53 protein-coding genes and 1 pseudogene are annotated in these 57,273 nt (G+C 64.1%); 30 read left to right on the top strand and 24 right to left on the bottom strand.

Features of this window, described 5'->3' with window-relative positions; genetic code table 11:
• Positions 1-1,020 (top strand): bacterio-opsin activator domain-containing protein (locus C446_RS15760; protein WP_006674130.1); only part of this gene is annotated, 1,020 nt, incomplete at its 5' end.
• A 133-nt stretch (positions 1,021-1,153) separates the two neighbouring features.
• Here C446_RS15760 and C446_RS15755 read toward each other — a convergent pair.
• On the bottom strand, positions 1,154-1,765 hold the full coding sequence (locus C446_RS15755) for an HdeD family acid-resistance protein (protein ID WP_006674129.1): 612 nt from the start codon (positions 1,763-1,765) through the stop codon (positions 1,154-1,156).
• A gap of 153 nt (positions 1,766-1,918) precedes the next feature.
• Entirely contained in the window at positions 1,919-3,694 is a 1,776-nt protein-coding gene (gene arcS / locus C446_RS15750) for an archaeosine synthase subunit alpha (protein WP_006674128.1), read from the bottom strand.
• Positions 3,695-3,879: 185 nt separating this feature from the next.
• Here arcS and C446_RS15745 point away from each other — a divergent pair, with 185 nt between their 5' ends.
• Positions 3,880-4,845 (top strand): EamA family transporter, encoded by a 966-nt coding sequence (locus C446_RS15745; RefSeq protein ID WP_083861151.1) that lies wholly within the window; start codon positions 3,880-3,882, stop codon positions 4,843-4,845.
• Between the two features lie 45 nt (positions 4,846-4,890).
• Here the strand turns inward: C446_RS15745 and C446_RS15740 are convergent, their stop codons facing one another.
• The 3 genes from C446_RS15740 to tgtA form a co-directional block, all read right to left on the bottom strand.
• A complete protein-coding gene (locus C446_RS15740; protein ID WP_083861150.1) occupies positions 4,891-5,895 on the bottom strand; it encodes a Gfo/Idh/MocA family protein in 1,005 nt (334 codons plus the stop codon).
• A gap of 150 nt (positions 5,896-6,045) precedes the next feature.
• On the bottom strand, positions 6,046-6,411 hold the full coding sequence (locus C446_RS15735) for a TRAM domain-containing protein (protein WP_006674125.1): 366 nt from the start codon (positions 6,409-6,411) through the stop codon (positions 6,046-6,048).
• 67 nt (positions 6,412-6,478) lie between these two features.
• Complete coding sequence (gene tgtA / locus C446_RS15730) at positions 6,479-7,960, bottom strand: tRNA guanosine(15) transglycosylase TgtA (protein ID WP_049920288.1); 1,482 nt, start codon at positions 7,958-7,960, stop codon at positions 6,479-6,481.
• 251 nt (positions 7,961-8,211) lie between these two features.
• Between tgtA and C446_RS19155 the strand changes: the two genes are divergently transcribed.
• Positions 8,212-9,504 (top strand): hypothetical protein, encoded by a 1,293-nt coding sequence (locus tag C446_RS19155; RefSeq protein WP_006674123.1) that lies wholly within the window; start codon positions 8,212-8,214, stop codon positions 9,502-9,504.
• A 513-nt stretch (positions 9,505-10,017) separates the two neighbouring features.
• A complete protein-coding gene (locus tag C446_RS15720) occupies positions 10,018-11,337 on the top strand; it encodes a hypothetical protein (RefSeq protein WP_006674122.1) in 1,320 nt (439 codons plus the stop codon).
• A 147-nt stretch (positions 11,338-11,484) separates the two neighbouring features.
• Here the strand turns inward: C446_RS15720 and C446_RS15715 are convergent, their stop codons facing one another.
• Entirely contained in the window at positions 11,485-12,033 is a 549-nt protein-coding gene (locus tag C446_RS15715) for an NUDIX hydrolase (RefSeq protein WP_006674121.1), read from the bottom strand.
• A 173-nt stretch (positions 12,034-12,206) separates the two neighbouring features.
• Between C446_RS15715 and C446_RS15710 the strand changes: the two genes are divergently transcribed.
• Positions 12,207-12,482: a PadR family transcriptional regulator gene (locus C446_RS15710; protein ID WP_006674120.1), complete on the top strand. Its 276-nt coding sequence runs from the start codon at positions 12,207-12,209 to the stop codon at positions 12,480-12,482.
• A gap of 302 nt (positions 12,483-12,784) precedes the next feature.
• Here C446_RS15710 and C446_RS15705 read toward each other — a convergent pair whose 3' ends face one another.
• Positions 12,785-13,033 carry a hypothetical protein gene (locus C446_RS15705; protein WP_006674119.1) on the bottom strand — a complete coding sequence of 83 codons (249 nt, stop codon included), beginning with the start codon at positions 13,031-13,033 and terminating at the stop codon, positions 12,785-12,787.
• Positions 13,034-13,178: 145 nt separating this feature from the next.
• Between C446_RS15705 and C446_RS15700 the strand changes: the two genes are divergently transcribed.
• The 5 genes from C446_RS15700 to C446_RS15680 all read left to right on the top strand — a co-directional run bounded on the left by C446_RS15700 (position 13,179) and on the right by C446_RS15680 (position 15,413).
• The gene (locus C446_RS15700; RefSeq protein ID WP_006674118.1) at positions 13,179-13,532 is read left to right on the top strand and encodes a hypothetical protein; all 354 of its coding nucleotides are present in this window, start codon (positions 13,179-13,181) and stop codon (positions 13,530-13,532) included.
• Between the two features lie 72 nt (positions 13,533-13,604).
• Positions 13,605-13,895 (top strand): ubiquitin-like small modifier protein 1, encoded by a 291-nt coding sequence (locus C446_RS15695; protein ID WP_006674117.1) that lies wholly within the window; start codon positions 13,605-13,607, stop codon positions 13,893-13,895.
• A 235-nt stretch (positions 13,896-14,130) separates the two neighbouring features.
• Positions 14,131-14,397 carry a hypothetical protein gene (locus C446_RS15690; protein WP_049920287.1) on the top strand — a complete coding sequence of 89 codons (267 nt, stop codon included), beginning with the start codon at positions 14,131-14,133 and terminating at the stop codon, positions 14,395-14,397.
• A 1-nt stretch (position 14,398) separates the two neighbouring features.
• Complete coding sequence (locus C446_RS15685; RefSeq protein WP_006674115.1) at positions 14,399-14,818, top strand: hypothetical protein; 420 nt, start codon at positions 14,399-14,401, stop codon at positions 14,816-14,818.
• A gap of 142 nt (positions 14,819-14,960) precedes the next feature.
• Complete coding sequence (locus C446_RS15680) at positions 14,961-15,413, top strand: pyridoxamine 5'-phosphate oxidase family protein (RefSeq protein ID WP_006674114.1); 453 nt, start codon at positions 14,961-14,963, stop codon at positions 15,411-15,413.
• A 198-nt stretch (positions 15,414-15,611) separates the two neighbouring features.
• Here C446_RS15680 and C446_RS15675 read toward each other — a convergent pair whose 3' ends face one another.
• Complete coding sequence (locus C446_RS15675; RefSeq protein ID WP_006674113.1) at positions 15,612-15,761, bottom strand: DUF7560 family zinc ribbon protein; 150 nt, start codon at positions 15,759-15,761, stop codon at positions 15,612-15,614.
• Positions 15,762-15,910: 149 nt separating this feature from the next.
• The gene (locus C446_RS15670) at positions 15,911-16,615 is read right to left on the bottom strand and encodes a helix-turn-helix domain-containing protein (protein WP_006674112.1); all 705 of its coding nucleotides are present in this window, start codon (positions 16,613-16,615) and stop codon (positions 15,911-15,913) included.
• 226 nt (positions 16,616-16,841) lie between these two features.
• Here C446_RS15670 and C446_RS15665 point away from each other — a divergent pair, with 226 nt between their 5' ends.
• Entirely contained in the window at positions 16,842-17,219 is a 378-nt protein-coding gene (locus C446_RS15665) for a helix-turn-helix domain-containing protein (RefSeq protein WP_006674111.1), read from the top strand.
• 285 nt (positions 17,220-17,504) lie between these two features.
• On the opposite strand, the gene C446_RS15660 is transcribed toward C446_RS15665, so the two are convergent.
• The 4 genes from C446_RS15660 to C446_RS15645 all read right to left on the bottom strand — a co-directional run bounded on the left by C446_RS15660 (position 17,505) and on the right by C446_RS15645 (position 22,580).
• Positions 17,505-18,095 (bottom strand): hypothetical protein, encoded by a 591-nt coding sequence (locus C446_RS15660; RefSeq protein WP_006674110.1) that lies wholly within the window; start codon positions 18,093-18,095, stop codon positions 17,505-17,507.
• A 144-nt stretch (positions 18,096-18,239) separates the two neighbouring features.
• Positions 18,240-20,165, bottom strand: coding sequence for an aldehyde ferredoxin oxidoreductase family protein (locus C446_RS15655; RefSeq protein WP_006674109.1), 1,926 nt, complete (start codon positions 20,163-20,165; stop codon positions 18,240-18,242).
• Between the two features lie 238 nt (positions 20,166-20,403).
• Positions 20,404-20,595, bottom strand: coding sequence for a DUF1328 domain-containing protein (locus C446_RS15650; RefSeq protein WP_006674108.1), 192 nt, complete (start codon positions 20,593-20,595; stop codon positions 20,404-20,406).
• An 83-nt stretch (positions 20,596-20,678) separates the two neighbouring features.
• Positions 20,679-22,580: a bacterio-opsin activator domain-containing protein gene (locus tag C446_RS15645; RefSeq protein ID WP_006674107.1), complete on the bottom strand. Its 1,902-nt coding sequence runs from the start codon at positions 22,578-22,580 to the stop codon at positions 20,679-20,681.
• Between the two features lie 90 nt (positions 22,581-22,670).
• Here C446_RS15645 and C446_RS15640 point away from each other — a divergent pair, with 90 nt between their 5' ends.
• From C446_RS15640 to C446_RS15605, 8 genes are all read left to right on the top strand, one after another.
• On the top strand, positions 22,671-22,862 hold the full coding sequence (locus C446_RS15640; RefSeq protein WP_006674106.1) for an HVO_0649 family zinc finger protein: 192 nt from the start codon (positions 22,671-22,673) through the stop codon (positions 22,860-22,862).
• A 157-nt stretch (positions 22,863-23,019) separates the two neighbouring features.
• Complete coding sequence (locus tag C446_RS15635; protein ID WP_006674105.1) at positions 23,020-23,331, top strand: hypothetical protein; 312 nt, start codon at positions 23,020-23,022, stop codon at positions 23,329-23,331.
• Positions 23,332-23,578: 247 nt separating this feature from the next.
• A complete protein-coding gene (locus tag C446_RS15630; RefSeq protein WP_204365919.1) occupies positions 23,579-25,393 on the top strand; it encodes an ABC transporter substrate-binding protein in 1,815 nt (604 codons plus the stop codon).
• 90 nt (positions 25,394-25,483) lie between these two features.
• The gene (locus C446_RS15625) at positions 25,484-26,455 is read left to right on the top strand and encodes an ABC transporter permease (protein ID WP_006674103.1); all 972 of its coding nucleotides are present in this window, start codon (positions 25,484-25,486) and stop codon (positions 26,453-26,455) included.
• Positions 26,455-27,627, top strand: a complete 1,173-nt coding sequence (locus C446_RS15620; RefSeq protein ID WP_006674102.1) for an ABC transporter permease — start codon at positions 26,455-26,457, stop codon at positions 27,625-27,627. Before C446_RS15625 ends, C446_RS15620 begins: the two co-directional genes overlap by 1 nt.
• On the top strand, positions 27,624-28,661 hold the full coding sequence (locus C446_RS15615; RefSeq protein ID WP_006674101.1) for an ABC transporter ATP-binding protein: 1,038 nt from the start codon (positions 27,624-27,626) through the stop codon (positions 28,659-28,661). The genes C446_RS15620 and C446_RS15615 overlap by 4 nt, the downstream gene beginning before the upstream one ends.
• Entirely contained in the window at positions 28,658-30,013 is a 1,356-nt protein-coding gene (locus tag C446_RS15610; protein WP_006674100.1) for an ABC transporter ATP-binding protein, read from the top strand. Before C446_RS15615 ends, C446_RS15610 begins: the two co-directional genes overlap by 4 nt.
• Before the next feature lie 59 nt (positions 30,014-30,072).
• Complete coding sequence (locus C446_RS15605; protein WP_006674099.1) at positions 30,073-31,170, top strand: archaeosine biosynthesis radical SAM protein RaSEA; 1,098 nt, start codon at positions 30,073-30,075, stop codon at positions 31,168-31,170.
• A 31-nt stretch (positions 31,171-31,201) separates the two neighbouring features.
• On the opposite strand, the gene C446_RS15600 is transcribed toward C446_RS15605, so the two are convergent.
• From C446_RS15600 to C446_RS15585, 4 genes are all read right to left on the bottom strand, one after another.
• The gene (locus C446_RS15600; RefSeq protein ID WP_006674098.1) at positions 31,202-35,005 is read right to left on the bottom strand and encodes a PAS domain S-box protein; all 3,804 of its coding nucleotides are present in this window, start codon (positions 35,003-35,005) and stop codon (positions 31,202-31,204) included.
• 366 nt (positions 35,006-35,371) lie between these two features.
• Entirely contained in the window at positions 35,372-36,046 is a 675-nt protein-coding gene (gene purQ / locus C446_RS15595; RefSeq protein ID WP_006674097.1) for a phosphoribosylformylglycinamidine synthase I, read from the bottom strand.
• Positions 36,047-36,105: 59 nt separating this feature from the next.
• Entirely contained in the window at positions 36,106-36,357 is a 252-nt protein-coding gene (gene purS, locus C446_RS15590) for a phosphoribosylformylglycinamidine synthase subunit PurS (protein ID WP_006674096.1), read from the bottom strand.
• Positions 36,358-36,579: 222 nt separating this feature from the next.
• Positions 36,580-37,824, bottom strand: a complete 1,245-nt coding sequence (locus tag C446_RS15585) for an FAD/NAD(P)-binding protein (RefSeq protein ID WP_006674095.1) — start codon at positions 37,822-37,824, stop codon at positions 36,580-36,582.
• A gap of 167 nt (positions 37,825-37,991) precedes the next feature.
• Between C446_RS15585 and C446_RS15580 the strand changes: the two genes are divergently transcribed.
• Positions 37,992-38,459, top strand: coding sequence for an SHOCT domain-containing protein (locus C446_RS15580; protein WP_006674094.1), 468 nt, complete (start codon positions 37,992-37,994; stop codon positions 38,457-38,459).
• Here C446_RS15580 and C446_RS15575 read toward each other — a convergent pair whose 3' ends face one another.
• Complete coding sequence (locus C446_RS15575) at positions 38,460-40,154, bottom strand: nucleoside recognition domain-containing protein (protein ID WP_006674093.1); 1,695 nt, start codon at positions 40,152-40,154, stop codon at positions 38,460-38,462. It abuts the gene before it with no gap.
• Positions 40,155-40,336: 182 nt separating this feature from the next.
• Between C446_RS15575 and C446_RS15570 the strand changes: the two genes are divergently transcribed.
• The 4 genes from C446_RS15570 (at position 40,337) to C446_RS18905 (ending at position 42,504) form a co-directional block, all read left to right on the top strand.
• The gene (locus tag C446_RS15570) at positions 40,337-41,623 is read left to right on the top strand and encodes a GTP-binding protein (RefSeq protein WP_006674092.1); all 1,287 of its coding nucleotides are present in this window, start codon (positions 40,337-40,339) and stop codon (positions 41,621-41,623) included.
• A 19-nt stretch (positions 41,624-41,642) separates the two neighbouring features.
• A complete protein-coding gene (locus C446_RS15565; protein WP_049920290.1) occupies positions 41,643-41,864 on the top strand; it encodes a DUF7511 domain-containing protein in 222 nt (73 codons plus the stop codon).
• Between the two features lie 91 nt (positions 41,865-41,955).
• Positions 41,956-42,213: a hypothetical protein gene (locus C446_RS15560; RefSeq protein ID WP_006674090.1), complete on the top strand. Its 258-nt coding sequence runs from the start codon at positions 41,956-41,958 to the stop codon at positions 42,211-42,213.
• A gap of 138 nt (positions 42,214-42,351) precedes the next feature.
• Positions 42,352-42,504, top strand: coding sequence for a C2H2-type zinc finger protein (locus C446_RS18905; protein ID WP_006674089.1), 153 nt, complete (start codon positions 42,352-42,354; stop codon positions 42,502-42,504).
• A 251-nt stretch (positions 42,505-42,755) separates the two neighbouring features.
• Here C446_RS18905 and C446_RS15555 read toward each other — a convergent pair whose 3' ends face one another.
• Positions 42,756-44,063 carry an NAD(P)/FAD-dependent oxidoreductase gene (locus C446_RS15555; RefSeq protein ID WP_049920285.1) on the bottom strand — a complete coding sequence of 436 codons (1,308 nt, stop codon included), beginning with the start codon at positions 44,061-44,063 and terminating at the stop codon, positions 42,756-42,758.
• A gap of 170 nt (positions 44,064-44,233) precedes the next feature.
• Between C446_RS15555 and C446_RS15550 the strand changes: the two genes are divergently transcribed.
• The gene (locus C446_RS15550; RefSeq protein WP_006674086.1) at positions 44,234-45,181 is read left to right on the top strand and encodes a formyltetrahydrofolate deformylase; all 948 of its coding nucleotides are present in this window, start codon (positions 44,234-44,236) and stop codon (positions 45,179-45,181) included.
• 122 nt (positions 45,182-45,303) lie between these two features.
• Positions 45,304-45,477: a DUF7556 family protein gene (locus C446_RS19420; protein WP_169331373.1), complete on the top strand. Its 174-nt coding sequence runs from the start codon at positions 45,304-45,306 to the stop codon at positions 45,475-45,477.
• Between the two features lie 195 nt (positions 45,478-45,672).
• Here the strand turns inward: C446_RS19420 and C446_RS15540 are convergent, their stop codons facing one another.
• Together C446_RS15540 and C446_RS15535 are read right to left on the bottom strand one after the other, a co-directional pair.
• Positions 45,673-46,464, bottom strand: a complete 792-nt coding sequence (locus C446_RS15540) for a lycopene cyclase domain-containing protein (RefSeq protein ID WP_006674085.1) — start codon at positions 46,462-46,464, stop codon at positions 45,673-45,675.
• 169 nt (positions 46,465-46,633) lie between these two features.
• Positions 46,634-48,670, bottom strand: a complete 2,037-nt coding sequence (locus tag C446_RS15535) for a bacterio-opsin activator domain-containing protein (protein WP_049920283.1) — start codon at positions 48,668-48,670, stop codon at positions 46,634-46,636.
• Between the two features lie 128 nt (positions 48,671-48,798).
• Between C446_RS15535 and C446_RS15530 the strand changes: the two genes are divergently transcribed.
• On the top strand, positions 48,799-49,836 hold the full coding sequence (locus C446_RS15530) for a Brp/Blh family beta-carotene 15,15'-dioxygenase (protein ID WP_006674083.1): 1,038 nt from the start codon (positions 48,799-48,801) through the stop codon (positions 49,834-49,836).
• Between the two features lie 204 nt (positions 49,837-50,040).
• Here the strand turns inward: C446_RS15530 and C446_RS19580 are convergent.
• Positions 50,041-51,501, bottom strand: a pseudogene (locus C446_RS19580) (RNA-guided endonuclease InsQ/TnpB family protein).
• 151 nt (positions 51,502-51,652) lie between these two features.
• Entirely contained in the window at positions 51,653-52,402 is a 750-nt protein-coding gene (locus C446_RS15520) for a helix-turn-helix domain-containing protein (protein WP_006674081.1), read from the bottom strand.
• A gap of 132 nt (positions 52,403-52,534) precedes the next feature.
• On the opposite strand from C446_RS15520, the gene C446_RS15515 reads away from it, so the two are divergent.
• The 3 genes from C446_RS15515 to C446_RS15505 all read left to right on the top strand — a co-directional run bounded on the left by C446_RS15515 (position 52,535) and on the right by C446_RS15505 (position 56,836).
• Entirely contained in the window at positions 52,535-54,085 is a 1,551-nt protein-coding gene (locus tag C446_RS15515; protein WP_006674080.1) for a phytoene desaturase family protein, read from the top strand.
• Between the two features lie 187 nt (positions 54,086-54,272).
• Complete coding sequence (locus C446_RS15510; RefSeq protein ID WP_006674079.1) at positions 54,273-55,121, top strand: bacteriorhodopsin; 849 nt, start codon at positions 54,273-54,275, stop codon at positions 55,119-55,121.
• Positions 55,122-55,528: 407 nt separating this feature from the next.
• Positions 55,529-56,836, top strand: coding sequence for an acetamidase/formamidase family protein (locus C446_RS15505; RefSeq protein ID WP_006674078.1), 1,308 nt, complete (start codon positions 55,529-55,531; stop codon positions 56,834-56,836).
• A gap of 138 nt (positions 56,837-56,974) precedes the next feature.
• Here C446_RS15505 and C446_RS15500 read toward each other — a convergent pair whose 3' ends face one another.
• Positions 56,975-57,196: a hypothetical protein gene (locus tag C446_RS15500; protein ID WP_006674077.1), complete on the bottom strand. Its 222-nt coding sequence runs from the start codon at positions 57,194-57,196 to the stop codon at positions 56,975-56,977.
• Positions 57,197-57,273 lie beyond the last annotated feature (77 nt).

Below are 57,273 nucleotides of genomic sequence, written 5' to 3'. Positions count from 1 at the left end.
GGAGCCGAGGACGGCTACCTCGAATCGGTCGAGATCAGTACCGACGACGACGAGGCGATCGGATACGGGCCGGTCGGACGGGCGATCCGAAGCAGCGAGGGACAGGTCGTCAACGACACCGCGTCCGATCCCTCGTTCGAACCGTGGCGCGACGCCGCACTCGAGCGTGGCTATCGCTCCGCGGCTGCGGTCCCGATCATCCACGAGGATCTCGTCTACGGTGTCCTGGTCGTCTACGCCGGGTCGGAGCGGGCGTTCACGGCTCCGGTGAAGACGATCCTCTCGCGAATTGGCGACGTCATCGCACACGCGATCACCGCCATCGAGCGCCGCGACGCGCTCGTCAGCGACGCGGTCGTCGAACTCGAGTTCCGCATCGAGGGGATGGCAGAGGAGTTGGTCGAACTCTCGGCGACCGAGTCGTGTACGATCGAGTTCGAGCAACTCGTCCACGGCGACGAGACGCTGCTTGCGTACGGGGCCGCCGAAGGCGTCTCCGAGGACCGGTTCAGGGACGCCGTCGACGAGACCGACGGTATCGAGGATGTCCGGTTTCTCTCGATTAGACGCGACGAACTCGAGTTCGAACTGCTCTCGCCGGCGGCAATCTCGCTTTTCGATACCATCGCGACCTACGGCGGCCGAATCAAGTCCGCCAGCATCGAGGGCGGGGAGTTCCGTTTTATCGTCGAACTCCCTCGTGGCAGGGACACGCGCCAGCTAATCGAACTCATCCGGGAACAGCGCCCGGACGCAACCTACCTCGCCCAGCGGACCACCGAACGGCGAGGGCCCGACGCGGCGAGTTCGACCTCGGTCCTCGAGGGTGATCTGACGGAGAAACAGCGGGCAGCCCTCGAGACTGCGTACTTCGCGGGCTACTTCGACTGGCCGCGCGAGAGTACCGGCGAGGAGATCGCCGAACGGCTCGGGATTTCGCCGGCGACGTTCAACCAGCACCTCCGGACGGCAGAACGGAAGTTTTTCGATTCGGTGCTCGGTGACCAGGGCGACGAGTAGGAGACGGGGAACGGAGGCCGATGCGGATTGCTGGCCCGTTGTACTGGTGCAACCGCCACCGGATCGCGATTACACCGGAGCTGACTAACAGTAACCCGGTGGGTGGTTCGCGGAACGCACCTATCGAGGAGTCTCAGGCCCGACGGGGCTCGGTCGCGGACGGCGTCTTCGCGGCCGCATCTCGGCCGGCGACGGCGACGGCGGCCATCGAGATGCCGGTCACGAAGAGGGCGACGCCCACGAGCGTGCCGACGGCCCAGGCCGCATCGGCCGGGAAGGCAGCCCACAGCAGGACCGCGAGGACGACCGAGAGCGCGCCGCTTGCAGCGATCGCACGGCGGCCGGGCTGGTCGGCCATCCCACTGCGGACCCCCAGCCACAGTTCGGCGACGCCATCGACCAGGAGGTACGCGATCGCGAGCACTGTCAGACTCGCCAGTCCCAACACCGGATTCGCCAGCAGGATGAGCCCGGCGACGATCGAGACGACACCCAGCGTGGCCTGCCAGAGCTGACCACGCCAGCCGCGTGCGGTGACCGCGTGTGCGCCGTGGACGATACCGCCCGCGACGAGGACGGCACCGAGCAGAAGCGTTACCGAGACCCCGGTGACGAACGGCGCGGCAATCGCGAGGAGGCCGAGCAGGCCGACGACGCCGCCGGCGATCGCGAGGGTCCGCCAGCCACGCTCGAGGGAGTAGTTGGTCGGGTCGGCAGTCGACGTCGATGTGAGTATTGGTGACATCAAACATAATACGCCGGACGAGCGCATAAAGGATGTTGCGCGTTCGACGGTCTGTCGCGTCGTCGGACCGGTCCGAAAACGGGACGAATATGGTGTCGACGGGACCTCCCGTCTCCGTGCAATTGACGGTTACGTCGGCACTGACGACCGCAGTTACGTTTCTTCGACGTGGCGGACCTCGCAGGCGACGCCGCGGGTGCTCTCGGCCATCTCGCGACCGAACATCTCGGCGCGGCCGACGGCGAAGGCGTTGGGTCCTTCGATGACGACTTCGTCACCGACTCGGATGTTCTCGTCGGCGTCGACGACGCCCGGCGCGAGGACGCTGCCGTGGGGGACGAAGCCGTCGATCTCGACTCGCTTGACCGGGACGTCGCTGTCGACCCAGCGTCGAGCTCCCTCGAGGGTAAAGGAGAGCGTGCCATACTGTGGGACCATCGTCGCCAGTTGGGTGTCGTCGCGGTCGCGAACCTGGATTTTGGGGTAGCGACTGGTCGTCTGAACGTCCTCGAAGAGCTCGTCGCCGGCTCCGTCGCCGAGCAAGTAGTCCGCGATAGCACGGACGGTGTTGTGCTCGCGTTCTCGCTTGGAGTACTTCAACTCGCCCGACAGCGCCTCGCCGAGGTTCGAGAGCGCCTCGTCGTCGGTCGGGTGTCCGCCCTCGGGAACCGTGTAGGTGATATCGAGCTTTTCGTCGCCGTCCCACGACGCTTCGACCCGTTCGACGATGTCGCGGTACCCCTCGTCGGGGACGTGTGCGACGATGTAGGGGTACGTGTCGGCGTTGCGCTCGAGATAGCGGTGCAGGACTTCGCTGACGAACTCCGTCTCGTCCTCTGACCAGCGGCCGGTGACGACGGTGTCGTAGTGTTGGGCCGGATACGTGGTCTCGAGTTCCTGGGGGACGACGCCGATCGGACTCGTCATCGACACGAGATGGGCGCGCCACTGGATGACATCGTGGAACTGGCGGTGACTCTGGGACTCGCTGTAGGGTTTCGCCGCCGAGCAGGGAACGAGCACCAGCGGGTTCGCAAACCGGTTGCGATACCGCGTCGTCACGCGGTCCGCGTAGCGCTGGATCTCGACGCGGCGCATGGTGTCCTCGGTCGCGGCAGTGATCTGGGCGTCCCGGAGGATCGGCGTCCGTTCCTCGAGGTAGCCCCACTGGCCGTCGAGTTCCCGCATCGCCGCGGTGAGCCACTGATCGTGGCGGGCCTGGCCCTCGATGTAGTCCCGCAGGCGACCCTCACGAATCCGTCGGCGGACGATACCGAGTTCCGACTCGAGAGCGTAGCGGTTGTGCTCGGCACAGTCCTCGCGGGTGAACTCCTCGCGGGGCTGCTGGCAAGCGGGACAGGAACAGGGCAGTTCTGCTAGGTCTTCGAGGAAGTAGGCCTCGTCCGTCGTCAGGTACCTGCCCTCCGTGCCTTTCACGACGGCGGCAGTGGCGTCGAAAAGGTCGACGCCGGCGTAGGCGAGCAGGGCGACGTTTCGCGGCGTCGCGACGCCCGAGAACAGCAAGGCGGTGTCCGCGGGGATCGACTCGCGGACGGTCACGACGGCCTCGACCAGCGCCGCGCCGTGGCCCGTGATCGACTGGACATCCGAGACGGCGTAGGCGTCCGTCCCCTGCGTCTCGACGTGATCGCTCGAGACGACGGCGACGCTCGGATAGTCGACGTCCGGATAGTCGACCGCGAACGACTCCTGGACCTCGTCGGCGGTGCCGCCGGGAAACGCTCGATGCGGAAGAACGGTGAGTTTCGACTCGTCACCCTCGGGGAGTTCGCGGTCGCTCGACCAGAGCGAGCCCGCGTCCTCGAGGAGATCGTCGACGAGCCCGGGGGTCGTCCGGGAGTCGGCGAGTCGCAACTCGCCGACGCGGGCGGCCCCGTCGCGCTCGTGTACTTCGAAGTAGTCGGTCATACCCGATATGGGTGGTGGGGAGCGAAAGAGGCTGTCGGTCGGGCGTCGCCGGTTCCGGTGTGGTTATCGTCTGCGGGTCGAAACCGGACCACATGGCTGTTCCCGGTCTTCCCGGCTTTCCCGGGGCGCTCTCGTCGCTCCCGTCGCTCCCGTCGTCGGTTCCCCTCGCGTCGTCCGTCGGGTCCATGCATACAGGACTCGGCCTCGAACTCGGAGCTATACTCGGACTCGAGGTCGGGAGCGGACTCTCCGAGCCGGCACTGGGGATACTCCTCGCGACGATCGCTGCCGTCGGCTTCGCCGGCCAGTTTCTCTTCGTCCGGCTGGGCACCGAGGACGGCGACGTGATCGACGCGGTACTCGTCGTCTTGCTGGTGAACGTCGGGCTACTCGTACCGCCGCTGCTGGCGGCGTACTCGCCGCCGTACGTCGACCTGTTCACGCCCGTCTCGTTCGTCTCCTTCGCCGCGGCTGGCGTGGCCGGGATGTTCGTCGCCCGGCTGGCGATGTTCCGCAGCATCGAGGCCATCGGCGCGAACCTGACCTCGCCGATCGTCGCCTCGAACGTGCTCTTCGCAACGGTGTTTGCCGTCGTCCTCCTCGAGGAGCGGCTGACGGTCATCCACGCCGCCGGGATCGTCCTGATCGTCGCGGGGCTGGCCGTCGCCTCCTGGGACACCGCCGAATCGACCGGAGCCGACCGGTCGATCCGGGACCTCGGGACGACCCTCGCCTTACCGCTGGTAGCCGCCGCCGCGATCGGCATCGAACCGATCTTCATCTCGATCGGGCTGGCCGACGGCACCGCGGTCCTCCCCGGTATCGTCGTCATGGCCGGCACCGCGACCGTCGGCTTCGTCGGCTATCTCGGCGTCTCGGAGTCGGTCCGGCGAGTTCGAGGCTCCGGCCCGGAGTTGAAGTGGTATCTCAGCGCCGGCGTCGCAACCACCGTCGGCTTCCTCTCGTACTTCGCGGCCCTCGAGGTCGCGCCGGTAGTGGTCGTAATGCCGTTCCTGCAGTTGACGCCGCTACTGGTCGTCGTCCTCTCGATCGCACTGCTGCCGAGCCACCTCGAGCGGGTGAGCTGGCGCGTCGTCGCTGCGGCGATCCTCGTGGTGATCGGGGCGACGTTCGTCTCTATTTCGGGGTGAGAACGGAGTGCCTGGAGCGACACGCCCAGTGAGTCGACGATCCCGTTACGGGACACCGCTTGCCGCTACTCCGCGGAGGTCGTCGATAACCGCCTGCACGTGCGCTGCTGCTTCGAACGAGACGAGGTCGCCGTCGCCGCCCTCGAGGTCGGTCACGAACTCCTCGATCAGAGCGAGGGTCGTTTCGCCCGGGTCCTCCGTGATCACGGTCCGGTCCGATTCGCCCGCGACGTCGTCGGCGACGAGGCGTCGCCACTCCCGCAGCGACAGCGACCCGTCCGTCCCCTCGACGGTGATACTGTTCTCTTCGCTGCCGGCACAGTCACACAGGAGGTCGACCGTCCCGTGGACGGGCTCCTCGAGGTCGACGGCACCGCTGACGCCGACATCGGGTCCGCCGGCCCGGAACGTCCCGACGACGGACTCCTCGTACCGGTCAGGGGCCGTGTACCGAACGTCTGCAGTGACATCGTCGACGGAGCCGAACAGTTCCCTGATCCCGAACACGAAGTGGCTACCGACTTCACGAAGCGGGCCACCCTGCTCGCGGCCGGCGAGCCAGTCGACGTCCTGCCACTCGCGGGGCCACCGCGGGAACCGAAACCGGAGGGAGACGCGTTTCGGTGTCCCAACCTCGCCGGCCGCGATCCGATCGCGCATCTCGACGAACCCCGGCGTATACCGGAACGGGAAGTTGATAGCGGTCGTCCGGTCGCTCTCGCGAGCGAGGGCAGCCAGTTCGCGACCGACCGTCGCGTTCTCCGCGATCGGCTTCTCGCAGATGACGTGCTTTCCGGCCTCGAGCGCGGCTCGGACGACCCCGGCGTGGTGTTTCGGCGGGACGCCGACGTAGACGACATCGAGCGCGTCGACGTCGACGAGCGTCTCGACCTCAGTGAACGACTCGGCGTCGTACGTGTCCGCCATCGACCTGGCCCGCTCCGGAACCCGATCACAGACCGCCCGGATCGCTGTATGCTCGTGTTCGCCGAACGCCTCCGCGAGACGCGACCCGATGACGCCACAGCCGACGATTCCGACCTGGTACATGACTGCGAGGAGGGACGCTCGTCCAAAGAAGGTGTGCATCCCGAGTCGCGGTCGAACTCCGCCGTCCGCCGAGGGACGGGGGAAGAGGGGGGAAGAGGGGGGGAAGAGAACGGGAAACGGAGAACGGGAAACGGAGAACGAAGAACAGGACTACCCCCGCCCGCGATACCGTGCCGTCGCCGACGTATGCCCGCGGTTGAACGAGAGAATTTCGACCTCGATCACGTCGCCGACCTCGAGGCCACGGGGGAGGTCCTCGACGAAGACGACGAATCCTTCGACCTTCGTGACTGCCTGCAGTTCGCCGGTGTGGTGTTCGGTGAACTCCTCGACGGCGACCCGTTCGACGTCGCCGAGATCGACCGGCGGCTCGCGCTTCTGGGCCTCACGGTGGCGCTCGTAAGACTCGCGGCGGTCCGACGAGCCAAACAGCCAGCCACGGACACGGCCGACGATCCACGCGCCGAAAAGCACCATCACGAACACACCGAGCACGAGCGACGCTGCGCCGAGCATATCCCGATTCGGGGCGTTCGGTCCTTTGCTGTTGTGGTTCGGCGGGCTTCCCGAGCGTAGGGAGCGGTCAGTCGCCGTCGCCCATCAGGTCCACCACCTCGACGCGCTCGGGAACCGCCTCGAGCACGCCGTCGGGCCAGCCCCAGTGGCCGAGCGTCACCTCGGTCTCGGGGTTGGCCTCGACGAGGCGAACGACGCCTTCCACAGCGGCCTCGAGCGCCGCACGGTCGGTCCGTTCGGGTAGCTCGGCGGTGAACGGGTAGCTCTTCGAGAGCGCTCGCGGGAACGGGCCGAACGGGGGTTCGACGCGCCACGATTCGTCGTACTCGTCGCCGCGGGCCGGCTCGCCTTCCGTGAGAAACAGCGAGTCGGGCGTCTCGAGGCGTGTCACGCGCTCGTGGTGGCGGCGAACTTCGGGTCGACGCGCGCTCTCGTGGGACGTATAGAAGAACGATCCCTTCGAGACGGGATCGGACTGCTCGAGTTGCGCGGCGTGATCGAGCAGTGCCCGGTACCCGTCGAGCATCGCCGGGTGGGCCCGAGCGCGCTGTTCGACCAACTCGAGGAGGTTGCCGGCACGGATCGCCTGCTTGATCCGGCGAATCTCCTCGAACGTGACGTGGAGGTTGTGGGCGGCCAGTTCCTCCTCGCGATCCCGGTCGGGCAACGCGCGGAGGTCGTCGGGCGAGTGCTCGGTACAGACGGGACAGGAACAGGGGAGGTAGTCCAGCTCCGCGAGCTGGCGCGTTCCGCGGACGGTGAGATAGCGATCGTCACGGGCGTACAGGGCGTACGCAGCGGAGTCGAACAGATCACAGCCCATCGCGACCCCGAGCGCGAACATCATGGGGTGGCCCGCGCCGAAGAGATGCACCGGCGCGTCCGCACCCAGCCCGCGTTTCGCGGCGGCGACAGCGTCGACCATGTCGTCGTATCGGTAGTCGTTCATCAGCGGCACGACCGCGCCGACGGGAAACACGTCCAGATCGGTCGCATCGGCGTGGCTGCCTGCCTCCTCGCGCAGGTCGGGGTACGTCGAGCCCTGGACCGGTGCGGAGACGAGCATGTCGCCGGTGTCGACGTCTTCGGCGACCTCGAGCCGTTCCTGGGTGGTCGCGAGTTCGTCTTCCGCGCGCTCGCGGGAGACATCCGGCGGGGTGGGGATGTCGACCGGTGTGCCGATGTCGGACCCGATCTCGTGCTGGAACTCGAGGATCTCCTCGGTCGTGACGTCGATGTCGCCGTACTCCGAGAGCTGGAACGATCCGGAGTCGGTCATGATCGCGCCCGGGAAATCGAGCAACTCGTGGAGCCCCTCCTCGAGTGCCTGCTCGCGGACGTCCTCGGTCCCGTGGATGATATAGGAGTTGGTGATGAGGATCTCTGCGCCGAACTCCTCGGCGAGTCGACGTGGACTGATCGTATCTAGATTGGGATTGATGACTGGAAGGAGCGCTGGCGTCTCGACCGTCGTTTCCGCTCGTGGGACGGTGAGCTCGCCGATCCGTCCCCCGGCGTCGGCGTCCCTGAGTTCGAAGCACTCGCGCATCGACCGAGTATTACCGACCACGGCGGTAAGGGTTCCGTTCTCCGTAAGGTACATCAGCAGCGGCGACCGCAAGCGAAAGCGAAATTCCGCTTGAGCGACTCGGACATCTCGAGACCGATGACCGTAATCGTCGCCGACAGGATGAAAGCGGGATTACCGAGCGGGGGCGATTTTCTACCTGCTATTGTTTCGGACACAATCCTGTAACAGTCGCTTCGTTTTACTCCGATACTGGCGGTAGATCGGCGTGCATGGTTTCACGACCGCAAACGCTCGGAGTCGTTCTGGTAGCACTGCTGGTTGCACTGTCGGGACCTGCCCTGGCAGGCGCAACGGCCGCGACGGACGACCCCGAGGGAGACATGGGCGCGACACTCGAAGATACAGAGGTAGAGACGCTCGAACTAGATGACGTCACCGTCGAGGACGCGACGATCGAGGAGCTGAACGTCGAGGACCTCGACGTCGACGAAGACGAACTTCAGGAACTCGTCGACGAGGAGGATGACGACCTCGCCGACGATGACGATGAGATGGCTGACGACGAAGACGACGAGATGAACGATAACGGCGTCGACGACGAGAACGACGCCCTCGACGATGATGACGCCGACGAGAACGGCGTCGACGACGAAGACGTCACCCTCTCCGATGTCGAAATCGAGCACCTCGAACTCGAGGACGTGACGATCGAGGACCTCGAACTCCACGAGGACGACGAGATGGAAGACGATGAGGCAGACGAGGAGGATGACGATCTCGCTGACGATGACGACGAGATGGCCGATGAAGATGACGAAGACGACGCCCTTGCTGACGACAACGGCGTCGACGAAAACGACGAGCACGACCTGATCGACGAAGACGCTGACGAGGTCACGGTCGAAGAGCTCACCATCGAGACGATGGATGTCGATCAGCTCACGATCGACGAGCTGACTATCGAGGACGACGAGGTCGATGAAGAAGACGATGAGATGGTCGATGACGAAGACGACGACCTCGCCGACGATGACGACGAGATGGCTGACGACGAAGACGACGACCTCGCTGACGATGACGACGAGATGGCTGACGACGAAGACGACGACCTCGCTGACGATGACGACGAGATGGCTGACGACGAAGACAACGATGTCGAAGAGCACCACATCGAGGACCTCACCATCGAGCAGTTCGATGTCGACGAGATAACCGTCGACTCGATGACCGTCGAATCCGTCGACGAGGAGGACGACGAACTCGATGACGACGACGAGATGGACGACAACGACCTCGCCGACGATGACGACGAGATGGACGATGACGGCGTGATGGATGACGACGAGATGAACGACGAGAACGACCACGATGACGAGAACGACGTCGAAGAAGAGACCGTCTCGGAGGCCTCCGCCACGTCCATCGACGTGAGCGACGCGACCGCCGAGTCGTTCACTATCGGTGAAGCCGACGGTCTGGACGACCTCGAGGACGATGACGACGACCTTGAGGATGACGACGACGAGGACGACGACACGCTGTCGATCGCCGTCCTGAGCTAATCGAGCCGTTCGTCGTCCGCGTCCGGTCGAGCCGGGTTCGGAGCCGGGGGCGGACGTATCCGCTTTCCACGGCGTGCCGACGCCGACGGACCGACCGGCTCCGCCGACTCACGAACTGTGACGTACCGAGCGATTCGCTTCTACTTCTTTTGTCCGACCGGACCGCCGCGGAACGTGGTCAATCGAACGTCGTAATACCGAAACTGAGGTCCGAGTCGCTCCCCAAGCAGCCGTCGGTGGGGACACCGGAGCAACCGAGAATAAAGTAAAGGCTCGTTCCGTGACCCGTGCGATAAGACGACAGCGACCGCAAGCAAAACGACGGTCTGGAGTGGTCTTCGGGTATTTCCCGGACTCGCGAACTGCCCGCGAGACCGAACGAATGAACGAATGATTAGGACCCGCCCCGAGGTTTGCAACTCGCCGTTTCTCGGAGGGGACGACGGACAGCACCGAGATAATCCTGTAACAGTCGGCTCGTTTTAGCCGGAATACGGCTGTAGGTCGGAGCGCATGGTTTCACGACCACAGACGCTCGGTGTCGTTTTGGTCGCACTGCTGGTCGCACTGTCGGGGCCCGCCCTCGCCAGCGCGACTGCGACCACGGCGACCGACGACGCCGGAGACATGAGCGCAACACTCGAGAACGTACAGGTCGAGACACTTGACCTCGATGACGTGACGATCGAGAACGCAACCATCGAAGAGCTGAACGCCGACGAACTCGAGCTCGATGCGGAGGAACTCGAGGATGAGGTCGACGAGGAAGATGACGAGAATAACGAGAACGATGAGGTAGATGACGAGAACGACGAGAACGACGAGATAGAAGACGATGAGGACGAAAACGGCGTGGCTGCTGACGACGACAACGATGTCGAAGATCTCGATACTGTCGAGGACGTGACGCTCTCGGATATCGAGATCGAACAGCTCGAATTCGAGAACGTCTCGGTCGAGGACCTCGAGATCGAGGACGACGAGATGGATGACGACGAGGTAGATGACGAGGACGACGAGATGGTCGATGCTGAGGCGGATGCTGAAGACGATGAGATGGATGACGACGAGATGGACGACAACGACAACGACAACGACGTCGCTGCCGACGAAAACGACGAGATGGAGGGCGACGGACAGGAACTGATCGACGAGGACGCTGACGAACTCACCGTCGAAGACCTCACCATCGAGACGATGGACGTCGAGCAGATGACGATCTCAGACCTCGAGATCGAGGACGACGACGGAATCCTCGATCAGATCGGTGACTTCTTCGAGGGGCTGTTTAACGACGACGACAACGACGACGAGGCTGCCGAAGACGACGATGACGAACCACCTGTCGCCGACGATGAGAACGACGAGACTGACGAAGACGACGAAGCGAACGACGACGTCGAAACCCAGGAGATCGGCGAACTCACCATCGAACAGTTCGATGTCGAGTCGATCGCGATCGACACGATGACCGTCGAGTCCCTCGAGGAAGCGGACGAGGATGACGAAGCCGACGAAGAGGATGAGAACGCTGTCGACGATGACGAAGCCGACGAGATGAACGACAACGGCGTCGACGACGAGAACGACGAGAACGACGAGGACGATGACGAAACCGACGCCGAAGACGAGACGGTCTCAGAAGCCACAGCCACCGCAATCTCGATCGACGACGCGAACGCCGATACGGTTACCTTAGAGGACACGGAGGACCTCGAAGCTGTCGCGGACGAGGAGGACGATGTCGAGGACGACGAGAACGATTTCGACGACAACGATGACGGCGATAACGACGACGACAACGACGAACTGTCGATCGCCGCGCTGGCGTAAGCCGAACGCACGGTGATCGGCGCGATCGGTACGGGAGCGCACTCGGCCGTCCCCGCTGCCTTCCCGTTCGTATCGACCGGTATCCCACACCCGTTTCGATTCCTGTTGCCCTTCGTTCCGGATCGGGAACGACCCGGAGAAAGCGGCCTACTCGGCGTCGAACAGCTGGTAGTACGACACCGCAAGCACCGCGCGACCGTCGCGAACGTCGCCCTCGCGAACGTCCGCGAGGAGGTCGCCGAACGGTCGTTGCCGGACGCGAATACTCTCGTTGTGGTCGAGTTCCTGTTCGGCCGTCGGCCGACACTCTCGCGCGACGAAGAAGTGCATCACCGAATCGGCGATCCCGTTTGCCGGTTCGACGGTCACCAGCGGCTCGATCTCTGCGGCTTCGTGACCGGTTTCCTCGGCGAGTTCACGGCGTGCCGCGGCCTCGAGGTCGTCGTCCTCGGGTTCGGTGCCGCCGACGGGCAGCCCGCGGCTGATGCGCGAGACGGCCTGTCGCCACTCCTCGATACAGACCACGTCGCCGTCAGGGGTAAACGGAAGCACACAGACGCTCGCGGGTTCGGAGACGTAGTCGAACTCGGTCTCGGTTCCGTCCGGAAGGCGAACGGATTCGTTAACGACCTCGAAGCCCGGACACGCGTAAGCTACTCGTCGTTCCTGAGTCTCCCAGGCGAGTTGATCGGTCATACCGGTCGTAGAACGCAGACCGTGAAAAACGCCGCGTCGCGGTTCGACTCCCCTTCGGTTCGGCCAAGCGGCCCGTTCTCGGCCTACGTGGCGCGTTCCGTGTGAGTGAGGATACGTATCAGCTCTATAACAAAGCCACGAATCGATGAACGTCGATATTCAGAGCGTGATCCATGGACGAACTCACCGGATTCCAGCGTGATTTGCTGTACGTCATCGCAGGGAAGGACCGACCGTCCGGACAGGAGATTCTCGACGACGTCAACCGATACATCGACCAGCCGGTAACCCACGGTCGGTTGTATCCGAATCTCGATACGCTCGTCGAGAAAGACCTCGTCGAGAAGGGACAACTCGACCGACGGACGAACTACTACGCGCTTACACCGAAGGGGCGTCGCGTGCTACAGCGCCGCCAGGAGTGGGTCGACCAGTACGTCGACGTATAGCTCCCAGCGGCGTTTCCGTCATCTTCTCTTCCTGTCACAGTATCCATCGAGAGAAGCGATACAGCCCCAGCTCCACGCACAGCCGATCGGTGACTGAGGCAGGTCGACAGCTCGTAGCGACGGGTGCGGCGATCCTCGAGTACCGATCCCTGGCGGGCCCGACGGAACGCCCTAGCCACTACGGGCGAAGTCCCGACGGCCCTCAAGGCGGAGTCGGTAACCTCGGCCAACGTCGTCCGTAAGCCCAGACATCTGCGAGAAGTGACAGCGTACGTGCCGGGAGCGGGCGCGTACGTCGTGGTTTATCCGTCTTCGTCTTCCCCGTCGTTCTCGGTCTCCTGCCCGTTTCCTGTCCCTTCCTCCATGTCGGCCTGATCGTCGTCTTCCTCGTCTTCTTGGCCCTCGGGCTGGACGTCTCCTTCACCCTCTTCGTCTTCCTCTTGTTCGCCCGGGCCGCCACAACCGGCGACGGTCACCGTCGCCAGCGTTGCGCCCGCCGCTCCGAGCAGTCGTCTACGCGTCGGTCGCGTGGATCGTCGGTTTCGTTGCATCTTCGGGCAGGAATCGACGGGAGAGACCGATAAGCGGACGGCCGACACTCGCCGGCGGCCGAATTCGGCGGGGCGACGTGGCGGGCGACTCTCCACGGGGTTTCTTCCCAAGGGTTCAAACCCTTTCAGTGACAGTACCAGTACGATGACCAAATACGCCGTCTCACGAGAGGGAACGACGCTCGTGACACTACACGAGGGCAGCGACACCACGGCCCGCGACGAGGCAACAGAGGAAGTAACCGCAACGCTCGAGGAACTGACCGCCGAGGGAACGATCACCGACTGGGAGCTCGACGACGCGGACGTATACGAACCCCCGGCTGGTCCCTTCGACCCGTACACGATCACCGTCTCGTTTGCCGTGACAGTGACCGTCGAGGCCGACGACGCCGAACGGGCGACCGAAATCGGTGCGAACGCGATCGACGACGCCCTCGAGGAAGCCGGCGTCGAGTCGGTGTCTTACACGACGTCGCCGGCTGCCTCGGCTGCGTAGGGACCGACTCGAGCGCGAGGCCGGACGTTCGGCGACCGTCCGTATTATGTCGAATCACGACGAGCGTTACCTATGGAGATCGATCTGCGGTTCTTCGCGACCTTTCGGGACGCCGTCGGCGAGAAAGAACGCACGCGCAACTTCGAGAGGGACGCGACGATCGGCGACCTCCTCCGGGGGCTGGAGGACGACTACGACGGCCTGGAGGGACAGTTGCTCGCCGACGGTGCGATCCGAGACCAGTTGAGCGTACTGAAAAACGGGAGGGACGTGATCCACATGGAGGGAGCGGAGACCGAACTCCAGGACGGCGACGTGGTGTCGGTGTTCCCGCCTGTCGCCGGCGGGAGCCATCGCCAGTGACGGGGGAGGCCGACGAGCACGATCCCGCTCGAGGGCGACGGGGTACGTGTCGCGCTCGAAGTGCTCGCTAACCGGGCCGAACTGAGTGACCGACTCGAGCCCGGGCCGGGCTCTCCGTCCCGTCGGGTACGATCGTGATCGCATCGGTCCGGCTGGTGGTCGACGGGCTGTCGTTCTGACCGCGGGCATAGATCGCGTGGCGAACGAATTTACTCTCGGGGACCCAACCCCAGGTATGACGACGCGTGTCGAGCGTTCGTTCCGAGGGATTTCCGAGCGGCTCGTGGTGCGGTACCTGACGAACTTGGGTGGCAAGCGAGTGGCCGAAGATACGGTCGAAGACGAAGACGGCGAGTGGAAGGCGACCTTCTCGAGCGACACCGTCGAGATCGGCCCCTCGCTGACCTTGACCGAGATCACGATCGTCTTCGAAGGGGAAAAAGAACCGCTCGAGTCGTTGATCGACGACTTCGCCCGGAAAGCGATGCGAGCGGGTGGGTAAGATGACCGGCGAGCCGATCGAGGGGCAGGTCCTCTTGCTCACCGCAGCGAAAGCGAGCGTCCCGGCGACGCGACTGCCGGAGCTGGTAGAGCGAGCACAGGCCCACCTCGCTGACGAACTCGAGCGATATCGTCGCGAGTACGAACGGGTGTACGTCGACGACGCTACCGACCACGACGACGAGACTGACCGGCTCGAGTCGTTTCTGGTCGATTGGGGCCACTGGGAAACGGTCGGCGAAACGGTTGGCTTCGACGAGCGCGAGCTGTCGGCGGTCAGGCGTGCCCACGAGGAACAACTGCTCCGAATCGGGCGACGGATCGACCGCGAGGAGGAGTTCGAAACGGCCCTCGAGATCCGTGAACCGGTGCTCATCGGAATCGAGGGCGGCGCAACCGACGACCGCGAACCATGGACCTGAAAGCGATGAGCCAATCGATCGGGTCCCGGCGAGCGTCCGTCCGTTTTCGAACCGACCGGACGCCTCGAGTCCCCAGCCGACGGCGCGAGGGCAGGTCAAAACTATAAAGATCGTGTTGTGCCATTGGGAGAGCACTGAGACGATGGCCATCGATCAAGAGACCGAAATGACCGACGCGGAGATCGACGACTTTCTTAGTCGGCACGAGACCGGCATCCTCTCCCTCGCGCGCGATAACGATCCTTACGCTATCCCGATCTCGTACGGATACGACGAGGAGAACCAGGAGTTCTACATGCGACTCGTCTCGACGCCCGAAAGTGAAAAGCGGGAGTTCCTCGATTCGACACCGGACAGCCGGCTCGTCATCTACGACGAGTCCCAGGAGACGTACCGGAGCGTAATCGCCAAAGGGACGCTCGAAAACATCCCGCCAGCGGAGCTGACACCCGACCAGATCGCACAGTACGGCGACGCGAAACGGCCGCTGTTCGAAATCTGGGCACAGTCGAAAAACGAACTGAACATCGAACTCTACCGATTGGCTCCCGAAACCCTCGAGGGACGTCGGACGGTCGTCGATCGCGAGGAGTAGTCGAGGGTCGACTCGACGGGGATGGGATTCGACCGATCCGAGTTACGACCAGTCAGGGTGAAAACCGGAAAACAGAGGGCAGTAACCTCCGGGCAATGTCTCCACAAAGGATCAGTCCGAACGCGACGTGCGAGGCAGAAATCGAACTGCGAGGCCGAGAACGGTTGGAGTCGCGATTCTCGAGTGGCGGTGGCCGGACTAGCTCGGCTGCTGTTTGCCGGCGAAGTCCGCCTCGGTGACCGAAGCACCACAGACGGGACAGCCGTGAGTCATGGTGGCATCGCGCATCGACTCGTTGACCTCGATCTCTTGCCCACACTCCGGGCAGGTAAATTCGTATCTGCTCATGTCGGGATTCGTGTTCGTGTTCGCGTCCGCTCTCTCGTCGGTCGGGAGGGACGAAAGTCGCTTCTGTTCGTAGCTGTGCGTCCGATATATATAGGGTTGCGGTTCGGTTCCGGAAAGCAGTAGGTCTCGAAGGGTTCTTGAACCATGAGTTATCGTCCTCCGCCATCGTGGTCGAGAATCGCATCGAGTAGCTTCGTCTGGGCAGCCGCGAGGTGTTCCGTGAACGTCGTGCTCGTGATGTCGAGGGCGTCCGCGACCTCCCCGGCGTTGGCACGCTTCGGGTGCTCGAAGTAGCCCATCTCGTGGGCCGTCTCGAGCACCTCGAGCTGGCGTGCGGTAAGGACACTCCGATCGACGAAGACCAGGTTCTGTTCGGAGTGGTCCTGTTGAGACTGGAGGAGTCGCTGGACGTCGATCGTCTCACACTGCTGTTGCAGTTCGCCGATGATCGCCTGGAGCCCCTGCATGTCGGGCGCGTGGAACGTAAGGTACAGCGCCGATCCCTTCGTGCGGACGTCGACGACGGGACAGTCGAACTCCTCGACGATCTCGCAGGGACAGCCACGGCCGAGCTCCCGGGTGAACCGGTAGACCGAACTCGAGCCGTACGAGAAGATTTCAGTCAGTTCGACGTCGTCTGTGTCGTCGTGTTCGCTCTCACCGGCCCCGAGTCCCGCCTCGCCGTCCGGGTCCTCGGGCTCGAGGAGGAACTCCTCGCTGACGCGGTCGGGTTCGGTCGGGTTGATACTCTTCGAGACCGAGTGGACGGTCCCGCTAGTGGCGGCGCTCGCGTCGGCGACGACGCAAGACGGCGGCTCGTCGATCTTTATCTCGGCGCGGATCCCCGAGGTCATCTACGGCTATCGATGGGGACCCCGGCCTCGTAAACCCTCGGTCAGCGACCGCCGATACCGGCGAGGACCTATCGACTCGGAAGAACCCCTCCGTGCCGTGAGACACCACGTGACGACCTAATTCGCAGGACTGCTGTAGCCGCCAATTTACCCGACCCCATATAAAGAGCCCTGTATTTATTGGGAGTCATTTGGAGGGGGACTGGTGGATAGTAGAGAGTGAACGATGTCCGCTACGAACCCAACGACGCGAGGATGGCTGACCGAGGAAGAAACCGTAGACACCGACGCCGTGCTCTCGGCGCTGGACGACGACGCCTGCCGGGCCATCCTCGAGGCGACGAGCGAGGAGGCCCTGACCGCGACCGAACTCTCCGAGCAGTGTGACATCCCGACCTCCACGGCCTACCGCAAGGTCGAGAAACTGACCGACGCCGGACTGGTCACAGAGCAGGTTCGAATCAACACCTCCGGCAAGCACGCAACCGAATACCGGACGTGTTTCGACGATGTCGTCGTCTCGCTCGCCGACGGCGGCGTCGAACTCGAGTTGACGAACGGCGAACGGCAGTCCGGAGCGGCTGCGCCAGTGGCCGGCGATTGATCGAACGACGTGCCGACACCGACTGGTCGAGCCGCGCTGTCGACCGAGCCGAACGACACACCGGCACTGCTCGGGGACCGTCGTAGCGGATATCTCGAGCGTTTCCGGTGGGTGGTCTCTCGTTTTGGATCGCGTTTCTGTGTCCGTCCTCGGTGACCTCGGATATCCACGTCGTTCGCGGTCGATCCGCTTTCGGTGGCGAACGACAGAGCCGTCGTACTGCCGCTGCTATTTTTGGCCAAACCCCGAAGCGATCGCACCGGGACAGCGGTACAGCACTCCGTCTCACTCGTTCGAGCCGTCCGACCGCCCGGAGCCAGGCCCCTCGAGCACCCGTTCGCCGACGCTGGCGAAGTACCGCCGGAACACGGCGTAGCCGATCGAGACCAACAGCATCACGACGACGATCGTCCGGACCGCCCCCTCGAAAACGAAAAGTGCCGGTATCGCCAGGACGGCACTGAGCGCGAGATCGCCGGGCGACCCATCGTAGGCAACCCACCGGCGCGGCTCGAGCCAGCGGCCGTGGTAGTGGCTATAGACGGCTCGTCGGGCTCGTCTCTCCCAGGGCCGCGCGGAGAGTCCGCCACCGAGGTGATCCGACAGTGCGTGAGCGCCAGCCCCCAGAAGGAAGACTGCAGCGGCGACGGTCGCCGTCGTCGGGACGAGGACGGCGAGGACTGCCACAGGAACGGCGAAGACCCAGTAGTAGACGGGAAAATGCAGCGTCTTCCGGTGGGTGGCACAGACATCGAAATCCGGAAACAGTCCCCCGAGGATCGCTGCGATCGCTACTGTGCCGGCGTCTACCGGTGCGACGACCGCGACGGCCGCGGCGAAAACGAGCCCCACGAACGCGTGGGTCGTGGCCATCATACGACGCAGATTGGAACGACGCGGGTATAGCTATTGTGTCATCGCGTTCCCGGCACGAGGGCCGTACTGATCTCGCTTTCGACCGAAAAAGAATCCACGAAATCGTCGCCGAACGGACGGGCGAGCGTGAGGGTCCGACGGCCGTCAGTCGTCGCTGGGTGCTGTTGCACCGCCTTCGCTACTGACGCCCGTTCCGGGACCGATCTCGATACCGAGTTCGTCGAGTTTCTCGTCCGGCACGACGCCGTCGACCCAGCCGCGGTAGTCGTAGTACTCCGCTTTCATCTCCTCGAGTTCGCAGTACTCGCCTTCGCTTGCGCCCTGGCCGGGGACGCCGTCTTCGAGGAACCGCTCGGGCAGCGAGTCGTCGTCACCGTCGAAGCCGACGAGGTTGTTGTAGTACCGCTCGAGGTTGTAGACCCGTTCGCCGGCCTCCATCAGTTCTTCTTCGGTGACGTCACGTCCCGTCATGCCGTTGTACTGCATGACGTACTCCTCGATGCCTTCCGCGAAGGCGTTGAACTTGCAGATGTCGAAGGAGTCGCTGATGGCGTGGAGGTCCTGGAACTCCGCGGTCAGTTCGCCTTTGCCTTCCCACGCGTAGGGATCGACTTTCTCCGGCACGCCGAGAATCTCGGCAGCGGGCGTGTACCCTCGCAGGTGACACGCACCGCGGTTCGAGGTGGCGTAGCCGATCCCCATACCCTTCATACAGCGCGGGTCGTAGGCGGCGATCGTCTGACCCTTGACCGCGAGGGAGTTGTCGTGGGCTCCGACCTCGTCTGCGATGCGGCGAGCGCCTCTCGCCAGCAGGTCGGCGAGTTCGCCGTCCCGATGGGCGATCTTCTCGATCATCTCGATCATCGTTTCGGTGTCGCCCCAGTCGAGCCCGTCCTCGAGTTTGCCCTCCTCGGTCATCTCCATGGCCATCGCCATCATATTGCCCGTGTCGATGGTATCGAGGCCCATGTCGTTACAGCGGTCGAGCATTACCGCGATGTCGTCGCGTTCGGTGTGACCGGAGTTCGGCCCGAGGGCGTACGCCGACTCGAACTCGTAGGATTCCGTCCGAACGTTCATCTCCTCGCCCTTGTGCATCGCCTGTACCTCGACTTCCTTCTTGCAGGCAACCGGACAGGAGTGACAGGTCGGCTCGTCGACGAGGATGTTCTCGCGGACGTTCTCGCCGCTGACTCGTTCGGAATCAAATTCGTCGTCGGCGAATCCGTCCTCGCGGGCGTCCCGCGTCGAGGTGTACTTTCCGTTCCTCGTGGGGAGGCCGGACATCTCCTCGGTGATGTTCATCAGGACGTTCGTCCCGAACTGCGAGAGTCCGCCCTCGTTGGGCGCGGTGACGTCGGACTCCTGGATAGCCTGCATCGCCTGCTGGTGGCCCTCCTTGAACGTCTCCGGAGCGGCCGGCTGGGGCATCTTCGTGCTCGATTTGACGACGACTGCCTTGAGGTTCTTCGAGCCCATCACACAGCCCGTACCACCCCGGCCGGAGGCACGGTCGTCCTCGTTCATGATACAGGCGTAGCGTACCTCGTTTTCGCCGCCAGGCCCGATCCCCATGATGCTCAGGTTCTTTCCGTAGGACCCCTCGACTTCCTCTTCGAGAGTATCACGGGTCTCGTGGAACCCTTTCCCCCAAACGTGGGAGGCATCCCGGAGTTCGACGTCGCCGTCCTCGACGACCGCGTAGACGGGGTCGTCTGCTTCACCCTCGAACAGCAGGCCGTCGAAGCCGGCCCACTTCAGGCGCGCGCCGGACCAGCCGCCGTGGTGGCTGTCGGTAACCGTACCCGTAAGCGGCGACTTCGTACAGACCGCGATCCGACCGCTCATGGTCACCTGCGTCCCCGACAGCGGCCCGTTCATAAACGCGAGCAGATTATCCGGTCCGAGCGGGTCCACGTCCGGTCCCTGTTCGAACACGTACTTGACGCCGAGCCCCCGGGCCCCGATGTACTTCTTTGCGTCCTCCTCGTCGATCGACTCGTAAGCAACCGCTTCCTCGGAGAGGTCGACGCGAGCGACCCTGTCCTGAAAACCGCCGAGTTCTGTCATAGTAACGCCTCTCCGTTACCTTCGGTCTCCAGAGTGTTATGAATTGCCAACGCAGAGTAACCGGTTTCGGTTCCCCCACCGAACGGAAGATTCCGGTGACGATTCGCGATTCGGACCGGCGAAAAGGTGGTAATTGCTGCCATTTCGTAACTGGTCGCGAACGAGTCGAGTAGCTGGCGACGGACCGACTCGACCAGGGGAAAAAGGACCGTCGGGCTCGTTTCCCCCGCAACTGCAGCTACAACAGGAGCGCCACGATCGCAAGCACGATGAAGACCAGCACGAAGATGCGTGCGACCTCCATCGAGATACCGGCGACTTCGCGGGCCCCGACCGCCGCCGCGATGATCGCGAGAACGAAGAACACGATCGCCCAGTACAGAAACTCGCCGCCGGCCTGGAGCGGTACCTGCGCTGCGTGCTCGAGCATACCCCCGGCTATCACGACCCGTGGTATAAACGCCTGGTACGGTTCGAACGCTAAGGAGAGTCTACAGGCCGGTAACGACGGATTCAGCGGTCGGGCCGTTCGGACCGTTCGTCGCCGAAGAAGGCCCGACAGAGTTTCCCTTCGGCCGTCCGCAAGTGTTCGTGGAAGGTTGGTCGCGAGACGTCCATCGACTCCGCTAACTCCTCGCCGGTGGTCGGCCGAGGCCACTCGAAGTAGCCACCGAGGTATGCCCGTTGTAACGCGGCGAACTGGCGATCCGTGAGGTCACTCTCGAGGCGGTCGGCGAACTCCTGTCGCGTTTCGCCGCTCCGATCTTGCTGCTGGAACGAGCGGACGTCCGTTCGTTCGTAGCGGTCTTCGACAGCTTCGACGACCGAGCGAACGTTCGCCGACCGGGGAATCTCCAGGGTCAGGCTCGTTCGCCCGTCTTCGGCTTCGATGGATCGGATTCTGGCACCCCGTTCCGAGAGCCAGGCGACCGGATCGTCGCCGCCCGAGAGTTCGATCAGGCAACCGTCGTCCCGCTCGACGACGACCCGACAGTCGAGGTCGGGAGTGTCGCGGGCCTCGGCCGCCTCGGTGATCGCGTCCGGATCGCCCGCGACGGAAAACAGCGACGCAGTCCCTGAATCGGCACCCGACCGATGGACCGACCGTCGGTACTCGAGCCGGCAGCCGGCGTCGGCCGAAAGCGCGGCCGGCGCGATAGCGTCGTCTTCGACCTCGAGTTCGACGGCGACGACGGCGTCGGTCTCGAGCACCCGGCTGGTCTCGCGGGCGTTGACGCCGCTTGCGATGGCCCGTGCGAGCGCCGAGAGGACGACGGACTCGCGATCGTCGATCTCACGGTAATCGTCGGTGCAGACGGTCAACACGCCGTACTCGATGTCGTTGTAAAACAGCGGGAACGCGGCGTGTGTGGTCCCATCGATAGTGTCGACGGCGACGGCTTCGTTCGGGAGCGTGTCCGCAGCCGGGTGATCGGCCTCGATCGGTACCGAATCCGGGTCGACGCCCGCGCTCGTACGCACCTCGACCGTCCCGGTGGCAGGGTTTCGCTCGCCGATCCAGGCCCCCTCGTAAGCGTCCTCCGAGGCGATCCGATCGCAGACCGACTCCTTGAGTTCGGTCCGGCTCGTCGATCCGGCGACGGCGGCCGTAACGTCCTGGACGAGACCCTCGACGCGGTCGAGGATATACTCGAGTTCCTCTGTCCGGTGCTCGAGTTCGAGTTCGGCTTCCTTCCGTGCGGTGATGTCGTTCTGGAAGCCGACGTAGTTGGTGACCTCGCCCGCGTCGTTCCGAACGGGTGCGATCGTCACCTCGTTCCAGAACTCGGTGCCGTCTTTCCGGTAGTTCTTGATCTCGACGGTAACGGGATAGTCCTCGTCGATCGCGGCTGCCATCTCGGCAATCGCCTCCTCACTCGAGTCTTCCCCCTGCAAGAGCCGGCAGTTGCGCCCGACGACATCGTCGTAGCTGTAGCCGGTCATCTCCTCGTAGGCGTCGTTGACGTAGACGAGCGGGTTGTCCTCGCGGTCGGGATCGGAGATCGTGATGCCGACCGGCGCTTCGTTTATCGCCCGCTCTTTGACGACCCGGTCGCTCTCCGTCGACGTCGCGCTTTCGTCGGGTCGGTAGACGATCGTCGCCGCGTCGGCGTCTCGGTGGACCCGCGCGACGTACCCCGCCTCCTCGAGTTCGACCCGCCGAGCGGTCCCGACGGTCGTCTCGTCGATCGCCGCCTCGAGTCGGGGCCAGCCCGCCAGCACGTCGCTGGGGGTCACGTCGCCCTCGGTCACCTGTCCCTCTCGAATTCCGAACGCCGACCGAGCCGCACCGTTCGCGTAGCTGATCCGGCCGTCGGCAACGGCCACGACGGGATCGACGAGGTGTTCGAGCGCAGCCGACGCTGGCGACTGCGGTGCCTCGCCAGCGCCTGGCTCCGCGTCGGCATTACTCATATGCCTCCATAGGTAGGCCGCGATCAATAACTGTGGGGGTGTCCGTCTCCGACCCAGAATGTTATTATGCTCCACGTTGTGTGGTAACATATGTCTACCCACCGCTCGCCGTTCGACCGACTCCGCCAGAAGTACGACAGGTCCGATTCCGAGTGTCGACAGTGCGGGTATCACGACACCGACGATGGGTGGGACGTTACGACATCGGGAGACAGAATCCACTACCAGTTCGTCTGTCCGGTCTGTGATGCGGTTGAAACCCGGGAGCTGCGCCTGGAGTAGCCGGCTCGTTGTCGCCGAAGAGAAACGAGGCCTGGCGTGCCAGTCGTCCCGGGATTGATCGGTCCTGTTCGCATCGAAACAGCTACAGGGTATCGGTAACGCGTATCGAACAGTTACCGTGACGGAACAGTATCGATCACACCTTTCCCGTGCAACGGTGATCGCTATCGTCGGTATCGGCGTCGTTTTCGTCGCTGGTGTGATGCTCGATGGGGGTGTCGTCTTCGTCGTCGACGCACTGTTCGTCCTCGCCATCGGCTGCTTCGCGCTCGCCGTTTTGCTGACCCGCCCCTCGGTTTCTCGCCGCCGGGCTATCGACGATGCAACCGACGAGCACGAGTCTACCGGCCAAGACGGTCGCTCCGGCGCTCGTGACCCCGCCGTGCAGTTCCGTACAGGTATTCGACTGGCGCTCGTCGCGACGGCATTTCTCGCCGTGTCGTTCGGCCTCGACTATACTGTCGTCTGATTCCGTCTCCGAGTCTCGTGTGAACCGTCGTCCGACGCTGTGAGGTATCTCGAATATCGCCTGGCTATAGTACTCACTGTCCGCCATCAGTTGCCTGGTCAACCAACAATTCTCAGCCATGCGTCGTATAGTGTGAGACTCTACAATAATGACCCCGATTATTGGATTAGTGCTTGATTTCCAATAGATATACAACAACTATTGAAGTGATGGAAAACTTTATACTATCTTAATCTAACCATTTGCTGTGCCATCAAGAGACACGACAGACGGTGTCAATAGGCGAACGGTGCTGAAATCGACCGCAGTCGGTGGGGTTGCGTTCTTGGCCGGGTGCTCCGAGGGGGATGCCCCGGCAGCGGACGACGGCGCTAACGGCGGATCGGGCGACGGGGACTCGAGACACTGGATTGGTGCCCAGGGGAGCGAAGCCCCGAACTACAACGTGTTCCGTATCACCGACGTGACCTCGTCGAATCGGGTCTCCCGAGTGATGGATCCCGCGTACACGATCGACGAAGACGGGGAGATCGTCTACCGACTCGTCCGTGATATCGAGGTCGGTGACGACTTTACGGAGTTTACGTTCACGCTGACCGAGTACGGCGAGTGGAGCGACCCGTACGGACAGATGACTGCGGAGGACTGGGTGTACTCCATCACCGAGATCATCCAGGGCGAAGACAACTGGGCGACAGTCTCCATGGACGACGACTTCCGGATGGGGGTCGACGCGGTTCCGGACGGCTTCGAGGCCGCCGACGAAGACGGCGACGAAGCGTGGTTCAACGTCGAGGAAACCGGAGAGTTCGAGTTCACCATCGAGACCCCGGAGCCGTACCCGTCGTTCCTCGAGGAACCGATCATCTGGGGCTTCCAGGAAGTCGTGCCCAGGGAACTGGCCGAGCCGTACGTCGAAGACCGCGACGGCGACGGCCTGAACGAAGACGACGAGATCCAGGACCTCGCGTACACCGGTAACCTCGGCGCGTTCACGCCCGAAGTCCTCGAGACGGAGGCCCGGATGTACGCGCCGCGAAACGACGACTACTACCTGCGCAACTACGACGGCCACGAGGACTCGCCGCATATGGACGAGTGGACCTACCAGGTCATGCGCGAGGAGGCGACTCGCCTGTCGGCGATCCAGTCAGGTGAGATCACCAATACCGATATTCCAGCACGTCGTGCCGAGGAATTCGAGGGGATGGACGACGTCCAGGTCATCGGGACGCCGACCGTCTACTGCCAGAGCATGTTCTACAACATGCGAAGCGACGGCTGGGACGCGCTCAACACCACCGAGGTGCGGCAGGCGCTGACGATGGCCGTCGACAGACAGTCGATCGTCGACAACATCCAGCACGGCTACGGAACGGTCGCCCACACCCTCCAGCCCGAGTACTCCGAGTTCTACGACGATTCACAGGTCGTCCAGTGGGAGTACGACCCCGACGGCGCTCGAGAGCGACTCGAGCAACACCTTCCCAGCCCCTACGGCTACTCGGACGGTCGCGTCGTCGACGGCGACGGGGAGGAGGTCGTCCTCGATTTCGTCTTCTCCGACTCGGCCGAAGCGACCGAACTCACGGCACGATACATCCAGGACGAATTCGACGAGAACCTCGGACTCGCAGTGGAACTCGAGCCCGTGCCCTGGAACTCGATGTTAAACGAGTTCTTCTACACCGCACCGGCGGACGCACGGGACTGGGACCTGATGGCCGGTATCGGGCGCAACTCGTATCCGCGAGCACCCGAGGCGACCGAGAGCTACTGGCGTGCGACCGACGAGCCCTGGGACACCGCCAACGCGTATGGCTACGACGACCCACAGGGTATTGCCGACATTCTCACGGAATCCGCACAGGAGACCGACCCCGAAGCGCGACAGGAGAATCTCGCGGAAGTCTACGGTATTCTCAGCGAAGAACAGCCGTGGAACTTCCTCTACTTCCCGGAGGACCTCAACGGCTACCGTGCCCACGTCGAGCCGACGGAGGACCCGAGTATCTCCTGGGGGTACGACATCCACCGCTGGGAGATCGAATCCGAGCAGTAACGCCGGTTCACCTGCGAACTGCAGCCGTTGGCCCCGTGTTGACGGGGGCTTTCGATATCAATATCCAATGTACACCGACCGACACGGACAATGAAAGCGTACATCGCAAAGCGGATCGCGTGGACCTTCTTCGCGACCTGGGTCACGCTGACGATCACGTTCCTGCTGCTCGATTTCTCGCCGATCTCGGCGGCCGGTGCCGAGTTCGTCGATCAGCAAGTCCAGCAGGGGATGGACGCCGACGAAGCGCGAGAACTGTATCAAGAACAACTCGGACACGGCGACACCGCCTGGGAACGTTACACCAACTTCATGGTCGGACTGGCGACGTTCGACTGGGGTTGGTCGTCGATGTACAGCCAGCCGGTCGTCGATGTCATCGCAAACTCCTGGATTTACTCGTTCCAGTATGTCTTCCCGGCGACTGTACTGTCGGTGATACTCGGGTTCGCGATCGGCCTTTACTCGGCGACTCACCAGTACACGAAAGAAGACTACGCAGCCACGCTGTTTGCGTTCACCGGAATCAGCCTGCCGAACTTCTGGTTCGCGATCATGCTCATCCTCATCTTCGCCACCATGCTCGGCTGGCTGCCGACGTACTACTCGACGGACGTCGCGTTGCTCTCGCTCGAGAACGCAAAGCAGTTGATACTGCCAGTGATCGTGCTGTCGACGGCAGCGATCGCCTCGGAGATGCGGTACGCTCGAGCCGAGTCACTGGAGTACGTCCACGCGGAGTTCGTCAAGACGGCGCGAGCGAAAGGGCTCTCGGAGAACCAGGTTACTATCCGCCACATCTTCCGGCCGGCGATGGTGCCGTTGATCACGATCCTCGTCGGCGACATCCTCGGACTGCTGTTCGCCGGCGGGTACGTCATCGAAGTGATCTTCCAGATTCCCGGACTCGGCCTCGTCAGTTACGAAGCCATCATCCAGCAAGATACGCCGCTCGTGCTGGCGACGGTGTTGATCCCGGTGTTCATCGCGATCATCGGCAACCTCGTCCAGGACATCTGTTACACTATCCTCGATCCGCGAATCGACTTCGGTGATCGCTAATGAGTACTGAGACACACACTGACGGGACACGCGACGGTCACGACGAGATCACGTTCGAAGACGTCGACTGGGAAGAGTTCGACGGCGGCCTCGAGTGGACGCGAACGCGGGTCGCGGCCTATCTGACCATGGGCGGAATCGCCCTCGCGTGGCTTCTCGACTCCCTGTACGGGAGCCGACGCGACCCGCTCGTCGACTACCAGTTCGGTCCGGTCGAGTTCGCTCCGAACCCCGGCAACGTCGAGTGGCTGTTCACGCTGACCCTCGCGGTGCTGTTTTTCTACTGCCTCGTGCCGCTGTACCAGAACCCCCGGCGGACGAAACACTACTGGAAGGAGTTCAAGAAGAACAAAGCCGCCGTCGCGAGTCTGGTCTTCCTCGTGTTCATCTTCCTCGTCGCCGTGTTCGGTCCGTTCATCGTCGGACGGCCGGAACTGGACCTCGCGAACGCCTACCAGCCGCCCGTGTTCTACAGCTACGTTCCCGGACTCGAGGGTGGGACGTGGGAGCACCCGTTCGGCACCATGCAGTCGGGGGAAGACATCCTCCAGACCGTCGTCATCGGTGCTCGGGTGAGTATGATGGTCGGGCTCATCGGCTGTCTGATGATCGTCGTGCTGGCCAGTGCCGTCGGGACGACCGCCGCGTACTTCGGTGGACTGGTCGACGAGGTGCTGATGCGGTTCGTCGACATCATGCTGACGTTCCCGACGTTCTTCCTCATCCTGTTCGTCGTCTACCTCTACGGTGGCGACCTGTTCACGATCATCCTCATCCTGGGGCTGACGACGTGGACCGCGACCTCGCGGCTGGTCCGTTCGGAGGCGCTCCAGCGCAACGAAGAGCAGTACATCGACGCCGCGAAGAACGTCGGCGCGAGCGAACGCTGGATCATCACGCGCCATCTCGTGCCGAACGTCTCGAACACGATCATTACTGCGGCGACGCTGGCGATTCCGTCGCTGATCCTCTACGAAGCGGTGTTGGCGTTCCTCGGCTTCGGCGACCCGAACGTCTGGTCGTGGGGCCGCGTGATCTCCGAAGGCCGCGGCGATCTGCAAAACGCCTGGTGGATCGCGACGATCCCCGGCGTGTTCCTGTTCCTGACCGTACTGGCGTTCAACTTCCTCGGCGACGCGTTGCGAGACGCGCTCGATCCACGACACGAATGACGATGACTGACGACCCACTCCTCTCGATCCGAAACTTGCAAACGTACTTCCACACCGACGACGGCGTCGTCAAAGCGGTCGACGGCGTCAGCTTCGACGTCGACCGCGGAGAGACCGTCTGTATCGTCGGTGAAAGCGGTTCTGGAAAGTCCGTCACGAGCGAATCGATAACGCAACTGATCCCGATCCCACCGGGGGAGATCGTCGGTGGCGAGGTGTACTTCGACGGTGAAGACGTGACCGAGCTGTCCACGGGCGAACTGCAGGAACTGCGTGGAGGCCGCATCGGCCACGTGTTTCAGAACCCGCAGGGTGCCCTCAACCCGGTCTACACCGTCGGCTACCAGATTCGCGAGGCGATCGACGCCCACCACGACCTCTCGAAGGCCGAGGCCCGCCAGCGTGCGATCCGGCTGCTCGAGGACGTCGGTATTCCGGAGGCGGCGACGCGGATCGACGACTACCCCCACGAGTTCTCGGGAGGAATGAAACAACGCGTCGTCATCGCGATCGCGCTCGCGTGCGAGCCCGACCTGTTGATCGCCGACGAGCCGACGACCGCCCTGGACGTGACGATCGAGGCTCAAATCCTCGATCTCCTGCGAGACCTCCAGGACGAGTACGACATGAGTATCGTCTTCATCACCCACGATCTCGGCGTCGTCGCCGAAATCGCCGACCGCGTCGTCGTCATGTACGCCGGAAAGGTGATGGAAACCGGCTCCGTCGAGGACATCTTCGAGAACTCCGCACATCCGTACACGGAGGCGTTGCTCGAGTGTCTGCCAGGCCAATCGAACCTCGAGCCGATCCCGGGGACCCTCCCGAGCGCGACCGATCCGCCGGACGGCTGTCGGTTCCACGACCGATGTGAGTACGCGACCGAGGAGTGTCGTGTCGGTGACCAGCCGGCCCTCTCCGAGATCGAGGACGGGCATGGGGTATCCTGCGTCCACTGGCAGAGGGGCAGCGACGGGCTCCCCGAACCGACCGACGTGCGGGGACCGGTACGATCGACCGGAGGTGAACGATGAGTACCCAGCGAACCTTACTCGAGGTCCGCGACCTCGAGAAGCACTTCTCGATGACCAGAGGCGTTTTGAAAGACGAGATCGGCCGCGTGAAAGCCGTCGACGGGATCTCCTTCGAAATCGCGGAGGGAGAGACGTTCGGCATCGTCGGCGAGTCCGGCTGTGGCAAGTCCACGGCAGCCCGGACCATCCTGCGTCTCGAGGACCCGACGGACGGAACCGTCCGGTTCGACGGCCAGGACATTACCGAGTACGACAGTACCGAGTTGAAACGGTTCCGACGGGAGGCCCAGATGATCTTCCAGGACCCGGACTCGAGTTTCGATCCCCGGATGAGCGTCGGCGAATCGCTTGCCGAGCCGCTGATCGTCCACGGGATGACCGATCGGGAGCGTCGCCGAAGTATCATCGAGAAGCTGCTCGTCCGGGTCGGACTACAGGCCGACGACATCGACCGTTACCCACACGAGTTCTCCGGTGGGCAGAAACAGCGGATCGGACTCGCCAGGGCACTGGTGTTGAATCCACGGCTGCTCGTCGCCGACGAGCCGGTCAGTGCGCTCGACGTCTCGGTACAGGCGGAAATCCTCGAGCTGATGGAGGATCTACAAGACGAATTCGGGCTGAGTATCCTGCTTATCAGTCATAACCTCGGCGTCGTTCGCCACATCTGCGACCGCGTCGGTGTCATGTACCTCGGCGAACTCGTCGAAGTCGGGCCGACGGAGGAGCTGTTCTCGGACCCGGAGCACCCGTACACCCGCGCGCTGATCTCGGCGATTCCCTCGGCGGACCTCTCGGATCGGGGCGACCGAGTCAGGCTGAAAGGTGACGTTCCAGACCCGTCTGATCCACCCCGTGGCTGTCGGTTCCACACGCGCTGTCCCGAGGTCGTTCCACCCGAAGGGTACGACCTCGAGCAACGGACCTGGCGATCCCTCCTCGATTTCACCCAGCGGGTCGAAGAGGGGATGGACCTCGAGGCGGTGTACGATCTGTTGCATCCGGAAGAAGCACTCGAGGACCGTGATGTCCCGGAGCGGCTCCCGACCAGCGACGTCGAGGCCGCGCTCCGCTCCGAGTACGACCTCGCCGACGATATCGGCGACCCCGACGCCGACGCGGTTTTCGAACGTGCCGTCGAACGGCTCGCTTCGGGCGATCCGGAGGATGCACGGGAGACGCTCGCCTCGGAGTTTACGACGGTCTGTCGGCGGGCGACGCCCGAACTCGAGCGAGTCGGACCCGACCACCGGACTGCCTGTCACCTGGCCGACGGTCACCAACAACTCGACGGCCGGCCGGCGGACACCGACGGTCCGGAAGCGGATCGGCTGGATCGGCCCGCGGAGTGATCGCGGCCCGGACCGCACAGACGAAGGCGCTTTAGGCGTTCGGGCCCCTTGCCTCGATAATGAGTCAACCCACGCCCGAAGTCTACGAGCAGGGCAAGGGCATGGACGCCCACAACCAGGTCATGCGCGAGATTCGCTCGCGCAAGGAGGCAAGCTACGATCCCCACGAGCCGACCCGCGTCTGGCTCGACGAGGACAACACGCCCGATGGCGTCAAAGAGAGCCTGACGATCATCCTCAATACCGGCGGCTGTCGCTGGGCCCGCGCTGGCGGCTGTACGATGTGTGGGTACGTCGCCGAGAGCGTCGACGGCGGCAGCGTCTCCCACGAGGCCCTGATGGACCAGATCGACGTCTGTCTCGAGCACGAGGCCGAAAACGCCGACGACCCCGCGGCTCTCATCAAGATATACACCTCCGGCTCGTTCCTCGACGAGCGCGAGGTCGGAGCGGAGACCCGCAAGGCGATCGCCGAGACGTTCGCGGACCGCGAACGGATGGTCATCGAATCGCTGCCGGATTTCGTCGACCGCGAGAAGATCGAGGACTTCACCCAGCACGGCGTCGACACCGACATCGCGATCGGCCTCGAGACCGCGACCGACCGCGTGCGCCACGACTGTGTGAACAAGTATTTCGACTTCGCGGACTTCGAGGACGCCTGTGCCGAGGCTGTAACGGCAGATGCGGCGGCCGACGACGCCGACGCCGGAATCAAGGCCTATCTCCTGATGAAGCCACCCTTCCTCACCGAGTCCGAGGCCGTCGAAGACATGATCTCCTCGATCGAACGCTGTGCCGACGTCGAGGGCTGTCACACCGTCTCGATGAACCCCTGTAACGTCCAGCGCTACACGATGATCGACGACCTCTACTTCGACGACGGCTATCGCCCGCCGTGGATGTGGTCGATCGCCCACGTCTTAGAGGAGACGGCCGACATCGACGCCATCGTCGTCTCTGACCCAGTCGGTCACGGCTCCGACCGCGGACCACACAACTGTGGGGAGTGTGACGACCTCGTCCAGAAAGCGATCAAGGACTTCGATCTGCGCCAGGACCCGTCGGTCTTCGAGCAGGTTTCCTGTGAGTGTGAACTCACGTGGGAGACGGTTATGGAGCGCGAGCGGAGTTTCAACCAGCCGCTGACGCGGTGAGGTGGTCGAAACCGAACGGCGAACCCGTCGACTACTCCTCGTCCTCGAGTCGGAGTGTCCCGGCCTCACCCGAGAGGTCACTCGCCGGTTCGTGATCTCGGTCGGCTCGTGGCAGTTCGATCCGAACGATCGTCCCGCCCGCATCGCGGTCCTCGAACGAGAGCCGACCGCCGGAGTGGGTCACGACCCAGTTGACGAGCCAGAGACCGAGCCCGCTGGCGTGTCGAAGCTGTGTGATTTCTCGGTCCTCCTGTAACAGCTCCCGTTCTTCGGTCGGGATACCAGGGCCATCGTCGGCGATCGAGACTCGGACCATCTCGTCGTCGGGTGCGTCGGTGACGGTCACGTCGACCGATGGATGCTCCCCGTCGTTGTGTTCGACCGCGTTCTCGAGCAACTGGAACAGCGCCGTCTCGAGGAACTCGGTTCCCCTGGCGACACAGCTGTCGGGAAGCGAACTCGACGCATCGGCGGCGGCGTACTCCCGCTCGAGTCGCTCGACTGCGTTGGTGACGAGGTCGACGAGATCGACGACGTTCGTCGTCGTATCGTCGCGATCCAGGGTCCGTTCGACGCCGCGGGTTTTCTCCGCGAGGTCGATGAGTTCGTTTGCACGCTCCTGAATCGTCCGGGCGTATTCCCGGCCCTGAATCTCGAGAGACTCGTCGTGATCGTAGTCGTCGTGCTCGGGTTCGTTCTCGGGCTCGGAACCGGGTCCTGGCCTGGAACCGGAATCAGAACCGGAATCGGTGTCGGTGTCGGTGTCGGTGTCGGTGTCGTCCCCACCCCCCGTGGCTTCGACCTCCTCGAGTTCATCGAGTTTCTCGAGTTCGTCTAACAGGAGCTGTGCACAGCCGTCGATGATGTTCATCCCGTTTCGGAGGTCGTGTCGCAACACCCGGTTGAGAATCTCGACGCGCTTGCGGTGTTGCTTTCGCTCCGTAATATCGGTGTAGACGCCGAACGTTCGCTCGGAGAAGCCGTCGGTTTCCATCGGTGCGATTCGCAGCATGAAATCGCGTAACCCGTCCGCAGTCCGGCGCTTGACTTCTTTTTCGATGGACTCTCCCTGACTCCCGGCCCGATTGATCAGGTTGGCCTCGTCTTCGTGTCCGGTGGGGACGATGTAGTCGTCGATCGACTCCCCGAGCAGCTCCGACTCCTCGTAGCCGAACACTCGTTCGAACGCCGGATTGATAGATTCGACGACAGGGGACGCCTCTTCCTCGACGTATCGGGAGCTGACGACGGCGTCGGGGACGTTCTCGAACAGCGCCGCGAACCGGTCCCGTTCGGTTCGCAGTTCCTCCTCGATGACGAGCCGATCCAACGCGTCGGAAACGTGGGAAAGCAGGAGTTCGGCGAGCTCCTTGTCGTCGTCGGTAAACGCGGCTCGCTCGGTAGACGCCGCCTGGAACACGCCCCGGTCGCCGATCGGAACACTCAGCCCCGCCCGGAACGCTTCCGTCGCCGGTTTCGCTTCGTCGTGATCGGTAACGTCCTCGAGCCGGTAGGTCCGGCCGTCACAATACGTTCTGCCGGCGATTCCCTTGTCTAGCGGAATCCGGGGTTCGTATCTCTCGTCGACTTTCGATGACAGCGCCCTCCTGACCAGCGAATCGTCGTCCTCGTCGGCGAGGTAGATGGCACAGGCGTCGAAGTTCAACACGTCTTCGGCGGCTTCGACCGCGAGGTCACAGATTTCCCCGCGTCCGTCACAGTCGTCGAGCCGAGACGCCACCGAGTGGAGACTCTCTATCTTGGCCTTCTGGTCGATGATCTGTCGTTGCATACGCTTGCGGTCGGTGACATCGCGGACGATCCCGACGGTTCCCGTGGTCGTTCCGGCCGCTGTCCCACGATCGGGATGGAGACTGGGATCGAGATTGGGATCGACGCCCCCACGACCGTCAGCCTCGGAATCGGAATCGCCCTCGACAGTCCTGTGTCCACCCTCGTCGGGTTGCCACAGCGTCGTGTTGATCTCACAGGGGACCAGCTCTCCGCTGGTCGTCTCGAGGGTCGCCTCGTAGGTCGCGATCCCATCGTTGCCGGCCGACGAGAGGGCACGGACCCGCTTTCGACGCCTCGAAGCACTTTCGTCCGTGAGAATCGTCGAAACGTGGTCGCCGAGAAGCTCGTCGCGGTCGTGACCGGTCAGGTCCGCAAGCCGGTCGTTGACCGTAACGAACCGTCCCTCCTCGTCGAGCGCGTACACGCCGTCGCCGACCGCTTCGACGATCGTTTCCGCCCGTGCGAGTTCCCGGTTCCGGATCGTGCGATCGAGCGCCGCCTCGACGGTGGCGGCGAGCACGCTGACGAGGTGGATGTCGGTCGGATCGAGCCGGTCGGGAACCGTCGAGGCGATCGCCAACAGGCCGTGGTCACCGAGCGGATGGAAGATGGCATCGCCGATCGAGACGTCGACAGCGGAGTCGGGATCGACATCGAAGGCGGTCGCCACCTCCTCGAGTGGGACGTTCTCGAGGACCGTCGGGTTGTCGTTGACGTAGGCAGTCCAGAGCTCGTCTTCGGGAGCGATCGACGCGTCGTCTCCGCCGTGGGCCGCAAGCGCCGATGTGGTCGCCTCGAGTTCGAGACGGTCGGTTTCCCGGTCGTAGAACCGGATCGCGCCGAGGGGTTGCTCGAGGACGGACTCGGTCGCTTCCATCGCGATCGTCGCGATATCGCCGGCCGATTCGGCGCGGATGAGTTCGTGGCTCGTCTCCTGTAGCGACTCGAGGACGGCGGCTCGCTTGTGCTCGTCGGAGACGTCCCGGGCGTACGAGAGGACGCCAACGACCTCGCCGTCTTCGACGATCGGGATGTTGACCCACTCACAGACGATCGTCGTCCCGTCGGCGCGGCGGTTCCGGTTGAGACGGGTCGAGGGACCACGGCCACATGCTCCCTCGACGAGATCGTTCCAGTACTCGTGGAGGGCCTCGCGCTCCGAAGACGGCACCACGAGTTCGAACGCCGAGCGCCCGAGTGCGTCGGCCGGCCCGTACCCGAACAGGTCGGTCGCCGCGGCGCTCCAGCCAACTGCCTCGAACTCGCGGTTCCACTCGACGACAGCGAGAGGAAGCCCGTCGATGAATCGATGCAACAGGTCGTCTCGCGGTTGTGAGCACTCACTGCCAGCGTCGACGAGGGGTTCGGCTTCGTCGACGCGAGGAGCGGCGTCGTGGTGGGTGTCGTGGTGGGTGTCGGGGTCGGGGTCGAGGTCTGGGTCCGGACTGGTACCCGGATCGAGCACGACGGCGGACTCGAGCGATTCGAAAGCGCGACGCGTCTCCGGCGTCGCCGTCTCGGGTCCGGGACGTGACCGAGAGGAGCCAGCTCCCAGCCCTGATTCGGGGTTCGCGGCCGATGTCGTCGGGAGGTCGTGGCTGCCGTGTGCCGTGTGGGCGGAGGCGGGGGTGGTCTCAGTCCCCCCCTCAGTCCCGGTCCTGGAGGATACTCCGTTCGCCCGCTCATCGAGCACGTCACGGATGCGACGGGAAAGTGTCTCGGTTCCCTGCGCTCGTGGCACGTAGGCGTCGGCCCCCGCAGCGACGATTTCGCCTGCCAGGACCTCGCTCCCGTCGGCCGGAAACGCGACGATCGGAACGTCCGACCGTGCCCTGATCCGTTCACAGAGCTCGACCGGACTCGCGTCGGTAACCGAGCCGACCACCACACAGTCGGCACTCGGCAGAGCCTCGAGGCAGTCGCGCACGTCTGCGACGACGGTCGTCGCCACCTCGCCGTCGCCGCCGTCGACGGCAGGCTCGAACTCGAGTGACTCCAGGGGGGAAGCGTCGGCGTAGACGACGCGAGTTCGACCGGTCATCGTCTCTGTATCGGGGTCTATCTCCTTCTGCTGGGCGAACCCACAGCGGCCGCGTTTCGGACACGAGACCGCGTGAGATCGTTACTTCCGTCGGAGTCGGCTCGGAACCAATATAAGTGTGTTGGCCCCCGAAACGGCGCTGTTCAGATAACGTCGGAAAAACGAGAGGTCAGAATCCGAGGGACCCGTACCAGATTCGGCCGTCTCGCCGGTGTTGGTGTCGACCGTACTCGATCGGCCGATCATAATTGGATAGTAGCCACTGCAAGTCAGTGCGTACCTGATCGCCGGAGAGATCGGCGATCAGTCGGCAAATCGTTGCAGTTGTTACTATAGCTACTCCCAGCAATGCCACCCGGACGGCAGTCACTCGAACGCCCGGAGAACGCCGCGACCGTCCGTTGGGCCGATATCAGGTAACGTTGCGCGTTCTGGGTGGGGCATCATGACCGCCACGGTGTCGCGATCGCCGAGGACGCCCGCGACGGCGTTTTTCGATCCGTTCGGATTCGCGGCGGGGTTCGTCTCGCCGTTCTCGTCGCAGTACCGGAAGAGCACGCGATCATCGTCTTCCAATTTCGCGAGTCGGTCGTCGGGAATCTCGTAGCGACCTTCGCCGTGGGCGATCGGAATCTCGATCACATCGCCCTCCTCGTAGGCGGCCGTCCAGGGGGTGTCGGCTCGCTCGACCCGCAGATAGACGTGCTCGCACTGGAAACGAGCGCTCTCGTTTGTCGTGAACGCGCCGTCCGTTAGCCCCGACTCGCAGCCGATCTGGGCCCCGTTACAGACCCCCAGCACGGGGACCCCCTCGCTCGCTGCCTCGCGGACCGACTCCATGATCGGCGAGCGAGCCGCCATCGCGCCGGCACGGAGATAGTCGCCGTAGGAGAACCCACCTGGCAGGACGATCCCCTCGGTGTCTGCGGGGAGCCCGTCCTCGTGCCAGACGATCTCGGCGTCGATGCCCAGGTGCTCGAGGGCGCGTTTCGCGTCCCGGTCGCAGTTCGAACCGCCGAATCGGACGATCGAAACCGTCACAGTCGCCACCTCCCGGCGTCGCGGTCGACGGCTTCGATCGGCGTGTCAACGCCCGTCATTTACCGTTCGTCGACCTCCACGTCGTAGTCGTGGATGGTCGGGTTCGCCAGCAGCCGTTCGGCCATCTCGTCGGCGCGCTCGCGGGCCGCGTCCGCGGAGTCCGCCTCGAGGTCGATCTCGAACCGATCCGCGGAACGGAGGTCCTCGAGGTCGAAGCCCAGCCGCTCTAGGGCCTGTTTCGTGGTCTCGGCCTCGGGGTCGAGGACGCCGTGTTTGAGTCGAACAGTCACCGTGGCGGTGTAGGCCGTCATTAGCTGATGTCCCGTATTCGTGCTCAAAAACGCTTTCGCCTTGTCTTCGTGATACACGATCGTGGATACTGTGGCGGCAGTCGATAGCGACCGGGCCGACGACGCCACAACCGGCGGCGTTCAGGGGAGCAACCTTCGATCACGGCCCGTGGTCGAGACTCCAGCGGGGCGTTCCGGTCCCTGCTCCGGAACCGACCCAGGCTCGCGTCGTCGAGACGGTGGTCAGTCGGCGGCCAGCCGCGGCCGATCGGCCGAGTCGATCGCCGCCGCGATCCGATCCGCCGCTCGCCGTGCACCGGCGATATTGCCGGCCAGGGGGCCGACGGTGCCGGCCGCCAGCGCACCGGAGACGAACAGCGGACTCGAGTCGCCGTCGGTCCGTCGCCAGGCGAGCGTCGCGTCCGCGAGCACGGGCATCCCGCGATAGCCACGCTCGAGGTCCAGCGTGGCCGCGACGCGATCGACGAACGGATGGTCGAAGACGGGTTCGAATCCGGTCGCCAGCGCGACCTGATCGGCGACACAGCAGCCGCCCCCCTCGAGAAGCAGCCGTACCTGGCCGTCGACGGTGCGGGCCGAACTGATCTCGCCGCGGCGGATCGTAAGCGAGCCGTCTGGGTCGCCGTCGCCAACCGATTCGTCGTCCGCGAGCGCCTCGAGTCGCTCCAGCAACTGCGGTGGAATCGTTCCGTCGTTGCGTGCGTCCCGGAGCACGTCGTCGCGTCGCCGCGATCCCGGCGGATGCCGGTGCAGGTGTGATTCGATGTGGTTCCAGTTTATCCAGCGTGGATCGGCCTCTATCGTCGCCGGCTCGAGGTCGTGACGCGAGCATAGCGTGACCGACTCACGCTCGGCGAGGCAAGTCGCGAGCTGTGCGGCGGTGATCCCGCCGCCGACGACGACGGTCTCGTCGGCCGGTCCGTCGGGATCGAACGAGTCGTCCCAGACGTGTGTGGCGTCCTCGACGTTCCGGGCCCAGTCGGGGCGGCGATAGCGTCCGCCGTGACCGATCGCGAGCACGCAGCGTCGCGTCCGGATCGATCGACCGGTGTCGGTCTCGAGGACGAGACCGCCCCCGGGAGCGTCGGCGTCGCGGATCGACGCGACGGACGCGTGGCGGTGTAGCGACGCGAGGTCGTTACGGTCGATCACGTAGTCGGCGTAGTCGAGGAACAGCGACAGCGACGGTCGTCGCGGGTAGCCGGGCGTAGGCAGCAACTCGTCCTCACGGTCACGGGCCTCCGCGAAGTCCTCGAGTCCGAACGGTTCGGTGCCGACGTGGTGGACGAACGTCGACCGCAGTGCGTCCAGTTCGCAGGCTCGCGCTTTCCGCCGGAACGACGCCAGCAAGCGGTCGTGCGGGTCGACGATCGCGACCTCGTCGTGCTCGAGGGCGGTCTCCTCGAGTACCCGCTGGACCAGGTAGGTGCCGTGGATGCCGCCGCCGACGATGACGCACTCGTACATCGAACCCTGGTACGCCCTGTTGTTACTTTACTCCTTCGAGTTATTAATAGACAACATTGGGAGAGGGTATTTTCACACACACACACTCGGCGAAAAGCGGCGGTAGCCTGCGGAACGGCAACCTCACTTGGGCAGGTATTTTTGTGTTGGTAGTCGAACAGCATCCCATGACAACCCACGGGTCAGGCGGTACTCTCTCGGTGCCTGCAGCTGTCGTCATCGTCGCACTCCTCGCGGCGTTCGTCGCGCTGGCGGTCATCGACTCCAGTCTCGCGATCATCGTAGCGATCTTCGCGTTCGTTTTCGGCGGCGACATCCTGTGGGGTTTCGCATGGGAGACCGACGAACGCGATGGCGGTTCGACGGCCGACGACGCGTCGGACGATCACGAGCCCGAGATCGACGCCCTCGAGCGGTTGCGAACGCGCTACGCCGACGGCGAGCTGACCGACGCCGAGTTCGAACGCCGGCTCGAGATGTTGCTCGAGACGGAGACGATCGCCGACGTCGAGCAATTCCTCGAAGGCAAGAGCGACGACGCTGAGGGGCGACCGACGGCGCAAAGTGACGAACCGCCCGCGGGGGACCGAGACTGGAATCGGGACGACCGAAACCTCGAGCGCTCGTCGGAGTGATTACAGGAGGAGTCGACCGATCCACGCGATCGCCAGCGCGAATCCGATCGCCGCCGCGGCCTGCCGCGCCAACATCTTCGCGACGAACCGTGTCGAGACCTCGCGGGCGACCGTTATCGCCGTCACGAGACAGGGGAAGAGAACACCCGCCAGGTAGACCGCCACGAGGACCTGGACCGGCGACAGCGTCGCGACACCCGCGGCGTCGGCGGTCAGCAGGGCGATCCCGTCCTTGCGGACCGAGGCCAGGACGACCGGGAGCGCTGCCTCCGTCGGCAACGCGAACGCGGCCATCGCGGGCTCGAGTCCGGCCCCGAGCCGATCGAGCGCGCCGACGTACTCGAGCAGTGCGGCGACGACACAGATCACCGCGAAGACCGGGAGCGCGGTCGTGACGAAACTCGCAAGCGAGGTACGGGCCTCCCGCCAGATCGCCCGTGGTCGGGGCCACTCGAGGTAGGTGCGGCGATCGACCGCCAGGCTCGTCGTTCGGGCTTCGGAGGGTGCGACGAGCCGGACGTAGAGCAACGTCGTGAGGACCAGGATAGCGAGGTACGGGACGACGAGCCACGGCATCCCCACCGCGGCGAGCACGGCCAGTGTCGCCGGGAACTGATAGGAGCAGGCCGCGCCGAAGGAGATCGCCGAGATCGTCGTACAGCGAGTACAGTCCGAACAGCTCCGGGTGCTGGTGACAGCGGGGACGTTACAGCCAAACCCCATCACGACCCGGACGAGGTCCTGGCCGGTCAGCCCGACCCGTCGCATGAACGGGTGTAGGGCGGTTGTCACCCTGGTCACGAGCCCGCTTGCCTTGTACGCGCCCATGAACAACGCGAAGATGAGCATCGTCGGCAACGCCCAGACGAACAGGAACGGCCCCATCGAGAGCAGGCCGTAGTCGCCCCCGAGAGCAGCCGCGAGCGGACCCGGTAGCGTCCCGGCACGGGCGACTGCCGGCTCGAGTGCCGCGCCGACGACGGGATCGAGTTCGCCGGCGATCGTATTGGCGAACCAGACGGCGACGACCGCAGGCGCGAGCAGGACGAGCGCGCTCGCGACCGGGCCCGCGTACTGACGTTCGAAGATCGTCGCGGCCGGTTCGACGTTCCAGCCGACCCGGGTCCCGGCTCCGCCGGGTAGTCGCCCGCCGTAGCGGATCGCGTCGAGGACCGCACGAGCGTCCGTCGTCTCGGCCGAGTCTACGACCGATGGCCCGGCACTGTCGCGGCCGAGTCCGCCGTCCGCTGTGGCTCGCGTCAGTGTCCGCGCGTCGACCGGTACGACGGGAACGCCGAGGTCGTCTTCGAGCTCGGTTATCCCGTTCCAGGCGTCCGGGTCGTCTGTGACTTTATCCCAGTAGGTGACAACGACCGCGCCCGTTCGCCCCTGTACGAGGGGCAACAGGTCCGCGAGGTCGCCGTCGACGTCGGTCGCCGGGACCACGAGGACGACCTCGTCGGACGCCTCGAGTTGTGACAGCGCCTCGCGAGTCGTCTCCGTATCCGCCTCGAGCGTGATACCGGGCGTATCGACCAGTTCGACCCCGCCGGTGCTGTAAACCTCGCTCGAGACGGTCGATCCGCCGATCTTTTCGTCGGCCGGCGTCGCACCGGTGAGTCCGGCTGCGAGAGCGGATTTCCCGACGCTTTCCTTGCCGACGAGGACAACGCGATCGCGCTCGGTGTCGGACATTCAGCGTCGCTCCTCCCGACATCCGGCTCGAATCGTGGCTGCAGCGACGATACGACGGTCAGTGGCCGTCGAAACGGCCGCTCGGTCTCGGCAGTGCACGTCGATAGAGCCGTGCCGCATATTAATAATATCTTCGGACCAGATAATAACTACTATTACCTTGAGGGTTTTGTTGTTAACTGATGGAAGACGACTCGATACCCGTGACGGTGCTGTCCGGAACGCTCGGTGCGGGCAAGACGACCGTGCTGAACCACATGTTGAGCGAGACCGACCGTGATCTCGCCGTCCTCGTCAACGACATGGGCGAGGTCAACGTCGACGCCGACCGCGTCGCCGAATCTTCGGATATCGCCGACGAAGACGAGGAACTAGTCGAACTCTCGAACGGCTGTATCTGCTGTGAGCTGCGAGGCGATCTGCTGGACGCCATCGGGGAACTCACGGCCTCGGACCGCGCGTTCGATGCCCTGGTCGTCGAGTCGACCGGCGTCGCCGAACCGCTACCGGTCGCCCAGACCCTGACGCTGGGGTTCGACCAGTCGGACCTCGACCCGACCGAGTTCTACGAGGAGACCGGCATCGAACCCCTCGAGGGCTGTCACCTCGATACGACCGTCACCGTCGTCGACGCCCACCAGTTCCACGAAGCGATGCAGTCCGACGAGATTCTAGACGACGACGGAACGGAGAAACACCTCGGCGATCTGCTGGTCGAGCAGGTCGAGTTCTGCGACGTTCTCCTGCTCAACAAGTGCGATCTGGTCGACGAGGAGCGGCTCGCGAAGATCGAGGAGACACTCGAGATGCTCCAGCCGCGTGCGAAGATCGTTCGAACCGAACACGGGCACGTCGATTCCGAGGAACTCCTCGAGACGGATCGCTTCGACTTCGAGGAAGCCAGCCAGTCCGCAGGCTGGATTCGAGAACTGCAACAGCCCCACGAGACTGCGGAGGAGGAACACGGCGTCACCTCCTTGGTCTTCGAGGCGCGACGGCCGTTCCACCCCGAGCGATTTGCGGACCTGCTCGACGAGTTCCCGGACAACGTCGTCCGATCGAAGGGGCACTTCTGGATCGCGAGTCGCGAAGACGACGTCATCACGGTCAACGTCGCGGGACAGTCCGTCCGTGTCGCCCCCGGCGGGCGATGGCTCGACGCGCTTCCGGCCGAGGAACGCGAACAGCAACTCGAGGCGAACCCCGAACTCGAGGCGGTGTGGCACGACCGCTGGGGCGATCGGAACGTTCGACTCGTCTTGATCGGGACGGAGATGGACCACGACGCCTTGCGGGCCGACCTCGCGGACTGTCTGCTGACCGACGCGGAACTCGAGGAAGACTGGTCGACGTACGAAGATCGGTTCCCGACGTTCGAACGTCCCGACGAAGATGACGAGGTGCCCGCGGAGTCGGACGGCGACGCGACGGCCGAGGACCAGCAAGAAGAGATCGGGATCGCCGACTGAGATCGAGGTGACCGACGACGTGAGCAGCCACGACGCGACCGACCGCAGCCAGCCCGACGGCGATTCGGACACCGGCCCACCCGAACCCGACATCTCGCCGTGCTATCAGGCGTACCTCGAGCGTCACGACGGCCGGTCGGATTCCTGTACGATCTACTCGGCAGTCACCGCCGACACGCCGCGATATCAGTGGATCAGGGCCTGGGGAGACGCGTTCGTCTCCCGAGAAGACGCTCGCTAAGGTATCTGGCCGGTCGTCTCGCGTCTCAAGAACGGCCGCCTCGAATCGGGTCTCGAACCCACACCGACGACGAACACACCGATACCGAACCATGTCCACACACTTCCAGACGGCAGTCAAGAAACGGGTCTCACACACGCACCGACGCGACGCGATCGACCGACTGATCGAGCGCGGCGAACGAACGAACCTCGCGCTACTCGTCCGAACGAGCGGCCTCGACGGGGAGTTCCGACGATACGCGTTGAACGGGCTCGCCGAGTGCAACGGGCGCGAACAGCTCGAAGAACTCGCCGACAATACCACGATCGAACCGTCGCTACGACGACGAGCCGACGACCTGCGCTGAGAGCCACGTGGTCAGGGTCGGTGCTGTACCACGGACGGACGAATGACCGTCCGCCACTGTTTTGTTAAAATGTAGGGCCAGCAGGTAGGTTATTCCTAGCAATCCTTTTTACGTAAGAGCCCGTCAGTTAGCAACGACATGGGATACAACTGCACCAACTGCGACGAGAGCTTCCAGTCAGCCGCCGGCGTCACCCAGCACGTCGCCCTCCACCACAACACCTGTGCGGTCTGTGACGAAGGGTTCGACGACGTCGGATCGCTACAGTCCCACATCCACGAGAACCACTGAGTCGGTTCACCGTACCTCCGTTCCAGTACAATCGCGATCCAAGGCGGTTGTACCGGGACCTCGGTACAGCAATCCGTCCGACGCCTGCACGCGGTCGACGGGAACGCAGCCGAACGGTCGAATCCGTCCGGACGCCGCTACTCGTACTGTCAGACAGGACGACGTGACGCCGATCGTACTGGTGGAGTCGTCACCATTGGCGACGACGCCGAGTTCGCCATCGGCTTCGTAGTGACTGCTGGCCGACCGTATCAACAGTCGCAGTACTCGGGCTCACAGCACTCGAGGTCCTCGAGGTACATCTCCTTCTCGCGGTACTCCGCGAGCGGATCGGTGTCGACAGCGAGCCGTTCGCCGATGGTTTCGGCGACGATGGCGAACCGTCGCCGGAACTTGTAGATGAAACAGAATTTCTGCCCGTTGTGGGCGACCTCCGGCCCGACGAGGAACAGCCCTGGCGTCGCCGTCGACTCGTCCCGCTCGGTGAGTTCGGGGAGTCCGTTCTCGAACGCAAACAGGTCCGCAACGAGCGAGAGACTGGTGTCGAACCCCGTTGCGAGGATCGGCGGCGATCGTGAGCTGATCCGGTCGCCACTCGTCGTGATGACGGCGTACCCTTCGGTTTCCCGGCCGGGCAGGTAACTGTCGGTCGGATCGGCGGAGCCATCCGTGGTAGTGTCTGTAACGGACTCGATTCGCTGGACTCGGATGCCGTCGACGAGGTCGATGGGCGCACCGTCGGTCAGCGCAGCTTCGAGGCGTTCGGTCGTTCGCGGCGAGAGCACCTCGCTCGGGTCGGGGCTGCGAAACTGCCAGGGCCCCTCCTCGTCGAGGACGGTCACCGAAACCCCCCGCTCGGCGAGCTCGAGGGCGGCGTCGATCCCGCTTTCCGCACCGCCGACGACGATAGCGTCGTCCCCGATCGGTTCCTGGGAACTCCTCGTCTCCGCGCCCGCGCCGTCCGCCGCGGTCCGGGTTGGTGGTTCGCCCGGATCGTCGGTCGCTTCCGAACCTGACGATTCGGACGACGGGACCGAAAGCGAGTCGACGTACGTCGACCAGGAGTCGATCTCCGCGACGTGAACTGCCCGGTCCGCGCCCGGCATCGACCCGTTCGCGGGATACTGGTACTGCCCCGCCGCCCAGACGACGTACTGTGCGTCGATCGGCTCCCTGTCGGTCTCGAGCGTGAACGGACCGTCGTCGTCGTGGACGACGCGCTCGACATCGACGCCGGTTTCGATCGGCAGGTCGTGAAAGTCGGCGACTGCCTCGAGGTAGTCGGCGTACTGATCGCCGGTCGGGTGTTCCCGATCGAGCGCGAGCGCGGGGGAGGTGTCCGGCGTCACGGCGTTGAGATCGCGCACGCCGAAGGCGTTCGCGGGGAACGACGGCGTCAACAGGCGCATCTCGTCGGGCCACTGCCGGAACGACGCGCCGATGCAGTCGCGTTCGAGGACGGCGTACTCGAGGTCGAGTTTCTCCAGTGCGACGGCGGTTCCGATACCCGCGGGACCGGCACCGACGATCGCGACCTCGAGGTCGGTCGAGCGTGTCATATCACCGTCCAGGTCCTCCACGCACTTAACAAGATTGGATGTGGTATTAATAATTGGGGGCGGACAACTCGAGTAGCCGACGTGGCGACCGCGGAAGACAGGACTTTTAGTCACCCGGGGTCTGAGAAACGTCCAATGTATCGACGCGCGCTCGAGCGGAGGTGGCAGCGATGACGACCGACCTGACCGAAATCACGGTGATCGGAGACGACGACACCGGGCTGATCGCGAACGTGACGAGCCTCCTGTTCGAGCGCGGAGTCAACATCGAGGACCTCGATCAGGCCGTCCGTGACGGCGTCTTTCGGATGTACCTCGCGGTCGACACCACGGAGATGGTCTGTACTCAGGAGAAGCTCCGCGAGGACCTCCACGACCTCGGCGACGACCTCGGGCTCGACGTCCAGGTCCGGTTCCCCGCCGATCGCGAGAACCAGCAGATCGCTGTCCTCGTCACCAAGGAGAGTCACTGTCTCGAGGCGTTGTTCGAAGCCTGGACCAACGACGAGCTCGGCGCGGACATCGGCGTCGTCATCGGCAACCACGACGACCTCGAACCGCTGGCGGAGCACTACGGCGTTCCGTTCCACGACATCGGCGACGAGAAGGGACGCCAAAACGAAGACGAACTGCTCGACGTGCTCGCGGAGTACGATGCCGATCTCATCGTGCTGGCACGGTACATGCGCATCCTCAGCCCGAACGTCGTGTTCCGGTACGAGGACCGGATCATCAACGTCCATCCCTCCCTGCTGCCCGCGTTCCCCGGTGCGGAGGCCTACCGGCAAGCCGTCGACGAGGGCGTTCGCGTGGCCGGCGTCACCGCTCACTACGTGACGACCGACCTCGATCAGGGGCCGATCATCACCCAGCGCGCCTTCGACGTTCCCGACGATGCCGACGTCGAAGACCTGAAACACCGAGGCCAGCCCCTCGAGGCCGAGGCCCTGCTGGAGGCGGTCCGCCTGCACCTGAACGGCGACGTCTCCGTCCACCGCGGACGGACGAGTGTTCGGGACGATGCCAACGAATACCAGCTCGGTCTCCCTGACGAGATCGACGACGCGACGCCGGACCGTCCCGTCGACGGGATCGGGAGCGCGATCGCCGACGACTAATATCCGTTCCTGACAATCATTACATTTGGAGTCGTGGTCGTTATCGGTTTTGAGAGTTAGATTCGATCAACCTGAATCTTCGATCCGGAACATTCATAGCGATAAAGGGGAGATTGTCGAACATGACGCCTACTCCAGGCTCAGTCGGGAAACTTCCGACCGAGGGCAGCGAGATCGTGGCAGCGATCGACGAGATCGACGGCCAGCCACACCTCGTCATCGCCAATATCGCCCGTGACGGTGCCTGGATTTCGGTACCGAGAGACGAGGCCGCGTCGCTTCCGGACTGGGAGTAACGAGCGCCGAACTCCCGTGCCCGATTCGACAGTCGGGTCGACGAGCGACCACCGAGGTCGGTCACTGGTTTTCGCCTGAGCGGCAGCTCGTCGGGCAGCGTCGTGGCCTGCCGTTTTCATTTCGATAGCGGTTGTACCCCCTCGAGTCGTATTCGGGACTTCTGAGTTCGCTGCCATGAGCGAGCAGGGACGAGGCTAGCTACGGTCGACGTCGGGATCGACGTTCGGCGTCCAGTCGGGTGCCGACACCAGTGCCCGCAGTTCCTCGCGGCGGTCGAGTAGCCAGACGTAGAAGACGATCCCCTGAACGACGAAGACGTTCGTCACCAGGAAAAACAGTGCTTCCTCGACGGGTAATCCCAACAGCGTGTAACCGACGGTATGGGTCCCCGAAATCTCCCAGATACCGAGACCGATCGCGACCCGGTCGGCAACCCAAAGGTACAACGTCGGCACGCCGACGCCGACGAGCACCGTCGGCCAGACGTCTCGCAGATACGTCAGTCCGAACGCCCACTGGATCGCGAGGATCGGGCCCGCCCAGAACAGGATCGACCCGAGATAGAACGTCGCAGTCGTCTCGAGCAGGCCCCAGCCGACGACAGAGATTCCGAGTCCGGCCAGTGCGCCGGCGATCCGATGTCCCATCGGAATGCGCAGCGACCGATCGGCGACAGTGAGAAACTGGAACAGCCACAGCGCCGTCAGGACCGGCTGGAGGACGAAAAAGAGGTACTCTTCGACCGGCGTGTACCACAGCCGAGCGACGACGGCACCGTCGCCGTACCACCAGACCCCCTCGGGGATCATCACGTTCGTCCAGGGTGTGGTGTAGACGACCGCCAGCACGATCATAATAGCGAGGCCGGACAGCGACCGCCGGTCGAGCCACGCCCCCGAGCGACGGACCGACAGCCATCCCAGCAGCAGTATCGGCGGGACGATAAAGACGAGATGGAAGGCAAGATAGCCGTACTGAACACTCATCGGTTCCTACGTTTACGATCGTCGAGCGACGGTAACCAGCGGTCGATCACGGACTATTCGGCCCTAGTTCCCTCGCGACTATAACCATTGGACCATACACGTCAGGGTCGATTCCCGTCCGGTCGGAGGTGGATCGAGACGCAGTGTCTGTTTGGCTCCAGTTCCGAACTCAACACTCGAGGTAGGCGTCGACGAGTTTGCGCTCGGCCGCGCGAAGGTGCTGGTGGAACGTCTGTCGCGTGATTCCCATCGTGTCGGCGATCTCGCTCCCGTCGGTCGGTCGCGGCCACTCGAAGTAGCCGTTCATGTGTGCAGCCTCGAGGGCGGCGTGCTGTCGCTCCGTCAGCTTCGCGTCGACTTCGCTGGCGAACTCGAGTGACGTCTCCCGCTGCCGGTCGTGTTCGTGTCGGGACTGTAACGCGGTCTGGTCGTACAGCCCGTCGAGTATCTCGAGGACGGACCGGACTTCCTGGTCGGGTGGGAGCTCGAGCGTCAGCACGGCCCGTCCAGGGGTCGCCGTGATCCCGTCGACCGAGACCCCGTACTCCGCGAGATCGGCGAACGGCGACGACGAGGAGACGGTGATCGCGAAGGTATGTTCGTCGTCACCCTCCGCGATCGTGCGGGTGTCCTCGACGAGCGAGAGGGCAGTCAGGTCCTCGACATCGACGCCGCCGTCGGTCGTCAGGAACAGTTCGCAGGTCCGCTGTTCGGGTCCCGTCGTCAGCCCCACGTACTCGATCTCGCTTCCGAGAGCCTCGGCGGCCCTCGAGAGGGGAAACGACTCGTCGCGGACTTCGACTTCCACCTCGATCACGCGGTCGGCGGTGAGGATGCGGGTCCGCTCGAGTGCGTTGAGCCGACTCGCGATCATCTGCCCGATCGACTCGAACAGGGACCGCTCGCGGTGGTCGAGCGCCTCCGCGCCGTCGGCGTACACCCCGAGGAGACCGTACCGTTGTCGGCCGTAGACGAGCGGAACGACGGCCATCCGGCGAGCTCCAAACGAGGCGGGGCCGAGCTGTGTTGCGTCACAGTCCTCGACTGCACAGCCGGCGACGTCGTTCGTCTCGACACACTCGCGAACCGCGTTCGGGAGCTCGGCAAGCGTCGGTTCGGCCGGTACCTCGTCGGGAACTCCAGCGCGGGCCGTCAGACGCAGGCTGTGGACCGGTTCGCTACCGTTGCCGGTGTCGGCTCGAGTCACCGTGCCGATCCACCCCGCCGTGTAGCCGCGCTCGTCGGTGATTTCGTCACAGAGACGCTGTGCGATCATGGTCCGATCGCGTTCCTCGACCAGAATGCGCGTAATCTCGTTGACGAGGCCGTTCACGCGACCGAGGATGCGACTGAGTGCCGCTCGCTCGGCCGAGAGTCGCTCGGATCGTTCCTCGGCCAGTTCCTCGGCGGCTTTCCGGTCGCTGACGTCGTTCTGGAAGCCGACGTAGTGGGCGTACTCGTCGTCCGCGGTCGCGTCGTCGCCTTCGTTCCCGATCGGTGCGATCGTTAACTCGTTCCAGAACGGCGTTCCGTCGCGTCGGTAGTTCCGAATTTCGACCGTCGTCGGTTCCCCGTCGCGGATGCCGTTTGCCAGCTTTTCGATGGCCTCGTCGTCGGTATCGGGGCCTTGCAGTAGTCGCGGGTTTCGGCCAAGCACGGTCTCCTCTTCGTACCCCGTCAACTCCTCCCAGGCCCGGTTGACGTAAACCAGCGGGTTGTCCGGCAAGGACGGATCGCTCAGGCTGATTCCGATCGGCGCGTCCTCGATCGCTCGGACGATCTCTTCCGGCTCCGGCTCGTGTCCCGTGATGTCCTGCTGGGGACCGAGTCTGTCGGTCGATGCGGCCAGCTCCGAAACGGCCGCAGTCAGGCTCTCCTCGGGATTGGAGCCGTTCTTGTACAACACTCTGTCGACGCCGACGTCGAAGGCCTCGCTCGTTATCTCCTCGTCGCGGTCAGTTACGAGAACGAACGGAACGGTCGGATCGACGTCACGGACCGCATCGTACAGCGACAGTCCGTCGTCACCGGGAAGATCGTACTCGCTGACGAGACAGTCGAATCCCCGCTCGTCCGTCGAGAGCTTGGCGACCGCCGTCGTCGCACACTCAGCCGTCGTCACACGACAATCGGCCCGTTCGAGCGGCTCGGCGAGCTGGTCGTTCCCGCCGCGCGGGCGAACCAGCAAAGTCCGGGCTCCTGTCACAGTTTGAACTGTGGGACGATCCGGAGTAAACGTTTGGGTCGTCTGAGTCGCCAGCGGGACGCTCTCCGCCAAAAAAGGCCGTCGCAGTACGGTCAGGGAACAACCGTCCCGCGGACGTATCAGGGCACATGGAAACCGGTTCGTCGCGGATCGAACACCGAGGCGTTCCGCCGCTGGAACGCCTGGTCGTCGACGCGTCCCGGGTCGCACTGCTCGTCGTGATCGCCGCGTTCGGAGCCGCGGCGCTGCTGGGTCGGACGCCGTCGCTCGATATCCAGATGCTCATCTACCTCGTCGGGATGGTCGCGATCAACCTCCCGCACGGCGGCTACGAACACTTCACCAACCTTCGCCGGCGCGGGCTCCCGTTCGGGGCTCGGTACGTCGCCCTGTACCTGGCGTTCGTCGCGGGTTTTATCGCCTTCTTCCTGCTCGCCCCGGTCCTCGCGCTCGGACTTGCGTTCGCCACTGCGGTCGCCAAGGGCGGTCACGGCGATCTCCGGGTGATGGACGCACAGGTCGGCTCCGACCACCTCGAGTACCGCTGGCAGCGGTTCCTGGCCGCGCTGGTCCGGGGCGGAGCCGTGATGATCGTCCCACTCGTGTTCTGGACCGAGACGTTCGTCGGCTTCTCCGATTACATGCTCGCGCTGTTCGACCCCGCGTTGTCCGTCCCGCTCGCCTCGGGCCCCGACGTCGCGATCACGGCGCTGGGCGGCCTCTTCGCGCTGGGAGTCGTTGCCCATCTCGGTAGCGGCCTCCTGATCGGTGGTGCGAGTCGGGCCTGGCTGCTCGATGTCTTCGAGACGTCGCTGCTCGTCGTCTTCTTCGCGGTCGTGCCGGTGGTCGTCGCCATCGGGCTCTACTTCCCGCTGTGGTACTCGCTTCGCCAGTCCGCTCGGAGCGCCGCAGTGAACCGGCAACTCGAGCACCGGGACGACGGGCTCCCGGTCGGGCTGGCGTGGGCTGCGCTCGTCGTCGGTGCGCTCGCGACGGCGACCGTCGCAGCCGTGCTCTGGGTCGTCGTTCCGAACCCGCTGGGCGGACTACCGCTGCTCCCGGGACTGGTCGCGTTCTACACGATCTTCATCTGTATCGTCGCGTTGCCCCACGTCGTCGTCGGCGAGTGGCTCGACGTCGGGCGGGGAATCTGGTACGTGCCGTAAATCGCCTCGGGGTCAAGTGGTTCGAGAATCGGAGATTCTCGTCATCACGGAAATCGAAGATTTCCGTACGACCCCGAGGCTTTCGCGTGGACTCCCGTTCNGTAAATCGCCTCGGGGTCAAGTGGTTCGAGAATCGGAGATTCTCGTCATCACGGAAATCGAAGATTTCCGTACGACCCCGAGGCTTTCGCGTGGACTCCCGTTCTATGCCTCAGTAGAGGCAGGGGGAACGTACTCCCCACTCACGTTCAGCGTCCCGCGATCTGCTCACGGGCGCGTAGCGCCCGTTCGCATGGTATGCGGGACCTCCGGTCCCGCACTATTCAAGCGCACATCTACGGGTGCGCCTCCGTCGCCTGCGTTTTGCCTGCGACGGAGATACTGCAAACCGATATTCTTGGAAGCGTTGTAGTCAGCGTGNACATCTACGGGTGCGCCTCCGTCGCCTGCGTTTTGCCTGCGACGGAGATACTGCAAACCGATATTCTTGGAAGCGTTGTAGTCAGCGTGGTTCTCGTATCCGCACTGCTGACACTCGAACGATTCGTCCGACCGGTTGTCGTCGTGGGTAAACCCACACGTCGAGCAACGCTTCGACGTGTTTCGCGGGTCAACCTGTACGGCCTCGATACCGTGTTCTTCGGCCTTGTATTCGACGTATTCGTAGAGGCGTCGGAACGCCTACACGTGTTGCCACGTCGCCTCAGGAATGTTCTCCCGGATGTGGGTCAAGTCCTCGAACACGATGTGCGAACAGTTGTTCTCGACGGCCTCCTCGATAATCTCGTTCGCCACCGTGTGCAGGTAGATCTCGAACCGCCCGTACTCTTTCTGCCCGACTGATTCGATGTTCTCGTGGGCGTAGCGAGAACCACACTGCTGAAGCAAGCCACGACGCTTCTCGTATTCTCGACGCCAGTGGTTGAACTCGTCTGCCGACCAGAATCGCCCCGTCGAAGCGACGGCGAGGTTGTTGACGCCCAAATCCACACCAAGGACTGTTCTGTGCTTGGGCTCAGATTCAGACGCTTCCTCGTCTGCTTCGACTTTCCGCATCGAAGCGTGGAGATACCAGTCACCGTCGCGGTACTGTAAGTGGGCCATCCGAAACTCGAAATTCTCGTCGGAAACGTACTTGGTCGGCGGTGTCTCCGAGTCGTCGGGGAGGGTGTAGTCACACTCGACGCGCCCGTCCACAGTCGAGAGGGAAACGTGGTCGCGGTGGAAGGTCGCACTCCGCTTGTCGTACACCGCGCTATCGGCAGAAAAGTACGGTTGCGATGTGTTTTCTCCACGTTTGAGTCGTTCGACGCCGCTTTTGACGGCTTCGACCGCTCTGCGAATCCCTTTCTGGACGAGATTCGCGGTGAGGTCGGTTTCGTCGCGGAGTTGGTCGTAGAGGGCGCGTTCGGCTTTGGCTTTGGAAGTGACGTGGTATCCGTCGTCGTCACCAGAAACGACACGCGTTTCTGGTTGGCAGCCAGATTCCGGAGGAATCTGGCGACGCCCGTGCCAGCACCACTTGCTTGCGGTGTTGGCGCAGTGTTTGAACTGCTCGACAGTCTCTCGAAGGAGCGGGTCGGCTCCTTCGGGCGTGTCGAGTTTGATAACGGCGGTACGACGGTATTCTACTGTGTTTTCACATTTACAGTCGGTGTTACTTATACGCTGGGGGATCAGCCTGCCATCGTAACGTGGTTTCTGTCATCGGTTGTCGGCTTCCTCCCCGACCTCAAGGGTCGGGGCATCCGCCTCGTACCGCCTGTGAACGTAGCCGGAAACGAAAAAGCAGGCCGCTGCCCGAAGCAGAACCGAACTACACTCCCGCCCGTGCCGTCTCGAACACGGCCTCGAGCAGCCGTCGCTGGGCCGCCGCGAGGTGTTCCGCGAACGTCGATCGCACGATGCCAAGCGCGTCGGCGACCTCCGCGGCGCTCGTCTCCCGCGGGTACGAGAAGTATCCCATCCGGTAGGCCGTCTCGAGGACCTCCTGCTGGCGGTCGGTCAGGCGTCCCCGATCGACGAGCACGGAGTCCGCTCGCTCCCCGTCGAACGACCGAACGAGACACTGCAGCGAAACCGAGGCACCGATCGCCTCGAGTTCCGCGACGATCTCGGCCAGCGGCTCCGGCGAGGGCAACAGCAGCGACACCACCAGTTGTGACGGGTTCGTCGTCACCGTGACCTCGTCGACGGGATAGCCGAGCGATTCGATAATTCGGCACGGACAGGGTTGTGCGTCCCTCTCAGATCGCTCGAGTCGGTACACCGACTTCTCGGCCGTCTCGAAGATCGGCGTCGCGTCGGCGTCGGCCCGCGACCGAAACTGGTTGACGATCCGGTCGCCGGCTCGCGTCCACGTGACGTCGGTTGCCGATGCACCGGCCGGAAGCGCCGACGCGACGGCACAGCCCGGCGGATCGCGGACGGCGAGACGAGCACGAATGCCCGTCGACGACCGGCCCGCGTCCGCCGTCGAATCCGGTGTCCCGTCGGAGTCGTGGTCCGTCGCGATCCGGTCACCGGGCGGTCCCCTGTCTTCGGTTTCGCGTTCACTCGTGGCCATATGCGGCGATTCAGACCCCGTCACGATATACAACCAGCCAAACTAGTACGGGCCAGGGAGTCTCGAATCCAATATAAAGACCCCAATCACGCCGGCGTCTACTCTCGGGGTTCGATCCCGAATCGGAGAGTGATGGCCATACGTGACGACGCCCTCGTCGACGAGGAGATCGCCGTCGTCGGTGCCGGGATCGGCGGCCTCACTGCGGCGGCGTACCTCGGGGCGTCCGGGGCCGACGTCGCGGTGTACGAGCAACACGACCAGGTCGGCGGCGTCGCCGGCCGGCTCGAGGCCGACGGGTTCCGGTTCGACACGGGACCCTCGTGGTACCTGATGCCCGGACTCTTCGAGCGGTTCTTCGAAGCGTTCGGCCGCACGCCGGAAGACGAGTACGACCTCGTTCGGCTCGATCCCAACTACCGGGTGTTCTGGAGCGACGGTGATCGAGCGGACGTCCCGGCCGACAGGGACGCACAGGCCGAACTGTTCGAGTCCTACGAGGACGGCGGCGGAGAGACGCTCCGTGAGTATCTCGCCGACGCACGGGACGCCTACGAGATCGGGATGAATCGGTTCGTCCTGCCGAATCGAACCCGGGTCCGTGACTACGCCTCGCTCGACGTGTTGCGATCGGCCCGCGGGCTCACGTTGCTCGGAGCGATGGACGACCACGTCGCGACGTACTTCGACGAGCCGAAGCTCCGCCAGCTCCTGCAGTATACGCTCGTGTTCCTCGGGGGCTCGCCACACAACACACCCGCAATATACAAGCTGATGAGCCACGTCGACTTCGGCCAGGGCGTGTACTACCCGCAAGGGGGTGTGTACGAGGTCGTCGACGCGATCGAACGAGTCGCGATCGAACAGGGAGTCGAGATACACACCGGCGCGGAAGTGACCGCCCTCGAGCCGACGACCGACGGCATGGCCGTTTCCCTGACCGGTGATCGGTACGTCCACGACCGGGTCGTCTGTAACGCACCGCCGGCGTACGCCGAACGGACGCTGCTACCCGACGATGCCGTCGACCGGCGAAGCGGGTACTGGAGCGAGCGAACGTACGGTCCCTCGGCTTTCATGCTGTATCTCGGCGTCGAGGGGTCTCTCGAGGAACTCGAGCATCACACGCTGGTGTTGCCGACCGACTGGGGCCCCCACTTCGAGGCGATCTTCGACGAGCCACAGTGGCCCGACGACCCGGCGTACTACGTCAACGTCCCATCCCGAACGGACCCGTCGGTCGCACCGGACGGCCACGAGACCGTCGTGATTCTGGTCCCCGTGGCCCCGGGACTCGACGACGAACCGGCGATCCAGCAGCGGTTCCGTGACCGGGTGTTCGATGGGTTAGCCGAGCGAGCGGGCGTCGACCTCCGCGGTCGGATCGCGTTCGAAGAGACGATCTCCGTCTCCGACTACGCGTCGCGGTTCAACCGCCCCGACGGCACCGCGTTGGGCCTCGCCCACACGCTCTTTCAGACGGGGCCGTTACGGCCGGGACACCGCGTGCCGGGCGTCGATCGCCTCTACTACGTCGGCGGCGACTCGAACCCCGGGATCGGCCTCCCCATGTGTCTCCTGAGCGGCGAACACGTCGCCGAAACCGTTCGTTCGGACGCGCAAAACGACGGGAGCACCGTCGGTCGACTCCGGTCGCTGCTGCCGGGCGACACGGGACGGTGAGACGACGAACCACCCCGGGAATAGACGGAACGGTCACTGAGGACAAAACCGACTCCGGGAGACGAGAAGAGGCGAGTCGAACACGGGACTGACGCCCTGGTTCGGCAGTTGACGGTTGCAATCCAGACTCGTTAGGTTGTGTGCTTTAGCCTAGAGAAAGCGTAGCACCGGCCGTAGCATGTTAGAAATGGCAGCAGACGCGGCGGCGGTCGCACAGCTATGGCAACCGCTCGAGCTGACTCAACCGGAGGTATACGAGCAGGTCCAAGACGACTTCCTGCTGAACCTCTCGTTCTGGGCGAACATCGCACTGGCGGGGATCTCGATCCTCGTGTTCCTGTATATGGGGCGCAATCTCGAGAACTCCAAGTCGAAACTGATCTTCGTCGCGACGCTTATGGTGCCGCTCGTGTCCATCTCGAGTTACACCGGGCTGGCGTCCGGGCTCACGATCAGCTTCCTCGAGATGCCGCCCGGACACGCGTTGGCGGGTGAAGAGGTACTGACGATGTGGGGCCGATATCTCACGTGGGCGCTGTCGACCCCGATGATCCTGCTTGCGCTCGGGCTGCTCGCGGGGACGAACCTCACGAAGCTGTTCACCGCGATTACCGCGGACATCGCGATGTGTGTCACCGGCCTCGCAGCCGCGCTGACGGTGTCGTCCCACGGCCTGCGGTGGTTCTGGTACTTCCTGAGCTGTACGTTCTTCCTGGTCGTCCTCTACATCCTGCTGGTCGAGTGGCCCAAGGATGCCGAGGCGGCCGGAACGGCGGAAATATTCAACCTGCTGAAGATCCTGACCGTCGTGATGTGGCTCGGGTACCCGATCGTCTGGGGACTCGGAGCCGAGGGGCTCGCCGTCCTCGAAGCGGTCTGGATCACGTCGTGGGCCTACTCGGTGCTCGACATCGTCGCGAAGTACATCTTCGCGTTCCTGCTGCTGAACTGGCTGGTCAGCAACGAGTCGATCATTTCGGAGTTCGGCTGGTCGGCTGATACCGGAGCCGGCGCTGCGACTCCAGCCGACGACTGATCGCGACAGCACGATCGCGATCAGCCGCCCGCACCGAGAATCGACGACCGACGGCGGCCGCCGACGACCGAGCGGCCGCGACCGGGGACCCCACCCTCCACTATTCCGGCTTCGCCGCTTTCTCGGAGCAGGGATTCTGTCGCCCGTACCCCCGCTTCGAGGGGCGGACCGATCGAGTACGTCGGATTCGACACTCGAGGACAGATGTGTCCACAGGGTTCAAGCGGGATGGACGTCTGTCCGCGGCGATGGCCGGCGTGATCCTACGTTCTCCGGGCGACCGACGCCTCCGAAGGGGGAAGACGACTGAACTCGAGGTGTACTCCCTCCACACGAGAACCTCGATTCCCGCGATTCGGGCGTGCTACTGCCCTTTTATTTTCGCTGTCGTCGTAGCACAACACGGTATGTCACAACGCGAGGTCCAACAGGAGCTATCGGTCGACCAGTACACGCTCGGGCTGGTCGGGCCCGACCGGGAGTGGGCCGGAACGGTCGCGGACGGCGGGACGATCGAGACCTACACCCCGCCGGCCTGCTGGGGACCGATGATCACGCCGGAGTTCCGTGGCGGTCACGAGGTCACACGGCCCATCCGGGTCGAGAACGCCGAGGTCGGGGACGCGATCGCCCTGCAGATCCGGGAAATCGAGGTCACGAGCATGGCCACGAGTACCGGCACTATGCGCGAGCGAGAGGAGGCATTCGACGACGATCCGTTCGTCGACCACCGCTGTCCCGGCTGTGGCACGGAGTGGCCCGACTCCGTCGTCGAAGGCACCGGCGAGGACGCGATCCGCTGTGAGGAGTGTGGAGCCAACGCCTCGTCGTTTGGCTTCGAGTACGGGTACACCGTCGCGTTCGACGAGGACCGGACCGTCGGCGTCACCATGGACGAGGCCGGGGCTCACGAACTGGCGACGGACGCCGAGGAACTGATGGACATTCCAGAGAACTCCCGTCAGCACCCCATCCTGCTGTACGAACCCTCGGAGATGCCCGGTACGCTCGGCCGGCTCCGACCGTTCGTCGGCAACGTCGGCACGACGCCACCGATCGAACTGCCAGACTCGCACAACGCCGGCGACTTCGGCCAGTTCCTGATCGACGCCGACCACGACTGGGGACTCGAGAGCGAGGCGGACCTCGAGCAGCGGACGGACGGCCACATGGACGTTTCGGAGGTCCGTGCGGGTGCGACGCTGATCTGCCCCGTCAAGGTCGACGGCGGTGGTGTTTACGTCGGTGACCTCCACGCCAACCAGGGCGACGGCGAGCTCTCCTTGCACACGACCGATGTCAGCGGCACCGTCCGCATGGACGTGGAGGTGATCAAGGGCCTCGACCTCGACGGGCCGATCCTCCTGCCCAACGAGGAGGACCTGCCGTTCATCAGCAAGCCCTACAGCGACGAGGAGCGAGAGGCCGGCCGCGAGCTCGCAGACAAACACGGCGTCGATCTCGAGGAGGACATGGGACCGATTCAGGTGATCGGCTCCGGCGCGACGATCAACGAGGCGACCGAGAACGCCTTCGACCGCGCGGGCGAATTACTGGACATGACGGAGGGCGAGGTCCGGTCGCGGTGTACGTTCACCGGCGGGGTCCAGATCGGACGGCTGCCGGGCGTCGTTCAGTTGGACATGCTCGCACCGATGGCGCTACTCGAGGAGCAGGGGATGGCAAAGCTGGTACGCGACCAGTACGGGCTGTGAGAGGGATCGGCCCTGGTTGTGTCGACCGACCCGTGACCGTCTCCCGGTCGTCCGGACGAAGCCTGCGGTAGAGAGGAGAGACAGTGAGTGTAAAACGAACGCGAGCGAGGGTAAGAGCCGGAACGGGCGAAAGCGCCGTCAGTCGCTCTCGTTGGTCTCGATACCGGTGTCGAGCGAGGGGCCACCCTGGCCGGTGCCGATCAGCTGGTCGCCCCACTTCTCGGAGACGGCCGGTGCCAGGGCCAGGAACGTCATCGCCGCGATGAAGACGGTCAGCATGACGCTGGCGACGACCGCGACGCCAGCCGTCGGATCGAAGGGTACGATGCTCGCCGCCACGAGGGATACGGGTACCGTCATTGCTTGCTACTGCCTGTGGTCTCCCAGCATATGAGGGTTACTGATTCCGCCGGAGCGGACCGGAGGCGGGCAGAGAG

The organism is Halobiforma nitratireducens JCM 10879 (assembly GCF_000337895.1).
In the GTDB taxonomy this organism is placed as follows: Archaea; Halobacteriota; Halobacteria; order Halobacteriales; family Natrialbaceae; genus Natronobacterium; species Natronobacterium nitratireducens.
The sequence above is the reverse complement of the archived record's forward strand: the minus strand, read 5'-3'. Positions and strand labels throughout refer to the sequence as shown.

Coding starts and splice junctions, on each gene's coding strand:
- C446_RS15600 (WP_006674098.1), bottom strand. CDS start 35,005: ATGACCGGTCGAACTCGCGTCGTCTACGCCGACGCTTCCCCCCTGGAG.
- C446_RS15605 (WP_006674099.1), top strand. CDS start 30,073: ATGAGTCAACCCACGCCCGAAGTCTACGAGCAGGGCAAGGGCATGGAC.
- C446_RS15620 (WP_006674102.1), top strand. CDS start 26,455: ATGAGTACTGAGACACACACTGACGGGACACGCGACGGTCACGACGAG.
- C446_RS15610 (WP_006674100.1), top strand. CDS start 28,658: ATGAGTACCCAGCGAACCTTACTCGAGGTCCGCGACCTCGAGAAGCAC.
- C446_RS15515 (WP_006674080.1), top strand. CDS start 52,535: ATGGCCATACGTGACGACGCCCTCGTCGACGAGGAGATCGCCGTCGTC.
- C446_RS15560 (WP_006674090.1), top strand. CDS start 41,956: ATGTCCACACACTTCCAGACGGCAGTCAAGAAACGGGTCTCACACACG.
- C446_RS15740 (WP_083861150.1), bottom strand. CDS start 5,895: ATGTACCAGGTCGGAATCGTCGGCTGTGGCGTCATCGGGTCGCGTCTC.
- C446_RS15705 (WP_006674119.1), bottom strand. CDS start 13,033: ATGCAACGAAACCGACGATCCACGCGACCGACGCGTAGACGACTGCTC.
- C446_RS15585 (WP_006674095.1), bottom strand. CDS start 37,824: ATGTACGAGTGCGTCATCGTCGGCGGCGGCATCCACGGCACCTACCTG.
- C446_RS15650 (WP_006674108.1), bottom strand. CDS start 20,595: ATGCTCGAGCACGCAGCGCAGGTACCGCTCCAGGCCGGCGGCGAGTTT.
- C446_RS15675 (WP_006674113.1), bottom strand. CDS start 15,761: ATGAGCAGATACGAATTTACCTGCCCGGAGTGTGGGCAAGAGATCGAG.
- tgtA (WP_049920288.1), bottom strand. CDS start 7,960: ATGCGCGAGTGCTTCGAACTCAGGGACGCCGACGCCGGGGGACGGATC.
- C446_RS18905 (WP_006674089.1), top strand. CDS start 42,352: ATGGGATACAACTGCACCAACTGCGACGAGAGCTTCCAGTCAGCCGCC.
- C446_RS15645 (WP_006674107.1), bottom strand. CDS start 22,580: ATGAGTAATGCCGACGCGGAGCCAGGCGCTGGCGAGGCACCGCAGTCG.
- C446_RS15745 (WP_083861151.1), top strand. CDS start 3,880: ATGCATACAGGACTCGGCCTCGAACTCGGAGCTATACTCGGACTCGAG.
- C446_RS15540 (WP_006674085.1), bottom strand. CDS start 46,464: ATGAGTGTTCAGTACGGCTATCTTGCCTTCCATCTCGTCTTTATCGTC.
- C446_RS15550 (WP_006674086.1), top strand. CDS start 44,234: ATGACGACCGACCTGACCGAAATCACGGTGATCGGAGACGACGACACC.
- purS (WP_006674096.1), bottom strand. CDS start 36,357: ATGACGGCCTACACCGCCACGGTGACTGTTCGACTCAAACACGGCGTC.
- C446_RS15685 (WP_006674115.1), top strand. CDS start 14,399: ATGACCGGCGAGCCGATCGAGGGGCAGGTCCTCTTGCTCACCGCAGCG.
- C446_RS15690 (WP_049920287.1), top strand. CDS start 14,131: ATGACGACGCGTGTCGAGCGTTCGTTCCGAGGGATTTCCGAGCGGCTC.
- C446_RS15700 (WP_006674118.1), top strand. CDS start 13,179: ATGACCAAATACGCCGTCTCACGAGAGGGAACGACGCTCGTGACACTA.
- C446_RS15625 (WP_006674103.1), top strand. CDS start 25,484: ATGAAAGCGTACATCGCAAAGCGGATCGCGTGGACCTTCTTCGCGACC.
- C446_RS15695 (WP_006674117.1), top strand. CDS start 13,605: ATGGAGATCGATCTGCGGTTCTTCGCGACCTTTCGGGACGCCGTCGGC.
- C446_RS15665 (WP_006674111.1), top strand. CDS start 16,842: ATGTCCGCTACGAACCCAACGACGCGAGGATGGCTGACCGAGGAAGAA.
- C446_RS15520 (WP_006674081.1), bottom strand. CDS start 52,402: ATGGCCACGAGTGAACGCGAAACCGAAGACAGGGGACCGCCCGGTGAC.
- C446_RS15505 (WP_006674078.1), top strand. CDS start 55,529: ATGTCACAACGCGAGGTCCAACAGGAGCTATCGGTCGACCAGTACACG.
- C446_RS15530 (WP_006674083.1), top strand. CDS start 48,799: ATGGAAACCGGTTCGTCGCGGATCGAACACCGAGGCGTTCCGCCGCTG.
- C446_RS19155 (WP_006674123.1), top strand. CDS start 8,212: ATGGTTTCACGACCGCAAACGCTCGGAGTCGTTCTGGTAGCACTGCTG.
- C446_RS15555 (WP_049920285.1), bottom strand. CDS start 44,063: ATGACACGCTCGACCGACCTCGAGGTCGCGATCGTCGGTGCCGGTCCC.
- C446_RS15670 (WP_006674112.1), bottom strand. CDS start 16,615: ATGACCTCGGGGATCCGCGCCGAGATAAAGATCGACGAGCCGCCGTCT.
- C446_RS15660 (WP_006674110.1), bottom strand. CDS start 18,095: ATGATGGCCACGACCCACGCGTTCGTGGGGCTCGTTTTCGCCGCGGCC.
- C446_RS15720 (WP_006674122.1), top strand. CDS start 10,018: ATGGTTTCACGACCACAGACGCTCGGTGTCGTTTTGGTCGCACTGCTG.
- C446_RS15735 (WP_006674125.1), bottom strand. CDS start 6,411: ATGCTCGGCGCAGCGTCGCTCGTGCTCGGTGTGTTCGTGATGGTGCTT.
- C446_RS15640 (WP_006674106.1), top strand. CDS start 22,671: ATGTCTACCCACCGCTCGCCGTTCGACCGACTCCGCCAGAAGTACGAC.
- C446_RS15570 (WP_006674092.1), top strand. CDS start 40,337: ATGGAAGACGACTCGATACCCGTGACGGTGCTGTCCGGAACGCTCGGT.
- C446_RS15500 (WP_006674077.1), bottom strand. CDS start 57,196: ATGACGGTACCCGTATCCCTCGTGGCGGCGAGCATCGTACCCTTCGAT.
- C446_RS15755 (WP_006674129.1), bottom strand. CDS start 1,765: ATGTCACCAATACTCACATCGACGTCGACTGCCGACCCGACCAACTAC.
- C446_RS15710 (WP_006674120.1), top strand. CDS start 12,207: ATGGACGAACTCACCGGATTCCAGCGTGATTTGCTGTACGTCATCGCA.
- C446_RS15655 (WP_006674109.1), bottom strand. CDS start 20,165: ATGACAGAACTCGGCGGTTTTCAGGACAGGGTCGCTCGCGTCGACCTC.
- C446_RS15510 (WP_006674079.1), top strand. CDS start 54,273: ATGGCAGCAGACGCGGCGGCGGTCGCACAGCTATGGCAACCGCTCGAG.
- C446_RS15580 (WP_006674094.1), top strand. CDS start 37,992: ATGACAACCCACGGGTCAGGCGGTACTCTCTCGGTGCCTGCAGCTGTC.
- C446_RS15575 (WP_006674093.1), bottom strand. CDS start 40,154: ATGTCCGACACCGAGCGCGATCGCGTTGTCCTCGTCGGCAAGGAAAGC.
- C446_RS19420 (WP_169331373.1), top strand. CDS start 45,304: ATGACGCCTACTCCAGGCTCAGTCGGGAAACTTCCGACCGAGGGCAGC.
- C446_RS15615 (WP_006674101.1), top strand. CDS start 27,624: ATGACGATGACTGACGACCCACTCCTCTCGATCCGAAACTTGCAAACG.
- C446_RS15680 (WP_006674114.1), top strand. CDS start 14,961: ATGGCCATCGATCAAGAGACCGAAATGACCGACGCGGAGATCGACGAC.
- C446_RS15715 (WP_006674121.1), bottom strand. CDS start 12,033: ATGACCGATCAACTCGCCTGGGAGACTCAGGAACGACGAGTAGCTTAC.
- arcS (WP_006674128.1), bottom strand. CDS start 3,694: ATGACCGACTACTTCGAAGTACACGAGCGCGACGGGGCCGCCCGCGTC.